Source organism: Variovorax sp. GW458-11-26-14-LB1 (assembly GCF_059423965.1).
The window spans coordinates 7,501-50,275 of the sequence record NZ_JBWKYW010000051.1; the positions used below are offsets into that span (position 1 = coordinate 7,501).

General features: G+C 70.1%; 35 protein-coding genes (1 of these 35 cut by a window edge). 14 read left to right on the forward strand and 21 right to left on the reverse strand.

The genetic code is table 11. The features are described from left to right. Positions 1-458 carry the 3' portion of an ATP-binding cassette domain-containing protein gene (locus AC07YS_RS25820; protein WP_495269040.1) on the forward strand. 1,444 nt of this gene lie to the left of the window's left edge, so 458 of the gene's 1,902 nt are visible here — the last part of the coding sequence; its start codon lies beyond the left edge, outside the window; it ends in the stop codon at positions 456-458. A gap of 107 nt (positions 459-565) precedes the next feature. Further along, positions 566-2,296 carry a phospholipase D family protein gene (locus AC07YS_RS25825; protein WP_495269039.1) on the forward strand — a complete coding sequence of 577 codons (1,731 nt, stop codon included), beginning with the start codon at positions 566-568 and terminating at the stop codon, positions 2,294-2,296. Between the two features lie 24 nt (positions 2,297-2,320). Here the strand turns inward: AC07YS_RS25825 and AC07YS_RS25830 are convergent, their stop codons facing one another. The 4 genes from AC07YS_RS25830 to AC07YS_RS25845 all read right to left on the reverse strand — a co-directional run bounded on the left by AC07YS_RS25830 (position 2,321) and on the right by AC07YS_RS25845 (position 7,345). Beyond that, complete coding sequence (locus tag AC07YS_RS25830; protein WP_495269038.1) at positions 2,321-3,247, reverse strand: copper chaperone PCu(A)C domain-containing protein; 927 nt, start codon at positions 3,245-3,247, stop codon at positions 2,321-2,323. Positions 3,248-3,279: 32 nt separating this feature from the next. Further along, entirely contained in the window at positions 3,280-5,619 is a 2,340-nt protein-coding gene (locus AC07YS_RS25835; RefSeq protein WP_492687239.1) for a TonB-dependent receptor, read from the reverse strand. An 86-nt stretch (positions 5,620-5,705) separates the two neighbouring features. Next, positions 5,706-6,077, reverse strand: a complete 372-nt coding sequence (locus AC07YS_RS25840; RefSeq protein ID WP_492687240.1) for a DUF2946 family protein — start codon at positions 6,075-6,077, stop codon at positions 5,706-5,708. Positions 6,078-6,088: 11 nt separating this feature from the next. Beyond that, entirely contained in the window at positions 6,089-7,345 is a 1,257-nt protein-coding gene (locus AC07YS_RS25845) for a TraB/GumN family protein (protein WP_492687241.1), read from the reverse strand. Between the two features lie 65 nt (positions 7,346-7,410). On the opposite strand from AC07YS_RS25845, the gene AC07YS_RS25850 reads away from it, so the two are divergent. Then, on the forward strand, positions 7,411-7,824 hold the full coding sequence (locus tag AC07YS_RS25850; protein WP_159274653.1) for a VOC family protein: 414 nt from the start codon (positions 7,411-7,413) through the stop codon (positions 7,822-7,824). Positions 7,825-7,826: 2 nt separating this feature from the next. After that, the gene (locus AC07YS_RS25855; protein ID WP_492687288.1) at positions 7,827-9,026 is read left to right on the forward strand and encodes a toxin-antitoxin system YwqK family antitoxin; all 1,200 of its coding nucleotides are present in this window, start codon (positions 7,827-7,829) and stop codon (positions 9,024-9,026) included. A 21-nt stretch (positions 9,027-9,047) separates the two neighbouring features. Here AC07YS_RS25855 and AC07YS_RS25860 read toward each other — a convergent pair whose 3' ends face one another. The 3 genes from AC07YS_RS25860 to AC07YS_RS25870 are packed head-to-tail and all read right to left on the reverse strand — an operon-like array spanning position 9,048 to position 12,020. Beyond that, positions 9,048-10,022 (reverse strand): Bug family tripartite tricarboxylate transporter substrate binding protein, encoded by a 975-nt coding sequence (locus AC07YS_RS25860; RefSeq protein ID WP_062482864.1) that lies wholly within the window; start codon positions 10,020-10,022, stop codon positions 9,048-9,050. Positions 10,023-10,026: 4 nt separating this feature from the next. Continuing rightward, positions 10,027-10,263: a hypothetical protein gene (locus AC07YS_RS25865; RefSeq protein WP_095746954.1), complete on the reverse strand. Its 237-nt coding sequence runs from the start codon at positions 10,261-10,263 to the stop codon at positions 10,027-10,029. Then, a complete protein-coding gene (locus AC07YS_RS25870; protein ID WP_492687242.1) occupies positions 10,260-12,020 on the reverse strand; it encodes an FAD-dependent monooxygenase in 1,761 nt (586 codons plus the stop codon). Before AC07YS_RS25870 ends, AC07YS_RS25865 begins: the two co-directional genes overlap by 4 nt. 83 nt (positions 12,021-12,103) lie before the next feature. Between AC07YS_RS25870 and AC07YS_RS25875 the strand changes: the two genes are divergently transcribed. Continuing rightward, a complete protein-coding gene (locus tag AC07YS_RS25875; RefSeq protein WP_492687243.1) occupies positions 12,104-12,901 on the forward strand; it encodes a helix-turn-helix transcriptional regulator in 798 nt (265 codons plus the stop codon). Here AC07YS_RS25875 and AC07YS_RS25880 read toward each other — a convergent pair. The 3 genes from AC07YS_RS25880 to AC07YS_RS25890 all read right to left on the reverse strand — a co-directional run bounded on the left by AC07YS_RS25880 (position 12,888) and on the right by AC07YS_RS25890 (position 16,498). Beyond that, positions 12,888-14,015: a zinc-dependent alcohol dehydrogenase family protein gene (locus tag AC07YS_RS25880; protein ID WP_070063846.1), complete on the reverse strand. Its 1,128-nt coding sequence runs from the start codon at positions 14,013-14,015 to the stop codon at positions 12,888-12,890. The genes AC07YS_RS25875 and AC07YS_RS25880 overlap by 14 nt on opposite strands. Positions 14,016-14,050: 35 nt before the next feature. Next, the gene (locus AC07YS_RS25885) at positions 14,051-15,277 is read right to left on the reverse strand and encodes an ABC transporter substrate-binding protein (RefSeq protein WP_495269042.1); all 1,227 of its coding nucleotides are present in this window, start codon (positions 15,275-15,277) and stop codon (positions 14,051-14,053) included. A 126-nt stretch (positions 15,278-15,403) separates the two neighbouring features. Then, the gene (locus AC07YS_RS25890) at positions 15,404-16,498 is read right to left on the reverse strand and encodes a fumarylacetoacetate hydrolase family protein (RefSeq protein ID WP_495269037.1); all 1,095 of its coding nucleotides are present in this window, start codon (positions 16,496-16,498) and stop codon (positions 15,404-15,406) included. A 118-nt stretch (positions 16,499-16,616) separates the two neighbouring features. On the opposite strand from AC07YS_RS25890, the gene AC07YS_RS25895 reads away from it, so the two are divergent. Together AC07YS_RS25895 and AC07YS_RS25900 are read left to right on the forward strand one after the other, a co-directional pair. Continuing rightward, positions 16,617-17,789, forward strand: a complete 1,173-nt coding sequence (locus tag AC07YS_RS25895) for a DUF3108 domain-containing protein (RefSeq protein ID WP_492687245.1) — start codon at positions 16,617-16,619, stop codon at positions 17,787-17,789. A gap of 109 nt (positions 17,790-17,898) precedes the next feature. After that, entirely contained in the window at positions 17,899-18,180 is a 282-nt protein-coding gene (locus AC07YS_RS25900) for a BTH_I0359 family protein (protein WP_062478455.1), read from the forward strand. Between the two features lie 53 nt (positions 18,181-18,233). Here AC07YS_RS25900 and AC07YS_RS25905 read toward each other — a convergent pair whose 3' ends face one another. Continuing rightward, the gene (locus AC07YS_RS25905; protein ID WP_492687246.1) at positions 18,234-19,298 is read right to left on the reverse strand and encodes an AbrB family transcriptional regulator; all 1,065 of its coding nucleotides are present in this window, start codon (positions 19,296-19,298) and stop codon (positions 18,234-18,236) included. A gap of 64 nt (positions 19,299-19,362) precedes the next feature. Here AC07YS_RS25905 and AC07YS_RS25910 point away from each other — a divergent pair, with 64 nt between their 5' ends. Continuing rightward, positions 19,363-20,181, forward strand: coding sequence for a ChaN family lipoprotein (locus AC07YS_RS25910; protein WP_492687247.1), 819 nt, complete (start codon positions 19,363-19,365; stop codon positions 20,179-20,181). Here the strand turns inward: AC07YS_RS25910 and aptA are convergent. Beyond that, complete coding sequence (gene aptA / locus AC07YS_RS25915) at positions 20,165-21,499, reverse strand: omega-aminotransferase AptA (RefSeq protein ID WP_070063840.1); 1,335 nt, start codon at positions 21,497-21,499, stop codon at positions 20,165-20,167. The two genes, AC07YS_RS25910 and aptA, sit on opposite strands and share 17 nt — an antisense overlap. 70 nt (positions 21,500-21,569) lie before the next feature. Between aptA and purU the strand changes: the two genes are divergently transcribed. Beyond that, on the forward strand, positions 21,570-22,427 hold the full coding sequence (purU, locus tag AC07YS_RS25920; protein ID WP_062478396.1) for a formyltetrahydrofolate deformylase: 858 nt from the start codon (positions 21,570-21,572) through the stop codon (positions 22,425-22,427). Positions 22,428-22,449: 22 nt separating this feature from the next. After that, on the forward strand, positions 22,450-23,697 hold the full coding sequence (locus AC07YS_RS25925; RefSeq protein ID WP_492687248.1) for a S1 family peptidase: 1,248 nt from the start codon (positions 22,450-22,452) through the stop codon (positions 23,695-23,697). A 31-nt stretch (positions 23,698-23,728) separates the two neighbouring features. Here AC07YS_RS25925 and AC07YS_RS25930 read toward each other — a convergent pair whose 3' ends face one another. From AC07YS_RS25930 to AC07YS_RS25945, 4 genes are all read right to left on the reverse strand, one after another. Beyond that, positions 23,729-24,103 carry a YXWGXW repeat-containing protein gene (locus tag AC07YS_RS25930; RefSeq protein WP_070063838.1) on the reverse strand — a complete coding sequence of 125 codons (375 nt, stop codon included), beginning with the start codon at positions 24,101-24,103 and terminating at the stop codon, positions 23,729-23,731. Positions 24,104-24,215: 112 nt separating this feature from the next. After that, the gene (locus AC07YS_RS25935; RefSeq protein ID WP_492687249.1) at positions 24,216-25,550 is read right to left on the reverse strand and encodes a GDSL-type esterase/lipase family protein; all 1,335 of its coding nucleotides are present in this window, start codon (positions 25,548-25,550) and stop codon (positions 24,216-24,218) included. Between the two features lie 66 nt (positions 25,551-25,616). Next, positions 25,617-28,913 carry a carboxyl transferase domain-containing protein gene (locus tag AC07YS_RS25940; protein WP_495269036.1) on the reverse strand — a complete coding sequence of 1,099 codons (3,297 nt, stop codon included), beginning with the start codon at positions 28,911-28,913 and terminating at the stop codon, positions 25,617-25,619. 13 nt (positions 28,914-28,926) lie between these two features. Next, positions 28,927-30,570, reverse strand: a complete 1,644-nt coding sequence (locus AC07YS_RS25945; protein WP_495269035.1) for an AMP-binding protein — start codon at positions 30,568-30,570, stop codon at positions 28,927-28,929. Positions 30,571-30,655: 85 nt separating this feature from the next. Between AC07YS_RS25945 and AC07YS_RS25950 the strand changes: the two genes are divergently transcribed. From AC07YS_RS25950 to AC07YS_RS25960, 3 genes are all read left to right on the forward strand, one after another. Then, positions 30,656-31,336: a TetR/AcrR family transcriptional regulator gene (locus AC07YS_RS25950; RefSeq protein ID WP_495269034.1), complete on the forward strand. Its 681-nt coding sequence runs from the start codon at positions 30,656-30,658 to the stop codon at positions 31,334-31,336. Between the two features lie 33 nt (positions 31,337-31,369). Then, the gene (locus AC07YS_RS25955; RefSeq protein ID WP_159274664.1) at positions 31,370-32,629 is read left to right on the forward strand and encodes a branched-chain amino acid ABC transporter substrate-binding protein; all 1,260 of its coding nucleotides are present in this window, start codon (positions 31,370-31,372) and stop codon (positions 32,627-32,629) included. Between the two features lie 301 nt (positions 32,630-32,930). Continuing rightward, positions 32,931-36,149: a bifunctional cytochrome P450/NADPH--P450 reductase gene (locus AC07YS_RS25960; protein WP_495269033.1), complete on the forward strand. Its 3,219-nt coding sequence runs from the start codon at positions 32,931-32,933 to the stop codon at positions 36,147-36,149. A 75-nt stretch (positions 36,150-36,224) separates the two neighbouring features. Here AC07YS_RS25960 and AC07YS_RS25965 read toward each other — a convergent pair whose 3' ends face one another. The 5 genes from AC07YS_RS25965 to AC07YS_RS25985 all read right to left on the reverse strand — a co-directional run bounded on the left by AC07YS_RS25965 (position 36,225) and on the right by AC07YS_RS25985 (position 40,699). Beyond that, on the reverse strand, positions 36,225-36,998 hold the full coding sequence (locus AC07YS_RS25965; protein ID WP_495269032.1) for an esterase/lipase family protein: 774 nt from the start codon (positions 36,996-36,998) through the stop codon (positions 36,225-36,227). A gap of 85 nt (positions 36,999-37,083) precedes the next feature. After that, positions 37,084-37,719, reverse strand: coding sequence for a TetR/AcrR family transcriptional regulator (locus tag AC07YS_RS25970; protein WP_070063831.1), 636 nt, complete (start codon positions 37,717-37,719; stop codon positions 37,084-37,086). A gap of 30 nt (positions 37,720-37,749) precedes the next feature. Then, positions 37,750-38,217, reverse strand: coding sequence for a phasin family protein (locus AC07YS_RS25975; RefSeq protein WP_495269031.1), 468 nt, complete (start codon positions 38,215-38,217; stop codon positions 37,750-37,752). An 86-nt stretch (positions 38,218-38,303) separates the two neighbouring features. Beyond that, the gene (locus tag AC07YS_RS25980) at positions 38,304-38,855 is read right to left on the reverse strand and encodes a hypothetical protein (RefSeq protein WP_487847370.1); all 552 of its coding nucleotides are present in this window, start codon (positions 38,853-38,855) and stop codon (positions 38,304-38,306) included. Positions 38,856-39,001: 146 nt separating this feature from the next. After that, a complete protein-coding gene (locus AC07YS_RS25985; RefSeq protein ID WP_495269030.1) occupies positions 39,002-40,699 on the reverse strand; it encodes a WS/DGAT/MGAT family O-acyltransferase in 1,698 nt (565 codons plus the stop codon). 235 nt (positions 40,700-40,934) lie between these two features. On the opposite strand from AC07YS_RS25985, the gene AC07YS_RS25990 reads away from it, so the two are divergent. Then, positions 40,935-42,775 (forward strand): prolyl oligopeptidase family serine peptidase (locus tag AC07YS_RS25990; protein ID WP_495275739.1); only part of this gene is annotated, 1,841 nt, incomplete at its 3' end.

A 42,775-nucleotide genomic window follows, 5' to 3' on the forward strand; every position in this document is an offset into this window, starting at 1 on the left:
TCGTGAGCCACGACCGCACCTTCCTCGACAACGTGGTGACCAGCACGATCGCCTTCGAGGGCGACGGCCGCTGGCGCGAGTACGAGGGCAGCGTGGAAGACTGGCTGATCCAGTCCAAGCGCGCACGCGAAATCGCCGAGCAGCGCCTCGCGTCGGCGCCACCGCCGCCTCCAGCCGCCGCACCGGCGCCCGCGGCTGCACCCGCCGCAGCTCCCACCGGCGGTCCCCGCAAGAAGCTCTCTTACAAGGAGCAGCGCGAACTCGAAGCCCTGCCCGCGCAAATCGAAGCCCTCGAAACCGAACAGAAGCGCATCAGCGAGATGCTCGAACTCGACGGCGGCGCCATCTACGCGAGCGACGCCTCGCGCGCGGTCGAGCTGAGCGAGCGCCACGCCAAGATCGACGACGAACTGCTCGCCGCACTGGAGCGCCAGGAAGAACTCGGCGCCGGGCGCTGAGCGCCGTCTTCCTGCGCCGGTTGGCCGCCCGTCCCACCCACGGCGGGCGCCAACTCGGCTATACATGCGGCACCGCCTTCCCAAGCCCCCCGGAAAGACCCCGCCGCATGCCTTCTTCTTCCTTCCACGCGTTGGTCCGCCGCAGCATCGCGCTGCTGGCCCTCCTGGTGCTCGGCGCCTGCGCGCAGCTGCCGAAGGAGGTGGACCGCCCGGTCTCGACCGCGCTCGCCTCGCCCGACGGCACGGCGCTGGCCACGCTGCTGCGGGAGCGCCGCAACGCCGACAAGGCGCGCTTCGATTCCGGCTTCCTGCTGCTGGGCGGCCCGCAGGCGGCCTACGGCAGCCGGCTGGCGCTGATCGAGAACGCACAGAAGACGCTGGACCTGCAGTACTACGCCATCCACGCCGACGCCAGCACGGGCCGGCTGGTGCGCGGGCTGCGCGCGGCGGCCGAGCGCGGCGTGCGGGTGCGCATCCTGCTGGACGACTTCCACACCATCGGCCGCGACGCGCTGGTGCTCGGCCTGGCCTTCATCCCGAACATCGAGATGCGCCTGTTCAACCCGCTCGCGGGTTCGCGCGGCACCGGCTTCAACCGCATGCTCAACGCCATCGGCGAGGTCTCGCGCATCCAGCAGCGCATGCACAACAAGCTGTTCCTGGCCGACAACGTGATGGGCGTGACGGGCGGGCGCAACCTGGGCGACGCCTACTTCGGCAATGCCATCACCGGCAACTTCGTCGACGTCGACGTGCTGGCGGCCGGCCCGATCGTGCAGGACCTCTCGCGCAGCTTCGACAGCTACTGGAACAACGAACGCGCCTACCCCGTGCAGTCGCTGGTCTCGCGCGAGGAATTCCAGCGCATCCGCGACCGCGCGCGCCGCATCGACCAGGAACTCAGCGACGAAGCGGCCGAAGCGCGCAACCAGCCCAAGCCCCCGGACGGCGAGCCGCGCCCCGGCGCCGGCCCCACGCCAGAGCAGCGGGCCCGCGCCTGGGACGAGAAGCCGCTCGATCTGCGCAGCGCCGCCTTCGTCTGGGCCCCGGCCCTGATGCTGGCCGACGCGCCCGGCAAGATCCCGGCCGACAGCGGCCCCGGCGCGGTGCGCAACCCCGACCTCGTGGTCAGTCGGCCCGAGCTGCCCTCGCGCAGCGCCACCGCGCTGGCCGACCTGGCCTCCAGCGGCGACACGGTGGTCGAAGGCCTGCTGCACCTGATCGGCCAGGCGCGCACCGACCTGCTGATCATCTCGCCCTACTTCGTGCCCGGCCCCGACATGCAGCAGGCCTTTGCCGCGGCGCGCGCGCGGGGCGTGCGCATCCGGGTGCTGACGAATTCACTGGCCTCGAACGACGCACCCATCGCCCACGTGGGCTATGCGCGCCACCGCAAGGCGCTGCTCGCCGCGGGCGTGGAGCTCTACGAGCTGCGCAGCGAGCAGGCCGACTTCGGCAATGTGTTCGGCTCCTCGGGCGGCAGCGGCGCGGGCAGCGTCAGCGGCGAATCGCGCGCGATGCTGCACTCCAAGGTGCTGGTGATGGACGGCCGGTTGCTGGTGGTCGGCTCGATGAATCTCGACCTGCGCTCGCAGCTGCAGAACACCGAGATCGCGCTGCTGATCCGCAGCGGCGAACTCTCGCGCATGGCGGCCGAGCAGATCGAGCGCGGCATGCGCGAGCGCGCCTGGCATGTCGAGCTCGCACAGGGCACGCTGGTGTGGCACGCGCCCGAAGGCAGCGGCCTGCAGGACACGGACACCGAGCCCGACGCGAGCGCCACGCTGCGCTTCCTGCTGCGGCTGTTCGGGCCGCTGGCGCCGGACCAGCTGCTCTGACGGTCCGGCCAGACCCCGTCGGGGTCAGTGCTTGTGCTGGTGCGCACCGCCCGCCGCGGGCGCGGCAGCAGCGGCGCCTTCGGGCGCACCGACCGGCAGCTTCAGCTCCAGCGTCGTCTTCGCGCCCTTGGCGTCCTCGAACTTCAGGGTCATGGGCACGGTCGCGCCCTTGGTCATGGCGCCCTTCAGGTCCATCAGCATCACGTGGTAGCCGCCGGGCTTGAGCTCGACGGTCTTGCCGGCCGGCAGCTCGAGGCCGCCCGCGAGTTCGCGCATGCGCATGGTGTCGCCTTCCATCTTCATCTCGTGCACCTCGGCCACGCCGGCGGCGGGCGTCGAGATGCCGACCAGCTTCGTGCCCGTGGGCGCGGTGAGCTTCATGAAGGCACCCGTGCCGCTCTGGCCCGGCACCGACTGGCGCACCCAGGCGTCGCGCACGTCGACCGTGGCCACGCCCTGCGCCACCACGTCGAGCTTGGCCGCGGGCTTCTTCAGGCCGGCCGTGGCGCTGCCCGACGCGGGCACTTCGGCCCAGTCGACGCTGCCGACGTCGCAGTCCTGGCGCACCTTGAACCACAGCGGGCCCGGCGTGGCGGGCACCTTGCCGCGCAGCACGAACTCGCCGCGCTCGCTGCCGGGCAACGCGTTCTGCGGCGTCTCTGCCGTCCAGCGCACTTCGCCTTCGGCGCTGCCGGCCTTGGGCGCATCGAGCTTCCAGCCCTTGCGCGCCTGGGCGTCGGTGAGCACGAAGCCCTTGGGCAGGCGCACCGCGAGGCCGGTGGTGGCCTTGGCGCCTTCGCAGGCGTGGCCGACGCGGAAGGCGGCGTTGTACTCGCTGCCGACGGTGGCGCCGCCCGGGGGCAAGCTCACGTGGGCGCCGGCGACGCCGGCACCGGCCAGCAGGGCGCAGGCGGCGAGGATGTGGAAAGTGGGGGTCGAAGGCTTCGTCATGGCGGGTGTCCTTGGAGAGGAAAAAGTGAGGGTCAGAGGTCGAACTTGAGTTCGGCCACGAAGGTGCGTTGCGGGTACGGGTGGAAGGCCCAGTAGGTGCGGTTGTTCAGGTTGTCGATGCCGACGGCGGCGCTCCATTGGCGGTCGATGCGGTAGCGGATGCGCGCATCGACCACGAAGAACTTCGAAAAGCCCATGAAGGCCATGCCGTTCGGGTCGCTGTTGTCGAGCGTGCCGTACTGCCGCCCGCTGTAGCGCGCGCCGACGGTGTAGCTCCATTTCGCATCGGGCCGGTAGGTGGCGAGCAGCGAGGCGCGCACCTTGGGCACGCGCGGCTGGTCGCGCCCGACGCTGGCCGGGAAGCCGCGGTTGGCGGTGATCTTCGAATCGGTCAGCGTGAGGCTGCCGCCCAGGTCCAGCCCCTGGATGCCCGCGTCGACCGTGTTGATGGCCACCTCCAGCCCGCGCGTGCGGATGGCGTCGACGTTCTGCACGGTGCTCACGAGGTTGGTGAGCGCCTGGGTGTACAGCGCGTCCTTCGTGTGCTCGAAGAACAGCGTGGTGCGCAGCACGCCGTCGACGCCCCAGCGCTTGAGGTCGCGCTCGGCGCTCAGCTCGGCGGTCCACGAGCGCTCGGGACGCAGCTCGGGGTTGGTGTTGACGATGCGGTTGCCCTCGATCGAGCCCTGGTAGAGCTCGCTCACGGTGGGCATGCGCACGGCGCGGCCGACCGAGGCCTTGAAGTGCCAGTCGGGCGTGGCCTGCCAGGCGAGCGCGGCCTTGGGCGAGACGAAGCTGTTCTTGCGCGGCGCGAAGTCGAGCAGCCGCGCCGCGTTGCCCAGCTGGCCGCCGTACGCCTCCCAGCGCTCATGGCGCAGGCCCAGCGTGGTTTTCCAGTCTTTGGCGAAGCGCCAGGTGTCCTGCACGTAGAGCGAACGCAGTCGCGTGTTGCCGTTGAAGGCGGAGAACGGCGACACGGCCGGCCCGCCGGTCCAGTCGCGCGTGTTGCCGATGGCGCTGCGCAGCCGTGCGGTGTCCTGCTGGACGCCGAAGTCGACCACATGCGCGCCCACGCCTTCGGCCGAGCCGGTGGGCCGCCAGGTGCCCGCGGCCTTGAAGGTGTGCCAGCCGGTGCCGCCCATGTCGGTGGTGCGGCCGGGGCCGCCGTAGAAGGCGCCCGGCAGTGCCGTGGTCGGCGTGCGCGAGGTGTCTTTCGCGTAGTCGAACAGGCTCGCCGCCACCTCCCAGTCGAACACGCCGCCCGTGTGGCTCTTCACCGAGAGGCCGTGCATGTAGTGCGTGAGCGCCGTCTCGGTCGGCGCGAAGGCCGCCGCCGGTGCGTCCAGGTTGTAGGTGCGTCCGCCGAGGTTCACGCGCCCGCCGTACACCGGCTGGCCGAGCGCATCGCGCAGGTAGGTGTCGGTGCTGCCGTGCGTGGTGTTGTGCCAGGCGCCCAGCGTGTAGGTGGCGCGCACGGTGGGCGAGAAGTCGTAGGCCAGCTTGAGCTTGGCCTGCTCCTGGGTCGTGTCGTAGGCGGTGATGCCGCCCAGCAGCCACCATGGCTGGTTCGACGGGTTCAGCCCGAGCACCGCGCCGGTGACGGGCGTGCCCGCGCTGCCCACCGTGCCGGCGCTCACGAGCCGGTTGGCAAACGACAGCGACTGCCCCTTGCTGTGGGTGCGCGAGGCGCCGAGCCACCACGACCAGTCGCCGCTGCGGCTGCCCAGCGACAGGTCGAGCTGCTGGCCGCCCGGCGACGAATGGCTGTTGTACAGGTCGAAGTTCGAGGTGAAGCCGCTGAGCTTGACGTGCGCCTCGAGCTGCGTGGGCATGCGCGTCACGTAGTCGACCACGGCGCCCACCGAGTTGCCCGGGTAGGCGGCCGAGAACGGGCCGTAGAGCACGTCGACGCGCTCGATCTCGTCGGGCGACACCATGCCCCAGCGCGGCGCGAAGGTGGCGCCGTTGCCCAGCGGGTTCGACAGCATGATGCCGTCGGCGTAGACCATCGCACGCGCGCTGTTGCCCGTGCCCGAGGCGCGCGTGGCGAGCACCGCGTGGTTGAAGTCGCCGATGTAGCGCTTGCGCACCAGCAGGCTCGGCAGGTACTTGAGCGCGTCTTCGGCGTCGGTCGCGTTGACCGTCTCGGCGATCTGCTCGGCGGTCACGCCTTCGATGGTGGTGGGGATCTGCGTCGGCAGCGAGGTCGGCCGGCCGCCGCTGATGGTGACGGTACCCAGCGTGCGGCCCGGGGCGGCCGCAGCGCCGGCCTCCGGCGGATCAACGTCCGGCGGCGTTTGCTGCTGCGCCCACACCGGCGCGCTGAAGGGAAATGCCATGGCGATCGCCAGGGCGCGGGAGTGCTGCTTCATGGGGAACCGGCTCCACGAACTTCAAGCCAAAGGGACTGCCTGCGCGCACCCGGGGTGCACCGACAGACAGCGCTGTTGCTGATCGCTCAGGCGGAACGCGGAGGCCCACGGGCCGGAAGCGGCGCGGCCGTGGCCGCGGCATGGCGCGCGGCGGGAATGGGTTGAAGCACGCGCCCCAGCGGCAGGGGCGCATCGAACGCGGCCGCCACGGGCGGCGGGGGCGGTGCGCCGGTCAGCACGCACAGCGGGCAGTCCATGTGCGTGGCGCCCATGTCCTGCACGCCATCTTCGGTGTGCACCACCACCTTGATGGTGCCGGCGCCGGAACACACCAGTTCCATCGCCTGCGGATGCACCACCGGCGACGCCACCGCCACGCCCAGCGACAGCATGAACCACAGCAGCACCCAGCGGCCGAGGCGGCCGATCAGGCGGGGGTGGGGGCGCAACGTGTGCATGGCGGTCGCGATTATCGGCGCACTTTGCTGTTGGTGGCCTTGGGGGCGGCACGGGGTGCGGCCTTGCCTTTCGGCGCGGCAGCGGCTTTGGCGGTCGGCTTGGCCCCGCTCTTCGCGGTCGCCTTCTGGCCCGTGCCCTTGACCGCCTTCTGCCCCTTGACGTTCTTGCCACCGCGCACCGCCTTGCGGGCTGGCGGCTCGGGCGCGGCGAGCGCCGGCATCGGCAGCGCCTGCTGCGCCTGCGCCTCGGTGAGCACTGGCGTCACGCGAAAGCCGCGCGCCACCATCAGCGTGGGCAGGCCCTGCGCGCCGACCATGTGCAGCGCGCCGACCGCGGCGAACGCGCTGCGCCCGCCCGCGTGCAAGCGCTCGATGCCGTCGGCCAGCCCGGGGTTGCGGTCGTCGAGCAGGCGCTTCATGAGGCGCTGCTCGGCCGGCGTGTTCAGGCACTCGCACCACTCGGCGTAGCGCGCCAGCCGGGCCGCGTCGCTGCGCGCCCAGACATCGGCCAGCGTCTTGAGCTGGCCGCGCAGCCGGCCCGATTCGAGCTCGTCGAGCATGGCGTCGATCTGCTCGGCCTCCTCGGCTTCGGAACCGCCGGTGAGCCAGCGCAGCTGGTCGGCCGCGTTCTCGAGCGCGACGATCGGCTTGTTGCTGTTGCGCGCCGAGACGGCCAGCGTCTCGTCGACGCCGAACTCCGCATACAGCCCGTCGGCGCGCGCCGCCAGCGCGGTCAGCGCCGTCACCTGCAGGATGGGCGGCAGCCGGGCGGTCGAGCCCGGCGGCACGCAGGCCTCGGCGTTCTGGCGCTCGAGCCGGCGGGCGCGTTCGCCGCTGAGCACGCGCGCCACCGCGGCCGGGTCGGCCGGCTGGCTCAGGGCGCGCACCGTGGCGTCGTCGCGCGAGTCGAGCTCCAGCGCGAGCGTGTCGCTCTGCGCCAGCGCCTTCTGCACGGTCGGGCCGGGACGCACCCATTCGCCGCGCCCCAGGTGCAGGGTGCCGTAGAGCCACGAGGTGCGGCCGTCGCGCTCGATGCGCCACAGCAGGCCGCGGTCGATGCCGTTGCGCAGGCCGATGCCGGGCTTCTCGAGACTCGCGATGGCCGAGGGCGGGCAGGCGGCGGCGTGGGCCGCGACCGCGATGAAACAACCACCGACGGCCGCGAAGGCCTGGCGGGTCAGACGTGCAAGAAGGCGCTGGGGCGCCGGCCGGTCGGTGCCGCGCGACAGCAGGCGCAGCGGTGCGACGAGGGCTCGGAGTATCCGCAAGGCGAGCTCCATGATTGAAAGAAAGTCCGGCATTCTCACAGCACCGCTGCCCATAATCCAAAACCATGCAAAGCATCTTTCACCTTGCCTTCCACGTGCGCGACCTGGACGGCGCCCGCCGCTTCTACGGCGACGTGCTGGGCTGCGCCGAAGGCCGCAGCACCGACACCTGGGTCGACTTCGACTTCTTCGGCCACCAGATCTCGCTGCATCGGGGCGAGCCCTTCGCCACCACCCGCACCGGCCGCGTCGGCGACGCAATGGTGCCCATGCCGCACTTCGGCATCGTGCTCGCGCTGCCCGACTGGCAGGCGCTGGCCGGGCGCCTCGAAGCCGCCGGCACCGAGTTCGTGCTGAAGCCGCAGGTGCGCTTCGAAGGCCAGCCGGGCGAGCAGTGGACGATGTTCTTCTGCGACCCCTTCGGCAACCCGATCGAGGTCAAGGGTTTCCGTTCGCTCGACACGCTCTACGACAAGTGACCCTGCGCCCGCCCGCTTCCGATCTTCGGGCGCCCCGGGCGGCCGCGTCCCTCCTCGGCCCGGCCGCGATCGCATTGGCCGCGCTGCTGGGTACCCCGACGGTCCATGCGCAGCAGGAGTGCGAGCTCAACGGCCAGCGCGTGAGCCCGGCCGACGGCAACAGCACCGCCGGCAAGACCGGCCTGATGCGCTGCAAGGACCGCGGCACCGGCGAGCTCCAGCGCGAGCAGCAGGTGCAGAACGGCGTCTTCATGGGCCTGGTGCGCTTCTATGAAAAGGGCAAGCTCGCGCGCGAGCACACCATCAACGCCAAGGGCAACATGCACGGCCGCGCGCGCGAGTTCGCGCCCGGTGGCCAGGTGCTGCGCGACGCCATGTACGACGACGGCCAGGAGCGCGGCCTGGTGCGCAGCTTCTACCCCGGCGGCCAGCTGCGGCGCGCCACCTTCTACCCCGACCGCGGCACCGAGCGCGCCATGGTCGAGTTCACCGAGCGCGGCCAGATGTCGATGCTGCGCTGTGCCGAGGCGCCGGTGCTGGCGCCGGTGGCCGACGATGCCAGGCTGTGCGGCTTCACCGGCGGGCCGTCGAACGTCGACCTGTTCGACGCGCGCGGCACGCTGCGCTCGCGGCTGTCGTACCAGGCGGGCAAGCGCGTGCGCACGCAGGAGTTCTACGACAACGGCAAGCCGTCGGTGGTCGACGAGACCAGCGGCAACCGGCGCGTGGAGCGCAGTTTTTCGTCCGAGGGCGTGAAGCGGCGCGAAACCGTGTGGCTGCTGGTCGGGCGCTCGTCGATCCGCCAGCGCGAGCAGGAGTTTTCCGACCGCGGCTCGCTGGTGCGCGACCAGCGCTGGAACGCCGCGGGCGAGCCCCTGAGCGACGACAGCTATCACCTCAACGGCCAGCCGCGCAGCAAGGCCGTCTACAGCGGCGCCGGCAGCGAGCGCACGGTCGACGTGACCGAGTTCTACGACAGCGGCCAGCGCGCCGCGCAGGGCCGCTACCTCGCGCCGGGGCGCGGCCGGCAGGTGCCCGTGGGCACGCACCAGCGCTTCAATGAAAAGGGCGAGCTGCTGGCCGAGTCGAGCTTCGACGACAAGGGCCGCGTGACGCGCGAACGCAGCTGGGACGAGAACGGCGAGCTGCAGCGCGACGACGAAGTCTTCGAAGACGGCTCGCGAAAAGCATTCGCCCGCTAGGACGAACGCCCCTGGGCGGCATCAGTCCAGCTTGATGCCGGCCTGCTTGATGATCGGACCCCAGCGCTTCGATTCCGCGCGCGACAACGCCGCGAACTGCGCCGGCGTGCCGGGCATCGCTTCCATGCCGAAGTCGTCGAAGCGCTTTTGCACGGCCGGCGTGCTGAAGGCCTTGTTCAGGTCGCTGTTGAGCTTGTTCACCACGGCAGCCGGCAGGCCGGCCGGGCCCAGGATGCCCTGGAACGCGAACACCTCGGTGTTGGGCACGCCCACTTCGGCCAGCGTCGGCACGTCGGGCAGGCGCTTGCTGCGCGCGCCCGAGCCGATGGCCAGCACGCGCACCTTGTTGCCCTGCATGATCGGCAGGCCCGAGGCCAGGTCCAGGAACATGCACGGCACCTGGCCGCCCATCACGTCGGCCATGGCCGGCGCCGCGCCGCGGTACGGGATGTGGGTGATGAAGGTGCCGGTGCGCGCCTTGAACATTTCCATCGCCAGGTGGTGCGGCGAGCCGTTGCCGGGCGACGCGTAGTTGACCTTGCCGGGGTTGGCCTTCACGTAGGCCAGGAACTCCTTGAAGGTCTTGGCCGGGAAGTCCGGGTGCACCACCAGCGCGAGCGGGAACTTGCCGATGGCGCCGATGTAGGTGAAGTCTTTCTCGGGGTTGAACGGCAGCTTGCTGAACAGGTGCTCGTTGAAGGCCAGCACGGCGTTGTCGGCCGACAGCACCGTGTAGCCGTCGGGCTTGCTCTTGGCGACCAGGTCGGCGCCGATGTTGGTCGACGCGCCGGGGCGGTTGTCGACCACGATCTGCTGGCCCAGCGTCTGGCGCATGGCCTCGGCCAGCACGCGTGCGATCACGTCGGTGCCGCCGCCCGCGGGGTACGGCACGACCCACTTGATGAGCTGCGCGGGGTAGTCCTGTGCGTGGGCGAAGGGGGCTGCGGCCACGGCGGCGCCGGAGGCGAGCGTGGCGAGAAGGGTGCGGCGATCCATGAGATCAATCTCCTGTTTTTTGTTCGGAAGCGGACAGCGATGGTACGGGCAGCGCGCGCAACGCGTCGGCCAGCGCGGCGCGGCAGCGCGCCTCGTCGCCGACCTGCTCGAACAGCAGTAGCGCGAGCCGCGCGAGGAACAGCGATTCGCGCTCGGCGCCGGCCTCGGTGATGGCGCGCGCGCACTCGGCGTACAGGCGGTCGCGGGCGTCGGGGTGGAGCGAGGGGGCGGAGGTCGTCATGCGGGAGTGTCCTGTGAAGTGGCGGCAGCCGCGCGCGCCAGCGCGGCGGGAAGCGCGCCGGCCGGCAGGCGATGCCAGCGCGCGGCCACGTGGCCATCGGGGCGCAGCAGGTAGACGGCGCCATCGCCGGCGCCGAGCGCGGCGAAAACGGCGGGGGACACCCGCGCATCGGTGCGGTCGTTGCTCCCCAGGCTGCCGATGGTGCGCACCTCGAAAGGCAAGGCGCCTTGCTGCGCGTGCGCGATGTCGGCGTCGGGCAGCGACGCCAGGTCCGGCTGCAGCACCAGCAGCGTGAACACCGGGCCGACCCAGTCGGTCAGATGGCCTTGCGCGAGCGGCTGCTCGGGCATCGCCTCGCCCGGCAGCGGGCCGGCCGGCAGCGCATCGCCCGTGCTCGACAGCGCCGAACCGTCGTAGCGCACGGCCTGCGTCTGGCGCGGGTTGATGAGCTGCGCGATGCCGCGGTGCGCCTCCGACAGCGACAGCGCCGCCTCGCGCAGCAGGTCGAAACCGCGCGAAGGCGGCGACATGAACTCGGTGCTGCGCATCGCGCTCTCGGCGTTGATGTGGAAGGCCGCGATGCGCTCCTGCGAGTACGAATCCAGCAGCGCCGGGCCCGACAGGCCCTGGGCCACGAAGGCCAGTTTCCAGGCCAGGTTGTCGGCGTCGTCGAAGCCCGAGTTGAGACCGCGCACGCCGAAGATCGGCATCGCGTGTGCCGCGTTGCCCGCGAACACGACGCGGCCGTGGCGGTAACTGTCGAGCGTCATCGCGCCGGCGCGGTAGACCGAGGTCCACACCGTCTTCCACGGCAGGTGGCCTTCGCCGATGGCGTCGAGGTGACGCTGCACGAACTCGGCCACCGCCGCGGGCTGCAGCGCGTCTTCGGTGCTCTGGCCGGCGCGCAGCTGGTAGTCGATGCGCCAGATGTCGTCGGGCTGGCGGTGCATCAGCACGGTCGAGCCGGGGTTCCACGGCGGGTCGAACCAGGCGCGGCGCTCGGTCGGGTGGTTGCTGTGCAGCTCGATGTCGATGATCACGTAGCGGCCTTCGTAGCCCGTGCCCTCCAGCGCCAGCCCGAGCGACTTGCGCACGAAGCTCTGGCCGCCGTCGCAGGCCGCGAGCCACTGGCCGCGCAGGCGGTAGGCGCCCTCGGCGTTGCGCACGTCGAGCGTCACGCCGCCGCCGTCCTCGTCCTGCGCGAGCGCGGTGAGCTCGGTGCCCCAGCGGATGTCGACGAGCCCCGGCGTCGCGGCATTGCGGCGCTCGATCTCGTCCAGCAGGTACTGCTCGATGTAGTACTGCTCCAGGTTGATCATCGGCGGCAGCTTCTGCTGCGCGGCCTGCGGCATCTCGAAGCGGAACACCTCGGCCGTCTTGTAGAAGCTGCGCCCCACGCTCCACGGCAGGCCCTTGCCCATGAAGGCCGGCAGCGCGCCCAGGCGCTCGACGATCTCCAGGCTGCGGCGCGAGATGCAGGCCGCGCGGCTGCCCACACAGACCGTGTCGTCGGCCTCGAGCACCACGCAGCGCACGCCGTGGTTGGCGAGCCCCAGCGCCAGCGCCATGCCCACGGGGCCGCCGCCCGCGATCACGACGGGGTGGCGGCCGGGCTCCATGCCGTCGGCGCCGAGCGTCGGCAGCCGGGGCGCGAAGCGCGTGTAGTGGAAGGCGCCGACCGAAGGCGGCAGCGCGGTCGCGCTGGCTGGCGGCGGCACGGGGCCGGTGGCGGCGTCGGCGGTACGGGTGGTGGTCATGGAACGGGATTGTCCCGATGCACCGCCCGCGCCAATGTCATAACTTCGTAGGAGGTATTTACCCTAGCCCCCCTTCGAAACCCATGAAACGCTGGCGCCTCCACCCTGCCGCCGACGCCCGGCTGTCGGCGGCCGTCGTCGGCGACGTGCTGGCAGGCATCGGCACGCCGCACCTGGCGGCCAGCTGCCTGGCGGCGATGCACCGCGTGATGCCCGTCACCTTCTGCACCGTGTTCGGCGTCGACGCCACCGGCCGCATCGAGACCGTCTCGGCCGCCAGCAGCTACGGCCACACGGCCGAGCGCACCGCCGAGCGCTACGTGGCGCAGCGCTACGACCGGCTCGACCCCCACATGGCGTGGCTGGCCGCGCGCAAGCTGCCGAAGCGCGCGCAGCTGTGGATGGGCCACCAGCACGGCGACGAGGTGGCCGACCCCGCCTACCGCGCCGCCTGCTACGGCGACGTGGGCATCCGCGAGCGCAGCTCGGTGCTGCTGCTGCGCCCGAGCGGCCAGCGCGTGGCCGTGAGCTTCTACCGCAGCCTGGCGCAACCCGAGTTCGGCGACACCGACTTCGGCGTCGTCGCCGCCCACGCCACCCTGCTGGCCGACGCCGCCAGCGCCCACAGCCGCAGCGCGGCGGCCGTGCACGAGGCGGCCGCGCCCACCCTCGCCTCGCGGCTGTTGACGCTGAGCCTGCGCGAGCGCGAGGTGATCGGCCACCTGATGGCGGGCCGCACGGCGAAGGAAACGGCGCGCGTGCTGGGCGTGGAACTCAGCACGGTGCGCACGCATCAGTACCGGGCGTTCCGGCGGTTGGGGATTCGGACGCAGAAGGAGTTGCTGCGGGGCGCGATGCCTGCGGCCGTCACGGCATCGTGACGATCTGCCGGATGGCCTCGCCGCGCTGCAGGCGGTCGAAGCCCTCGTTGATCTCCTCAAGCTTCAGCCGCCCGGTGAGCAGCCGGTCCACGGGCAGCTTGCCCTGGCGGTACAGCGCGATGAAGCGCCCCAGGTCGCGCCGCGGCACGCAGCTGCCGAGGTAGCTGCCCTTGAGCGTGCGCTCCTCGGCCACGAGGTGCCAGACCGGCGTGTTCAGCGTCTGGATGGCGGCGGGCAGGCCCACGGTCACGGTGGTGCCGCCGCGGCGCGTGACCTTGTAGGCGAACTCCAGCGCCTTGGCCGAGCCCACCATCTCGAGCGCATGGTCGACGCCGCCCTCGGTCATGTCGCGCAGCCGCTTGGCCGCGTCGGGGTCGCTGGCGTTGACGCTGTCGGTGGCGCCCAGCGCGAGGGCGAAGTCGAGCTTGTCCTGCGCCAGGTCGACCGCGATCACGCGCGCGGCGCCCGCCGCCAGCGCGCCCATGAGCGCGGCCAGCCCCACGCCGCCAAGCCCGACCACGGCCACGGTCTGGCCCGGCCGCACCTGCGAGGTGTTGACCACGGCCCCGACGCCCGTCACCACCGCGCAGCCGAACATGGCCGCAATTTCCAGCGGCAGCTCGCGGTCGATCTTGTGCAGCGAGCGGCGCGACACCGTCGCGTACTCGGCAAAGGCTGACACGCCCACGAAGTGGTCCATCGGCTCGCCGCGGTACGACAACCGCCGCGCGCCGCCCAGCAGCGTGCCCGCCACGTTGGCCGCACCGCCCGGCTCGCACAGCGCGGGCCGGCCCTCGGCGCAGGGCGCGCAATGGCCGCAGCTCGGCACGAAGACCAGGATCACGTGATCGCCCGGCGCCAGGTCGGTCACGCCCTCGCCCAGCGCCTCGACCACGCCGGCCGCCTCGTGGCCCAGCACGATCGGCGTGCGGCGCGGCCGGTCGCCGTTGAGGATGGACAGGTCCGAGTGGCACAGCCCCGCGGCCGCGATGCGCACCAGCACCTCGCCGGGGCCGGGCGGCGCCAGCTCGACCTCCTCGATCTCGAGCGGTCGGCTCTGGGCATAGGGCGCGGGGGCGCCGAGGCGCTGCAGGACGGCGGCACGGACTTTCATGGGGACTCCTTCGGTTCGGTCGGGCGGTCAGTTCATCAGGACTTCGCTGCGGCAACCAGCGGGCACTTGCTCTTGGACAAAGGCTGGAAGGCCTTGTCGCCGGGGATCGTGGACAGCACCGTGTAGTAGTCCCACGGGTACTTCGACTCGGCGGGCTTCTTCACGCTCACCAGGTACATGTCGTGCACCATGCGGCCGTCGGCGCGGATCGTGCCGCCCTGCGCGAAGAAGTCGTTCACCGGCATCGCCTTCATCTTCGCGGCCACGGTGGCGCCGTCGTCGGTGCCCGCGGCCTGCACCGCCTTCAGGTAGTGCGTGACCGCCGAGTAGGCGCCGGCCTGGATCATCGAGGGCATCTTCTTCATGCGCTCGAAGTAGCGCCGCGCCCAGACCCGCGACTCGGGCGTGCGGTCCCAGTAGAAGCCGGTGGCGAAGGTCATGCCCTGCGCCTGCGCCAGGCCCAGCGCATGGACGTCGTTGATGAACATCAGCATCGGCACCACGCGCTGCTTGGGCGACACGCCGAACTGCCGCGCCGCCTTGACGGCATTGACCGTGTCGCTGGTGGCGTTGGCCAGCGCGATGGTGTCGGCCCCCGAGGCCTGCGCCTGCAGCACGTACGACGAGAAGTCGCTCGCGTTGAGCGGGTGGAACACGCTGCCGATCACCTTGCCCTGCAGCTCGCCGACGAACTCGGTCATGTTGGCGGCCATGGCCTTGCCGAAGGCGTAGTCCACGCCGATCAGGTACCAGGTCTTGCCGCCCTGGCGGCTCACGCCCTGCGCGGCGCCGTTGGCCAGCGCATAGGTGTCGTAGGTGTAGTGGACCGAGGTCGGCGCGCAGGCTTCGTTGGTGAGCGCCACCGAGGCGCCGCCGGTGTTGATCGCCAGCTTCTGGCGCTCACGGGCCAGGTTGACCACCGACAGCGCCACGGCCGAGTTGTTCATGTCGAAGATGGCGTCGACGCCGTCGCGGTCGTACCAGGTGCGTGCCAGCGAGGCGCCGATGTCGGCCTTGTTCTGGTGGTCGCCCGAGACCAGTTCGATGGGCCGCCCGAGCACTTTGCCGCCGAAGTCCTCGATGGCCATGCGCGCGGCCTCGACCGAGCCGCGCCCCGCGGTGTCGGCGTACAGGCCCGACATGTCCGACAGCACGCCCACGCGCACCTTGTCGTCGCTGAGCTTCTGGGCGGCGGCCTGCCCGGCCAGCGCCATGCCCATCACCCCCCATGCGCACAACGCGCGCCCCGCCAGCTTCGGCATGCCCATGGACCTGTCTCCTTGCAGTGAACGGATCGCTGCATCCTAGGCAGCGCCCGCCGCGCAGGGTTGGGCTTTGCGGAACGGGGGCTTCCGGCCAGCCGAACGGGGAGAAACCCCGACAGGGTCTCAGTCGCCGGCGGCGGGTGCCGGCGCGGTGCCGGTGTCGGTTCCGGCCTGCGGCTTGGTGAGCGACACCGGCGCCTCTACCGGCCGCCCCGCCGTCGACACGATCTCCTGGTCGATCGCGCCGAACAGCGAGCGCCCGTCCAGGCCCTTCATCTCGATGCGAATGGTGTCGCCGAACTTCATGAAGTCGGTGGCGGGCGCGCCGTCCTGGATGGTCTCGATGCAGCGCTTCTCGGCGATGCACGAGTAGCCCTTGGGCCATTCCATGCGGCCGTTCTTCTCGACGCCCTTGTTGCTCACGGTGCCGCTGCCCACGATGCTGCCGGCGCGCACGTTGCGGGTCTTGGCGATGTGGGCGATGAGCTGGCCGAAGTGGAAGGTCATCTCGGGGCCGGCGTCGCACAGGCCGACCTTGCGGCCGTTCCAGCTGCTTTGCAGCGCCAGGTGCACGCGCCCGTCCTGCCAGGCCTCGCCGAGCTCGTCCAGCGTGACGGCCACGGGGCTGAAGGCGGTGGCGGGCTTGCTCTGGAAGAAGCCGAAGCCCTTGGCCAGCTCGGCCGGGATGAGGTTGCGCAGGCTCACGTCGTTGGCCAGCATCACGAGGCGGATGCCGTCGAGCGCCTGGTCGGGCGTGGCGCCCATCTTCACGTCGCCGGTGACGACGGCGATCTCGGCCTCGAAGTCGATGCCCATGGCTTCGCTGGGCACGATCACGTCGTCGACCGGGCCCAGGAAGTCGTCGCTGCCGCCCTGGTACATGAGGGGGTCGGTGTAGAAGCTCTCGGGCACCTCGGCGTTGCGCGCCTGGCGCACCAGCTCGACGTGGTTCAGGTAGGCCGAGCCGTCGGCCCACTGGTAGGCGCGCGGCAGCGGCGCCATGCACTGGGCGGGGTCGAAGGGAAAGGCGTGGCGCGCGCGGCCGTGGTTGAGGGCGTCGTACAGGTCCTGCAGCTGCGGGCTCATGAAGCCCCAGTCGTCCAGCACCTGCTGCAAGCGGCTCGCGATGCCGGTGGCGTAGTGGGCGAGCGTGAGGTCGCGCGAGACGACGACCAACTGGCCGTCGCGCGAGCCGTCCTTCAGGGTGGCGAGTTTCATGGTGCGGGCGTGAGCAAGAAAAAGGGCGCGGCGCCGCGCCCACTAAACTGGTTGAACGGGCGGCAGTGTACCGAGTGGACTTCGTGAACCTCGGCGCCGCAACCCACTCCACACACCCATGTCGACGCACGTCGCGCCCCCACCGCTGTCCCTGGGCCTGCCCGGGCGCCCGTCCTGGCGCGCGCTCGCGGGGCTGACGCTGGCGGTGGCGCTGGCGCACCTGCTGCTGCTCGGGCTGGCGCCGATGGCCATCGGGCCGGAGCCCTCGCCGCTGGCCAGCAAGTTCATCACGCGCACGATCGTGATCGCGCCGCCCGCGGCGGAAGCTCCGGCTGCACCGGCCGCCGCGCCGGTCGCGGCCAAGCCGCCACCACCGGCCAAGCCCCGGCGTCCGCGCGAGGCGTCGGTGCCCCGCCCCAAGCCGGCCCCGGCGCCCGTGCCGGACGCGCCGGCCCAGACGCCTCCGCCCGAAACGCCCGACCAGACCGCGCAGGCCGCTACAGATTCAGGAGCAACCGCCCCCGAGACACCGGCCAGCGCCCCGGCCGCCGCCACGGGCACCACGGCCGGTGGCACGCAGGGCGGCACGACCACGGCCGGCAGCGGCGCCTCGGGCACCATCGCCGGCACCCAGGCGCTGCGGATTCCGGGCTCGGTCACGCTCGATTTCGAGGCCACGGGCCAGAAGGGCGCCTCGCCGCAGCGCGGCGTGTTCGGCGAGCTGGTCTGGCTGCAGGACGGCAGCCGCTACGACGGGCGGCTCACGCTCAAGGCGGTGTTCTTCACCCTGCTGAACTGGCACAGCACCGGCAAGATCGGCCCCTCGGGCCTGGAACCCGAGCGCTACTCGGAAAGCCGCAAGGCCGAGGTGGCCTCGCATTTCGCGCGCGACCAGGGGCAGATCATTTTCAGCAACAACGCCCCCTCCGTGCCCCTGCAGCCCGGCGCGCAGGACCGCATGAGCGTGATGATGCAGCTGGGCGGCCTGCTGGCGGCCAGCCCGGGGCGCTACCCGCCCGGCACCCGGATCTCGGTGCAGACGGTGGGCGTGCGCGACGGCGATGTCTGGGTCTTCGAGGTCGGCGACGAGGAACAGCTGAGCCTGCCGGCCGGCGACTTCACCACGCGCAAGCTCACCCGCACGCCGCGCAAGGATTTCGACCGGAAACTGGAGCTCTGGCTGGCGCCGCGCTACGGCTACCTGCCCGTGCGCATCCGCCAGACCGAGGCAAACGGCGATTTTGCTGACGCCCAATTGCGCAAACCCCTACCCGAAGCGCCCGCCAATTGAGGCAAAAAGACTCACATATCAACGGCGCGACGACAACTGTTCTTGAAACTGGCGCGTTGATTGCTATCTAACCCCCATGAACGCCATCGACATCCTCACAGGGCCCGCCATGAACATGCTTTACGACTCCGAGTCCTTCGTCGTCGTGCACGTGCAGCCGAACGACGGCGACGAGCCCAGCACGACGCCCAACGGCCCCGTGCTGGAACGCCACGGCTTCGAGATCGTGGACAAGCGCTCTGGCAAGGAGGTGTACCTCGACGGCTCCTGGGCCGAACTGTTCCAGCAGCAGATCGCCGCCTGGCAGCTCAACACGCCCACGCAGGAAGAGGTCGAGGACACGCTCGAAGGCTACGCCGAGCTGGCGCACACGCCGGTGCTGGTGCACTGAGCGCCCTGCCCGCCCGAACGAAAAAAGCGCCCCGCGGGGCGCTTTTTCTTTGCCTAGGCGCCCCAGCGCTCGGTCCAGCGGTACATCGGCCCCACGATCAGCAGCACCGCCACCAGCCGGCACACCTGGAAGGCCGTGACCACCGGCACGCCCAGCTGCAGCACCTTGGCCGTGATCGACATCTCGGCGATGCCGCCGGGCGAGGTGCCCAGGATCATCGTGGCCGGATGCAGCCCCGTCGCCTCGGCCAGCAGCCAGGCCGCGCCGGCGCACAGCACCAGCATGCCGACCGTGCCCAGCGCCACCGAGCCGAGCCAGCGCGGCGCCGTGTGCAGGAACTCGCGGCTGAAGCGCACGCCCAGGCTCACGGCAATCACCAGCTGCGCGGTGTTCGACAGCCAGGTCGGCACCGCCGACAGCGACTGCCCCGCGACCGTGAAGCCCATCGCCACCAGCAGCGGCCCCATGAACCACGGGTTGGTGCGGCCCAGCGCCCGCATCACGAGCCCGCCCACGCCGGTGGCCAGCACCAGCAGGGCCAGCCCGGCCGGGTTCACCTCGCGCACGCCGGGCGGGTTGATCTCCAGCCCGTGCAGCCCGCTCCACTGCATCGCGAACGGGATCGTCACGGTCACCACCATCAACCGCAGGCTGTGCGCGGCGGCCACCAGGTCGGTGCGCGCGCCGGCCGATTCGGCCAGCAGCGTCATCTCCGAAGCGCCGCCGATGGCGCCTGCGAAGTAAGTCGTGGCTCTCATGGATTTCGCCGGCACATGCGGCATGCGCGCCGCATGCACGCGGTGCAGCCAGCGCCCGAACGCCCAGCCCAGCAGCAGCGCCCAGCCGATGGCCAGCAGGATCGCCCACCACACGCCGGCCACCAGCGTCACCACCTGCGGCGTGAAATACAGGCCCAGCGCGGTGCCGATGACCCACTGTCCCAGGTTGCGCAGCGGCGTGTGGCTCGCGGTCGGCTGGCCCGCGATCGAGGCCAGCGACACCGCGAACAGCGGGCCGATCATCCAGGGCAGCGGGGTGTGCAGGGCGACACAGGCGAGTGCGGCGGCCAGCGCCAGCAGCAGCGTGGCCAGCACGCGAAGGGGAAAACGAAAGGACACGGGCAGAGAAAGCAGCGGAAAAGGACGACAGCCCGGTGCAGGGCGCCGGGCATAGTATGGCGGGATGCCTCCTCGCCCTTCCCGTGCTTCCCGGTTCCTGGCGCCCCTGGTCGCCGCCGCCCTGCTCGCCGGCTGCGCCGCGCTGTCCGCCGAAGCGCCCGTCGCGCGCCGCGTGGCGGCCCTGCTGCCGGCCGATGCGCTGCTGCTCGGCGAGCAGCACGACGCCCCCGAACACCACGTCCTCGAACGCGAGACCGTGCAGGCCCTGGCCGAACGCGGCCAGCTCGCCGCGCTGGCGCTCGAGATGGCCGAGGAAGGTCGCAGCAGCGCCCGCCTGCCCGCCACCGCGACCGACGCCCAAGTGCAGACCGCCCTCGGCTGGAACGACAAGGCCTGGCCCTGGACGCGCTACGGCCCCACGGTGATGACGGCGGTGCGCGCCGGCGCGCCGGTGGTCGGCGCCAACCTGCCGCGTGCGCGCATGAAGGACGCGATGGCCGACGTCTCGCTCGACGTGCAGCTCAACGGCGAGGCCTACGCCGCGCAGCAGGAGGCCGTGCGCGAGGGCCACTGCAAGCTGCTGCCCGAATCGCAGATCGGCCCCATGACGCGCATCCAGGTCGGACGCGACCGCGCCATGGCGCAGGCGCTGGTGAAGGCCCGGCAGCCGGGCAAGACGGTGGTGCTGATCGCCGGCGCGGGCCACGTCACCAAGGTGCTGGGCGTGCCGCAGCACCTGCCGACCGACGTGTCGGTGAAGACGGTCCACCTGCAGGCCGGCGGCCCGGCCGAGGACGACACCGACGCCTACGACGCCACCTGGCGCACGCCGGCGCTGCCGCCGGTGGACTACTGCGCGGGCGTGCTCAGGCGAACTTCCTGATCGAATCCGCCAGCGTGTTGACCAGCGTGTCGATGTGCTGCTTCTCGACGATGTAGGGCGGCGCGATCACCAGCACGTCGCCCGCGGGCCGCACCAGCGCGCCCTTGTGGAAGCAGTCGAGGAAGACCTCATACGCCCGCTTGCCCGGCGAGCCGGCGATGGGCGCGAGCTCCACGGCCGCCGCCAGGCCCAGGCTGCGGATGCCCACCACGTTCGGCAGGCCCTTGAAGGTGCTGTGGAAGGCATCGCCGAGCACCTTGCCCATCTCGCCGGCGCGGGCGAACAGGTTTTCTTCCTTGAACAGGTCGAGCGTGGCAATGGCGGCGGCGCAGGCCACCGGGTGGCCCGAGTAGGTGTAGCCGTGGAAGAACTCGACCACGTGCTCGGGCGCGTCGGTCTTCATCATCGCGTCGTAGAGCTTGTCGCGGCAGATCACGCCGCCCAGCGGAATCACGCCGTTGGTCACGCACTTGGCGAAGTTCAGCATGTCGGGCACCACGCCGAAATAGTCCGACGCGAAGTTGGTGCCCATGCGCCCGAAGCCGGTGATGACCTCGTCGAAGATCAGCAGGATGCCGTGCTTGTCGCAGATCTCGCGCAGGCGCTTCAGGTAGCCCTGCGGCGGCAGGTACCAGCCGGCCGAACCGGCCACCGGCTCCACGATGATCGCGGCCACGTTGCTCGGGTCGTGCAGCGGCAGGATGCGGGTTTCGAGTTCGACCAGTGGGTCTTCGGTCCACACCGGCTCCGCGTTGTGGATGTAGGCATGGTTCACCGGGTCGTGGATGAAGCGCATATGGTCCACGCGCGGCAGGAAGGCCGAGCCGAACACCTTGCGGTTGCCCGGAATGCCGCCCACCGACATGCCGCCGAAGCCCACGCCGTGGTAGCCCTTCTCGCGGCCGATGAACACGTTGCGGTGGCCTTCGCCGCGCGCGCGGTGGTAGGCCAGTGCCACCTTCATGGAGGTGTCGGCGGCCTCGGAGCCCGAGTTGCAGAACAGCACCTTGTTCAGGTCGCCCGGGGCCAGCGCGGCGATCATTTCGGCCGCCTTGAAGGCCTTGTCGTTGCTGACCTGGAAGGCGGTGGCGTAGTCCAGCGTGTCCAGCTGCTTCTTGATCGCCTCGTTGATCGGCTTGCGGTTGTGGCCCGCGCCCACGCACCACAGCGAGGAAATGCCGTCGACCACCTTCTTGCCGTCGTGCGTGGTGAACGTCATGCCGTCGGCCGCCACGAACACCCGCGGGTCCTTCTTGAAATGGCGGTTGGGCGTGAAGGGCAACCACTGGTTGTCCATGTTGAAGTCCTGGAAGGCCATGTCTCGCTCCTGCGGTTATGTGGGGAGGGAAAATCGCGATTCTGGCACCCCTGCCACAATCCTGCCCCTGATGACGACCACTACGCCTGCCTACATCCTGAACCTCTCCTGTCCCGACCGGACGGGCATCGTGCACGCCGTGTCGGGCTTCCTGCTCGAGCGCGGCGCCAACATCGAAGAGGCCGCCCAATACAACGACCACGGCACCGGCCTGTTCTTCATGCGTGTGCGCTTCGCCTGCGGCGACCACAGCGAAGCCGTGCTGCGCGAGGAGCTGAAGGCCTTCGCCACCGGTTTCGGCATGAGCCTGCAGCTGCACGCCGCCGCCGACCCGATGAAGACCGTGATCCTGGTCAGCAAGGAAGGCCACTGCCTGAACGACCTGCTGTTCCGCTGGAAGAGCGGCCTGCTGTCGATCGACGTGCGCGCCATCATCTCGAACCACCGCGACTTCTACCAGCTGGCCGCCAGCTACAACGTGCCCTTCCACCACATCCCGGTGACGGCCGCGACCAAGGCACAGGCCGAGGCGAAGCAGCTGGAGATCATCGAGGCCGAGGGCGCCGAACTCGTGGTGCTCGCGCGCTACATGCAGATCCTGAGCAACGACCTGTGCAAGAGCCTGGCCGGCCGCGCGATCAACATCCACCACTCGTTCCTGCCCAGCTTCAAGGGTGCCAAGCCCTACTACCAGGCGCACGACCGCGGCGTGAAGCTGATCGGCGCCACCGCCCACTACGTGACGGCCGACCTCGACGAGGGCCCGATCATCGAGCAGGACGTGGCCCGCGCCGACCACACCGACACGGTCGAAGACCTCACGGCCCGTGGCCGCGACACCGAAAGCCAGGTGCTGGCCCGCGCCGTGAAGTGGCACAGCGAGCACCGCGTGCTGCTGAACGGCCACCGCACGGTCGTGTTCCGCTAACCCACTCCATCGCCGCTCCCAGATGCGCCTGCAGCTTCCGCTTTTCGCCCTTGCTGCCGCTCTGGCAGCGCCCGCCACCTTCGCCCAGGACGCCCGCGCCGGCGGCGCCCCGCTGGCGCCCGACGCGCTGTTCGCGCGCGTCTCGCCCAGCGTCTGGGTGGTGCAGGCCAGCGACGCCCAGGGCAAGGTCCTGGCCACCGGCAGCGCGGTCGCCACCGGCCCGGGCACGGCCGTCACCAGCTGCAAGCTGCTGGCCAAGGCCAGCGCCGTGGCGCTGCGCCGCGACAACGTGAGCTACGGCGCCGTGCTGGAGCTCCCGGACGTCGAGCGCGACCTGTGCCAGCTGCGCATCGCGAACCTCGTGTCGCCGACCCTGGGCGTCGTGCCCGCGGGGGCGCTGCAGGTCGGGATGCCGCTGTACGTCATCGGATCGCCGCGCGGGCGCGAACTCACGCTCGGCATTTCCATGCTCGGCGGCGTGCGCCGCAACGCCGCGGGCGCGCTCGAGTCGCTGCAGCTGGCCACGCCGACCGAGGCGGGCCTGGCCGGTGCCGGCCTGTTCGATGCGCAGGGCCGCTTGGTGGGACTGGTCGCCGGATCGGCCCCAGCCACCCTCGCCCTGCCGGCCGCGTGGATCGCGGAACTGCCGACGCGCGGCCAGCGGGCCATCGAGCGCCTCGCCTCGCAGCCCGCGCCGGCCAGCGTGTCGCTGCAGCGCCCGAGCATGGTGGAGTACCAGCTGCACGACCGCCTCACCAACACGTACCGCAAGGTGATCTACCGCGCGGACACGGCCACCACCAGTGACGACCGCCTCAGCTTCAACAACGGGGGCTGGATCGAGAAGCCGGGCGGCGAGGTGATCGGCGTCACGACGGCCGTGGGCGGCGAGTTCGACAACGTCATGCCGCCGGGCGGCTGGGCCCGGCCGACCCTGGAACAGAACGCCGCCTGGACCACGGAATACGACGCCACCATGGGCGGCACGCGCATCAAGATGGATCTGCGCGCCAACGTGGTGGACGACGCCGCCATGCTGCCGGTCAACGGCCGCGAGATGAAGGTGGTGAAGATCGACTACCGCGGCCACACCCAGCGCTTCGCGAACGCGGGCGCCTGGAGTGGCAACCAGTACGGGACCTACCGCGCCAGCGTGTGGTTCTCGCCGGAGCTGGGCCGCGTCGTCCGCTTCGAAGTGCAGACGCGTGGCGGTGCGAGCGGCGGCGCGTTCCAGGTCAGCGAAGTGCTCGAACTGGTGAGCATCCGTTAGCCCCGGGCGTGCGCCGCGCGCTCTCTATCGATCAATTGCGGTACGGGTTGTCCGGACGCCGGTCCTGGCGGTTCGGCACGCCGTCGCCGTCGCGGTCCCAACGGCCGCGGTTGTATTCCCAGCGGCCATTGTTCTCGCGCCATTCCGGCGCGCGGTAGGCATAGCCCGGGCGTGCGCGCACGTACATGCCGCGCACCCACACATGGCGACCGCCACGCCACTCATAGTGGCCCGGCGACCACACATAGCCGCGACGCGGCGGCGGCATGCGCTCGTAGCGCGGCGGGGGCGGCGGCCCCTGGATGGTGATCACCGCCTGCGCCTGCGCGGCCGTGGGAACGGTCAGGGCGCCCACCGACAGCAGCGAAGCGGCACCGATGGAAAGAGCGACTGCGAGTGTTTTCATGAGAAAGCCCCATGGTTGTTGGAGGAGCCTTCATGCTGCCGGGACCGTGTGAAGCGCCTGTAAGCGCTGCGCGAAATCTTGTGTAGAGCTGTTTCGCTGCCGCGGACGCGCTTTATTCCTGCAATTCGCGCAGGTCGATGGCCGCGGCCATGGCCGCGTGGCCGGCGCGGTTGGGATGCAGGTGGTCGCCGCTGTCGAATGTCGGATTCAGCTGACGCGGCGCGGCCGGGTCGCGCAGCACGGCATCGAAGTCGACCACGCCGTCCACGTCCTGGCGGCTGCGCACCCAGCGGTTCACGGCCTCGCGCATGGCCTCGTTGGCGTCGGTGCCGTAGATCGTGTTGCCGAAGGGCGGCACGGTGCCCAGCAGCACCTTCACGCCCTTGGCGCGCGCCTGCTTGACGAGCTGCCCCAGGCCCTCGGTGACACGCTCGGCCGTGGGCACGTCGTGCGACGGCACCTTCAGGCCGGGGATGCCCGCGAAGATGGCGCGGCCGATGTCGTTGGTGCCCAGCAGCACGATGACGTGCGTCACGCCGCTCTGGCCCAGCGCATCGCGCGCAAAGCGCGACAGGCCGTCGGGGCCGATGCCGTTCACCAGCAGCCGGTTGCCGCCGATGCCGGCGTTGATCACCGACACCGCGTGCGCGGCCTGCGGGCTGTCGCGCAGCCGCGTGGCGAGCATGTCGGGGTACGAACCGTCGCCCGACTCGCCACCGCCCGCGGTGATCGAATCGCCGAACGCAACGACGGTGCGCACGGGTCGGGTGGTGAGCACGTCGAGCCCGGTCACGATGTGGCTCATCGGCAGCGCCGTCGCCTTCGACAGCCGGGGCGACGCCACGACGTTGCCCTGGGCCAGCCAGCCCGTGTCAGTGGACAGCAGGTACATCGTGGCGAACGGTGTCGCGCGGTCGAGAAAAAGGCTCACGGCCACGGCCTGGCCCGCCGCAACGTTCAGCGCCACGCCGTCGCTCCATGCTTCCGCGCCCGGCGCCACGGTGACGGTGGCGCGGCCGCCGAAACGCAGCGTGCGCAACGAGGCCGGCGAGATGGCGTCGCCGCCCGTGCCCAGTGCCACGGTGGCCGCGGCGATGCGCAGCGGCGTCTTGCCGAAGCGGTTCGACACCCGCACGCGGATGCGCTCGCCGTCGATCGTCGGGCGCATCATCTGGCGCAAGGTCTGGCCGCGGAACACATGGTCGCCCGGTCCGCCGATGGCGGCCGTGGCGGGGTTGGCGTCCAGCTCGGCGAAGTCGAGCACCGCCACGGCCCAGCTCGCCACCCAGCGCGCTTCGGCCGGCTGTCGTGCCGCCTGCTCGACCTTCTCCGCCCACACCGCCTGCACGCCCACGAGCAACACCGCAAGGCCGAGAACGGCCATCCAGTATGCAGGGGAGAAGGCGGCGTCGCGCAGACGGACGCGCCAGCGGGCAGGAAGCTTCATGCGTGCAAAAGCGGCCCAGTGTACGGAGCCGCCTTGCCCGCGCCAGTGACGAGGTCTAACCTAAAGTTACCAAGTGTCGACGTACGCCGAGACCGCCTCGGCCGGCCGCGTCGCCGACGCCAGGCCGCGCACCAGCCAGGTGCGCGTGTCGGCCGGGTCGATCACCGCATCGATCTCCAGCGTCTGCGCCATGTGGATCGCCTCGCCGTTCGCGTACTGCTGCGCCACCAGCTGCTTGAACAGCGCGTCGCGCTCGGCGCCCTCGGGCACGGCCGCGAGTTCCTTGCGAAAGCCCAGTCGCACCGCACCTTCGAGGCCCATCGCACCGAACTCGCCGGTGGGCCAGGCCACGGTGAACACGGGCGCATCGAAGCCGCCGGCGGTCATGGCCTGCGCGCCCAGGCCGTAGCCCTTGCGCAGCACCACCGCGAAGAAAGGCACGCGCAAGTGCGAGGCCACCATGAACATGCGGCACACGTGGCGCACCTGCGCCTGCGCCTCGACCTCGGGTCCGACCATGAAGCCGGGCGTGTCGCACAACGACACGATCGGTAACCCGTGGGCATTGCACAGTTGCATGAAGCGTGCGGATTTGTCGGCCGCCTCCACGTCGATCGCGCCGCCCAGGTGGTGCGGGTTGTTCGCCATCAGGCCGACCGGCTTGCCCTCGATGCGTGCGAGCGCGGTGACGATGCCCGCGCCGAAACCCGCGCGCAATTCGAGCAGCGAGCCGGTGTCGGCCACGCCGCGCATCGCGGCGCGCACGTCGTACACGCGCAGGCGGTTCTCGGGCACCACATGGCGCAGCGTGCGCGGATCGGCGCATTGCCAGTCGGTGGTTGCCCCCTGGAAGTAAGAGAGGTACTGCTTGGCTGCAGCGACTGCTGCAGCTTCGTCTTCCACCAGGATGTCGATCACGCCGTTGCGCGACTGCACGCTGCTCGGCCCGATCTGCTCGGGCGCGAAGGTGCCCAGGCCGCCGCCTTCGATCATCGCGGGGCCGCTCATGCCGATGTTGCTGCCCTTGGTGGCAATGATCACGTCGGCGCAGCCCAGCAGCGCCGCGTTGCCCGCGAAGCAGCGCCCGTGCACGATGCCGACCACCGGCACCTTGCCCGACAGCGCCGCGAACTGGCTGAAGGTGTGGTTGTTCAGGCCCGCGACGATCGGCATGTCGGTGTCGCCCGGCCGCCCGCCTCCGCCCTCGGCGAACAGCACCACCGGCAGCTTGAGCTGGTGCGCCACCGCGAGCAGCCGGTCGGTCTTGTGGTGGTTGCGCATGCCCTGCGTGCCAGCCAGCACGGTGTAGTCGTAGGCCAGCACGGCGCAGCGCGACTTCTCGGGCCCGAACTGTTTTGCGTTGACGCTGCCCAGCCCGGTCACCATGCCGTCGGCCGGCGTGTTGGCGATGAGGTCTTCGAGCGTGCGGCGGCGCGTCTGCGCGGCGATGGCGAGCGCGCCGTACTCGATGAAGTTGCCCGGGTCGCCGGCCATGTCGCACAGGTCGGCGATGTTCTCGCGCGCGGTGCGACCGCCCTGCGCATGCCGCTTGTCGACGGCCGCCTTGCGGTTCGCATCGAGCGTGGGCGCATGGCGGTCGATGACCTTCTGCAGGTCGGGGCGGATCGCGTCGAGGTCGTGCGCGACGCGCGCCTGCGCTTCGACGCCCTGCGCATCGACGGCCTCCAGCCGCACCAGCGACTGGCCTTCGACGAGGTAGTCGCCGGGCGCGGCCAGCAGTGCCAGCACGCGGCCGGCCACGGGCGCGTGCAGCAGGTGCTCCATCTTCATGGCCTCGAGCACGCCCAGCTGCGCGCCGGCGGGCAGCACGTCGCCCACCGCGACCTCGAACTGCACCAGCTTCGCGGGCATCGGCGCCTTGACGGTAAGGCCGTCGTCTTCGCCCTCTTCCTGCACCGGTGCGCTCGCGGCGGCGGGCGCGGTGACCTTCTTCGTGTGCTTTTCAAATGCCTTCGCGTCGGCGAGCAGATCGCCCAGGTGCGCTTCCACGAAGCGCGTGTGCACCGCCTGCGTCGCGAACTCGGGCCGCGCGGCGATGGCGCACAGCAGCGGCAGGTTGGTGGCGATGCCTTCGATGTGGCATTCGTCGAGCGCGCGCAGCGAGCGGCGCAGCGCGTCCGCGAAACGCGGCGACGGCGAATGCACGATGAGCTTGGCCAGCAGCGTGTCGTAGTGCGGCGAAGGTGCGAGGCCCGCGTAGCCGTGCGTGTCGACGCGCACGCCGGGGCCGGCCGGCAGGTCGAAGCGCGCGAGCGTGCCGCCCGCGGGGCGTGCGTTGCCTTGCGCATCGAGCGTCTCGGCGTTGATGCGCCACTGCACCGCGAAGCCGCGCTGCGGCGCCGTGCGGCCGGCCTCCACGCCGAGCGCGTCCAGCGTGTCGCCCGACGCGACGGCGATCTGCAGCTGCACGAGGTCCAGCCCCGTCACGGCTTCGGTCACCGTGTGCTCGACCTGCAGGCGCGGGTTCGCCTCGATGAAGACGAAAGGCAGGGTGGTCGACGCGGCATCCACCAGGAATTCAAAGGTGCCGAGGCCGCGATAGCCCACGGCCTTGGCCATGCGCAGCGCGGCCTGCGTGACCTGCGCGCGCAGCGGCTCGGGCAGCGAGGGGCTGGGCGCAATCTCCACCAGCTTCTGGAAGCGGCGCTGCAGCGTGCACTCGCGCTCGCCGAGGCTGGCCACGGCGCTGCCGTCGCCGAGCACCTGCACCTCGATGTGCCGCGCGTTGCGCATCAGGCGCTCGACGTACACGCCCTCGATGCCGAACGCCGCCTTGGCTTCGGACATGCAGCGCGCATGCGCCTCGGGCAGCTCGTCGGCCGTGAGCACCGCGCGCATGCCACGCCCGCCGCCGCCGCCGATGGCCTTGACCATCACGCCCGCGCCCTGCGCATGCTGCTCGGCGAAGAAAGCCTGGGCCTGCACGAGCGTCACCGCGCCGGCGCTGCCGGGCATCACGGGCACGTCGCATTGCGCGGCCAGTTCGCGGGCGCGGGCCTTGTCGCCGAACAGGCCCAGCTGCTCGGGCGTGGGGCCGATGAAGACCAGGCCCGCGTCGGCGCAGGCCTGTGCGAAGTCGGCACGTTCGCTGAGGAAGCCGTAGCCGGGATGCACCGCATCGCAGCCTTGCGCCTTCGCCACCGCGATCAACGCAGCCACGTCGAGGTAGGCCGAAGGGCCGATCGCGTCGAGCGCCACCGCCACGTCGGCCAGCTGCACATGCAGCGCAGCGGCATCGTCGCGCGCATGCACCGCCACGCTGGCGATGCCCAGGTCGCGCAACGCGCGCACCAGGCGCACGGCGATCTCGCCGCGGTTGGCAATCAGAACTTTGGAAAACACGCGAGGAAGCCTTTCAGGTCTTGTCTTTGAGCAGGCGGCGCAGCACCTTGCCTGCGCCCGTGGTGGGCAATGCATCGATGAAGCTCACGGCGCGCGGCGCCTTGTAGCTCGCCATGTTCTCGCGCGCCCAGGCCACGAGTGCGTCGGCCTCGAGCGCGGCGCCGGGCTTGCGCACGATGAAGGCCTTCACGACCTCGCCCTTCTCGGGGTCGGGCTGCGCAATCACCGCCGCCTGCGCCACCGCCGGGTGCTTGATGAGGATGGTCTCGACCTCTTCGGGGAACACGCTGTAGCCCGAGACCTTGATCATTTCCTTGAAGCGGCCGATGAAGGTGAGGTAGCCGTCGGCGTCGAGCTTGCCCATGTCGCCCGTGTGCACCCAGCCGTTGCGCAGGGTGGCGGCCGTGGCCTCGGGCTTGTTCCAGTAGCCCTTGAACGAGCCGGCGCTGGTGAGCACGATCTCGCCGACCTCGCCCGTGGGCATGTCGGCCTGCGTTTCGGTGTCGATGATGCGGATGGTCACGCCCGGCACCGGCACGCCCTGCGTGCCCCAGCGCGGCGCCACGTGCGGCGTGTAGGTGTCGCAGGTGTGGGTTTCGCTCAGGCCGTAGGCGGCCTCGAACGAGCTGCAGTGGTTGGCGTGCGAGCGCCATTGCGCGGCCAGCGGTTCGGTGAAAGCGATGCCGAAGCTGGTCACCGGGTTCATCTTCAGGCTCGACAGGTCGAAGCGGGCGATGTCGGGCACCTGCATGCACGCCACGTTCATCGGCGCGATGCTGTACCACCAGCTCACTTTGTAAGCGGCAATGGCCTGCAGCACGGCGCGCGGATCGAAGCGGTGCATCAGCACCGAGGCAGCGCCGCTGAGCACGGGCACGTTGACGCCCATGAGCATGCCGGCGATGTGATACAGCGGCGCGATCGACAGCAGCACGTCGCTCGGCCCCACGCCGTTGCAGTCGGCCGCGGCGCGCGTCTTGAAGAGCGCATTGCCGTAGCTGAGCATCGCGCCCTTGGGCAGCCCGGTGGTGCCCGAGGTGTAGGTCATGAGCGCGATGTCGTCCATGTCGATGGCGACGGGCTGCGGCGTGGCGCCGCTGCGCATCACGGCGAGGAAGTCTTCGCAGCCTTCGGGCACGGTGCGTTCGGCCGTGCGCTCGGCGGCCAGTTCGGTCGGCAGGTCGAGCGTGGGCTCGGCGGGCAGCAGGTCGGCGTAGTGCACCACGAACACATGCGCGAGCGCACTCTCGGCCTGCACCTTGCGCACCACCGGCACGAGCGGTGCGGCCGCGACGATCACGCGCGCCTTCAGGTCGTTGACCTGGTAGGCCAGCTCGTGCTCCTTGTTGAGCGGCCCGCTCGGGCAGACGATGGCGCCGATCTTCTGGATGCCGAAGTGCGCCACCAGGTACTGCGGGCAGTTGTTGAGGAACAGCACCACGGGTTCGCCCTTGGCCACGCCCAGGGCCTGCAGGCGCGCGGCGAAGGCGTCGCTCGCGCGGTCGAGCTCGGCCCAGCTCAGGGCCTGGCCGTACCAGAGGCAGGCGGTGGCGTCGCCGCGCGTGCGTGCGTGGTCGCGCAGGTAGGCGTGCAGGGGCTGCTGCACGCGCGGCGGCAGTTCCTTCAAGCGTTGCGGGGTGGCGGGCGTTGTCTCCATGGCGTCACTTTCTCAGGGTTATCGATAGCCGCCTGCGCATGGCCGGCGCTTGCCAATGCGGCATGGTGCACGAACAATCCTACCCATGGGTATAACTTCCGCGACACCGAACAAACCCTCTGCCACGCACACGGCGCAGCCGCACCTGCCGCAGGGCACGGGCCGCCAGCGCGCGGCCACGCAGGGCACCGACCTGCAGCGCGAGCGCATCCTGCAGGCGGCGGCGCAGCTGTTTGCCGCGCAGGGCTACGCCAACACGACCATGGCGCAGATCGTGCGCGAGCTGGGCGTGACCAAGCCCTTCGTGTACTACTACTTCCGCGACAAGCAGGAGATCTTCGAGACGCTGTCGTGGCGCCCCGCGGTCGACTGCTTCACCGCGCTCGACTTCGCCGCCGCCGACCCGCGCCGCGCGAGCGAGAAGGTGATGGAAGGCATCGAGGGGCTGATCCGCGCCACCATCGCGCACCACCCGGTGGCCTTCTTCGCGTACCGCGAGCCGCAGGTGTACCGCCCCGAATACCTCGAAGCGCAGAAGAAGCTCGCGCACCACTTCTACGACCTGCTGTGCCCGCTGCTCGAAGAAGCCCGACGCGACGGCGACCTCGACTTCGACGAGACCAAGATCACCGCGCTCGCGGCCTGCAGCCTGCCGGGCTTTCTCTACAGCTGGTACCGCCCCGGCGGGCGCCTCTCGCCCGACGAGGTGGTGGCGCAGCTCACGAAGCTGGCCAGCCGCGTGATCGGGCTGCGCGCGACGCACTGATCCCGTCTTTCACACACCCTCCGGAGACACTTCATGAAGCTCACGCATGCGCCTTTGGCGCGGATCGCCCTTGCCTCTCTGTTTGCCATCGCCGGCACGGCAGCGCAGGCCCAGCAGCCGACCTACAAGATCGCCTACATCGATCCGCTGTCGGGGCCGTTCGCCAACGTGGGCGAGCTGATGCTCATGCACACGCAGTACGCCATCGAGGACATCAACGCCAAGGGCGGCGTGCTCGGCGGCATGAAGCTGCAGCTGCTGCAGTTCGACAGCAAGCTCTCGGCGCAGGAAAGCCAGAGCGCGCTGCAGGCGGCCATCGACCAGGGCGCCAAGGCGATCGTCACGGGCGGCTCGGGCTCGTCGGTGGTGACGGCGCTGGTGCTGGCCGTGGCGCGCTGGAACCAGCGCAACCCGGGCAAGGAGCTGATCGTGCTGAACCACTCCTCGATCGACCCCGAGATGACCGGCAAGGGCTGCAGCTTCTGGCACTTCCAGACCGAGGCCAACACGGCGATGAAGATGAAGGCGCTGGCCAACTACATCAAGAAGACGCCGGACGTGAAGAAGGTCTACCTGCTGAACCAGGACTATGCCCACGGCAAGCAGTGGGCCAGCTACGGCCGCCAGCTGGTGGGCCTGGCGCGCCCCGACATCCAGTTCGTCGGCGAGACGTTGCACCCGATCGGCCGCGTGAAGGACTTCGCGCCCTACATCGCCAACATCAAGCAAAGCGGCGCCGACTCGGTCATCACCGGCAACTGGGGCCAGGACATGACGCTGCTGCAGAAGGCCGCGGGCGACGCGGGCTACAACCTGCGCTACTTCAACCACAGCGCAGGCTCGGTGCCGGGCACCGTCACCGCCGTGTCGCAGGCCAAGACGGGGCAGCTCACCTGGGTGGCCGAATGGCACCCGGGCCAGGCCGACACGCCGAAGGTCGATGCACTGGCCAAGGCCTACAAGGCCAAGACCGGCAAGGACTTCCTCGCACCGCGCATCGACCTGACGCCGCGCCTGCTGGCCGCCGCCATCGCCAAGGCCGGCAGCGCCGACACGGTGAAGGTCGCGCGCGCCCTCGAAGACCTGAGCTTCGACTCGGTGGTGGGCCCGGTGCGCATGCGCGGCGAAGACCACCAGCTGCTGCTGCCGCAGGTGGTGAACACCATCGCGCCGGTGGACGGCAAGGCGGTGAAGACGGGCTGGGAAGGCACCAACTACGGCTTCCGCACCGATGCGGTCTATACCGGGAACGAGCTGGCGCAAGGCACCGACTGCAAGATGGTCCGGCCCTGAGTGCTTTCGGGGTACGTACCCAGGACACCGGGTGCTCACCGATCAACGCGCACTGTGAATGACGATCACGCTGATGGGGTGCCTTGCGCAGCGAAATCAAGGGGGAGCCCGAAGGGCGGAGGACATTCGCGGAGCAAGGTGCCCCATCGGCGTGATTGCGCCCTGAACTGACTCTGTGAAAGGCCCCGGCGCCTCCTAAGGGAAACCCCGTCCTGCCCACCCCCTGTGCCATCGGGATACTCCGGATTCGCATCCCGGACATCCGAAGCGGGTCCATACCGAAGGCACAACAAGGTACACCATGGCAGGAAAGAACTCGCTCCATCCGATCCCCCATCCGGCGAAGAAACCCTTCGTCGGCAATCTGCTGTCCATCGGCTCCGACTCGCCGGTGCTCGACATGTGGAAGATCGCGCAGGACCTCGGCGGCATCTACTGGCTCGACATGCCGGGCATGCCGGTGATCGTGGTGTCGTCGCCCGCGCTGGTCGACGAGCTGTGCGAAGAGCCGCGCTTCGACAAGAGCACGCGCGGCGCACTGCGCCGGCTGCGCGCCGCATCGCACGGTCTCTTCACCTCCGACACGCACGAGGAGACGTGGTCGAAACCGCACAACATCCTGCTGGCCAACTTCAGCCAGCGCGCGATGCAGGCCTACCACCCGATGATGCTGGACATCGCAGGGCAGCTGGTCACCAAGTGGGAGCGCCTCAATTTCGATGAAGAGGTGGACGTGGTGCGCGACATGACCGCGCTCACGCTCGACACCATCGGCCTGTGCGGCTTCGGCTACCGCTTCAACTCGTTCTACCGCGAGGGCTTCCATCCTTTCGTCGATGCGATGGTGCGCACGCTGGAGACGGTGCAAAACCGGCGCGGCATTCCGCTCGAGGAGCTGATGCTCAAGAAGGAGCTGGCGCAGCAGCGCAAGGACATCCGCTACATGCACAAGATGGTGGAAGACATCATCGAGGAGCGGCGCGCCAGCGGCGCCGACATCGCCACCAAGCCCGACCTCCTGAGCTACATGATCGCGGGCGTGGACAAGAAGAGCGGCGAGAAGCTCACCGACAAGATGATCCGCGACGAGTGCATCGAATTCCTCATCGCGGGCCACGAGACCACCAGCGGCCTGCTCTCGTTCGCCATCTATTTCCTGCTGAACAACCCCGAGGCGATGGCCAAGGCGCAGGCCGAGGTCGACAGCGTGTTCGGCGGCGACACCACGCAAAAGCCCACCTACGCGCAGGTCAACCGGCTGCAGTACGTGATGCAGGTGCTGAAGGAATCGCTGCGCCTGTACCCGACCGCACCCGCGATCTCGATGCGCGCGAAGGAAGACACCAAGATCGGCGGCCAGTACACGATCAAGAAGAACAACATGGTCATCATGCATGCGCTGGCGCTGCACCGTGACAAGGGCATCTGGGGCGAGGACGCCGACCAGTTCAACCCCGACCACTTCAGCCGCGAAGCCGAGCGCGAGCGGCCCGTGAATGCCTTCAAGCCCTTCGGCAACGGCCAGCGCGCCTGCATCGGGCGGCAGTTCGCACTGCAGGAAGCGGTGCTCACGCTGGGCATGATCCTGCAGCGCTTCAACCTCGTCGATCACACGGGCTACAAGCTCAAGATCAAGGAAGCGCTGACGATCAAGCCCGAGAACTTCAAGATCAAGGCGCTGCTGCGCGACCCGGCCTCGCGCCCGCGCGGCACCGTGGAGGCGGCGGCCGCGCCCGACACGCCGGCCAAGCCCGCCGCGCGCAAGCCGCAAGCCGCGCGCCACGGCACCTCGCTGCTGGTGCTGCAGGGTTCCAACCTCGGCACCGCCGAAGACCTGGCGCGCCAGCTGGCCGAGGCCGGCGAGCTGCGCGGCTTCTCGACCCAGCTGGCCTCGCTCGACGACTACGCCGAGCGGCTGCCGGCCAGCGGCGCGGTGGCGATCGTCTGCGCCTCGTACAACGGCGTGGCGCCCGACAACGCGGCGGAGTTCCACCGCTGGCTCGACAAGGCCGACGACTCGCTCAACGGCGTGCGCTTCAGCGTCTTCGGCTGCGGCAACACCGACTGGGCCGCCACCTACCAGGCGGTGCCGCGCCGCATCGACGAGCGGCTCGAAGCACTGGGCGCCGACCGCGTGCACGAGCGCGGCGAAGGCGATGCGCGCGAGGACATGGACGGCGCCTTCCAGGACTGGAGCGACGCGCTGTGGCCCGCGCTGGTGAAGACCTTCGACATCAAGAACGGCGCCGACACGCCGGCCGAGGCCGAGCCGCTGTACACGCTCGAAGAGCTGCCGCCGCCGCAGAAGAACGCGCTGGTCGATGCGCTGGGCGCCGTGCCGCTGCGCGTGATCGAGAACCGCGAACTGCAAAGCGCCGGCGCCAACGGCGAGGCCGGACGCTCCACGCGCCACGTCGAGTTGATGCTGCCCGAGGGCGTGAACTACGTGCCCGGCGACCACCTGAGCGTGGTGCCGCGCAACAGCCCCGCGCAGGTCGAGCGCGCGATGGCACGCTTCGGCTTCGACCGCTCGGCGCACGTGCGTCTGTCGGCCGTGCCGGGCCGCAAGGCGGCACTGCCGGTGGACCAGGTGATCGCGGTCGATCGGCTGCTGGGCGACTACGTCGAGCTGCAGGACGTGGCCACGCGCAAGCAGATCGCCACGCTGGCCGCGCACACCGAGTGCCCCTTCACCAAGCCCAAGCTGCAGGCGCTGTCGGGCAGCGACGAGGCCTCGCAGGCCGCGTACAAGGCCGAAGTGCTGCACAAGCGCAAGTCGCTGCTGGAGCTGCTCGAAGAGCACCGCGCCTGCCAGGTGCCGTTCGCGGTGTTCCTGGAAATGCTGTCGCCGCTGTCGCCGCGCTACTACTCGATCTCGTCGTCACCGACGATGACGCCGGGGCGCTGCAGCGTGACGGTGGGCGTGGTGAGCGCGCCCGCGCTGTCGGGCAACGGCACCTTCGAGGGCGTGTGCTCCAACTTCCTGGCGCGCGCTGAGGCCGGCGACACGGTGCACGGCGTGATCCGCGAGACCACGGCCGAGGGCTTCCGCCTGCCGGAGGATGCCAACCGGCCGCTCATCATGGTCGGCCCGGGCACCGGCCTGGCGCCGTTCCGCGGCTTCCTGCAGGCGCGCGCGTCGCAGGTCGAACGCGGCGACGCGCTGGGCGAGGCGATGCTGTTCTTCGGCTGCCGCCACCCCGAGCAGGATTTCATCTACGCCGAGGAGCTGCAGGCCTGGTCGCACCGCGGCCTGATGAAGCTGCACACGGCCTTCTCGCGCGCCGGCGACCGCAAGGTCTATGTGCAGGACCTGATCCGCGAACAGGGCGCGGCCGTGTGGAAGCTGCTCGAAGCCGGCGCCGTGGTGTATGTGTGCGGCGACGGCTCGCGCATGGAGCCCGACGTGCGGCGCACGCTCAGCGACCTCGCGCGCGAGCACGGACAGGACAGCGCGGCGTGGATGGACAAGATGATTGCCGAGCAGCGCTACGTGCTCGACGTGTGGGCCGGGGCCTGAAGAACCCAGTCTGGAGCCCCAAAGAAGAAGACCGGCATTCGCCGGTCTTTTTTCTTGGGGAGTGCGCGCCTCAGCTCAGTCGTTGCGATCCGGGTCCGGGTACACCAGCGGCCCGAGCATGCCGCGGTTGAACGGCTTCCACTCGCCCTCGGGCTGCGCCAGCCGGTCGGCCACCGCATAGAGCACGGCGGGGTGCGCGCCGAGCCCCAGGTGGCTCGCGACCACCTCGATGTTCTCGGACTGCGGGCCGGTCTTCTCGAGGCTGCAGCGCCATGCCACGACACCGTCGGTGCGGCTGAAAATCGAGGTCGTGGGCACGGGCGGCGTGGGTTCGACGAACTTCATGCGGCGCGGGTCGTGCGAGCTCTGGCCGCTCACGCCTTCGTACACGCGCCAGGCGTTGGTGGCGCGCGGGCTGCCCGAGAACGGGCTGCCCAGCGTGATCACGTTGCGGATGAGGTCCTTCTGCGCCGAGGCCAAGAGCCGCGCGTAGACGCCGCCCAGGCTCCAGCCGATCACGCTGACCTTCTGGCCGCTCTGGTCGGCCAGGGTCTTGAGCAGGTCGACCATGCCGTCCTCGACGCCGGCGCGCGGGCCCAGGTTGCGGCCCTGGCCCCAGCCGTGCGCGTCGTAGCCGCGGCTGCACAGGTAGCGGCGCAGCAGCAGCGTGGACATGTCGCTGGCCACCAGGCCCGGCAGCACGAGCACGGGGTGCCCGTCGCCGCGCGGCGCGAGCTGCAGCAGCGGCCACATGGCGAGGCCGGCGCCGGTTTCCCAGAGGGCGCGCGCTTCGGCCAGCAAGAGCAGGCGCGACGGCGGTGCGATGGGTTCGTGGGTGGCGGTGGTCATGATGGCGGCTTCCTTTCTGTTTCTTTCTTCTGTAGGACGACGATGGGGGTGCGAAGTTGCATGCCCCGTCGGACGACGACTTCATTTATCCGAGGTATTTGCCCCTCAGGTAATCAAGATAAGCCCTCGATTCGCTGGAAACATACGGAGAAACCAGCGTGAGTGTGTAGAAAGCCGCCAAACCGGGGTCGGCCTGCGCCAGCGCGTCGCGCCCGGGCACGAGCCGCTCGAACGAGAGCCAGCAGGTGGTGGTGAAGACCATCTGCAGCGCGAGGATGCGCGCCTGCTCGGCGCTGGTCTCGATCACGCCCGAGGCCACCAGCCCTTCGCACAGCGTCTGGGCCGCCAGCAGGTTCTGCGCGGTCATGGCCTGGGCGCGCTGCCCCAGGGCCGGGTACTCGCTGGCCAGGAAGGCCATGTCGCGATAGATGAAGCGGTACTCGTCGATGGCCTCGAAGCGCAGGTGCAGCGCGAGCCACAGGTCGTCGATGGCGGCAATGGATGCCGACGAGCCGTTGAGCACCTCGAGCCGCTGCTCGAAGCGCCGGAACAGCCATTCGACGATCAGCTGCTTGGCCTTGAAGTGGTAGTGCAGGTTGCCCGGGCTCATGCCGAGCTCGGCCGCGATCTTGTGCGTGGACACGGCCGGAAGACCTTCCGCGTTGAACAGCGCAAGGCTGGTCTGCAGGATGCGATCGCGCGTGGTGTTGGAGCTGGCCACAAGCGGCGTGGTGCGTGCGTTGCGTGCCGCTCAGCGCTTGCCGCCGGAGCCACTTGAACTGGACGGTTTCTCGAGTTTCGCGAGGCGTTCGCGCAACTGCGCCACCTCGTCGCGCAGGGCCTGCACCTCGTCGGCGCTGGGCATGCCCAGGCGTTGCAGGGCGGTGGCGACACGCTGGTCGAACACGTCCTCGAACTTGCGGATGCCGAAGGTGTCCAGGCTGGGGAAGCCGCGCGTCAACGCCGCCTTGGCACCGGCCGCATCGGCCTTGCCGTGCCCGATGCCGAGCAGGCCTTCGATCACGTTGGCCTGGCGCTTGGCGACATCGTTGCGCACGTTGTCCAGCGCCTTGAGGCCGGCGCGCAGCAGCGCTTCGGCCTTGTTGGTGCCCGCCGCTGTGTCTGCGGGCGGTGCTTTCGCAGCCGGCGCCGCCTTGCGGGGCGCGGCCTTCTTCTTCGCCGCCGGAGCCTTCTTCGCAGGCGCCGCCCTCTTCTTCAACTTTGCAGTGTCATCGGGACGGGTCGCCATGCGGTGGGTGCTCCAGGGGCGTGGGGAATGAAAAGGGCGCGGTCAGCGCCCCGGAATCAGGCCGCCTTGCGGGCAGCGCGGCGAACCGGCTTCTTGGCCGCAGCGACCTTGGCCTTCACGGTGCGCACGGGGGCGGCTTCTTCGGTGCCGCTCACACGGGCTTCGATCTGCTTGGTGCCGGCGACGATGCGGTCAGCGATCTGCACCGACACGGTGGCGAAGGGCTGGTTCACGGCCGACAGGGCGTTCAGCACGGTGGTGGCGGCGGGCGATTCGATCTGGGCGACGCGGTTGGCGACGGTTTCGATGCCGCTGGTGGTGCCGGCAGCGACGCGGTCCATCACGTTCACGATGCGGCTGGTGTCGATGTCCAGGCGGTTCGACAGGAAACCATGCACCTTCTCTTGCGCGCCGATCAGGTTGGCCTTGATCTGCTCGCTCACCAGCGGGATCTGGCGGTTGCCCAGGAACTCGCTGTAGCGCGAAGCGGCACCGCCCAGCAGGCGCTGCACGCCGGTGCGGTAGGCACCGACCAGGGTCTTGCCGGCGTCGTTGTACTGGCCGACGACGTGGATGGCGGCGGAAGCGATGTTGGTTTGCGTGGACATGTGAGATTTCCTTGAAGTTGAATGGCTCGCGGGGAATCGCGATGGGCCAATCATCTTCCGCAGGGCCTAGGCCTGAAAAACTAGAACGGTCGGAAAACTAGTCCAACTGCCCCAATTTTTTGTCCAGGCCGGGCCGGCCCTGTCGATCATGCCGCAGCGGCGCGCGGCGATGCGGCGGCCTTGCGGGCCGCAGGCCGGGGTGCGGCCTTCTTTGCCGCAGCCTTCTTCGCAGGGGCTTTCTTCGCCGCCGCCTTGACCGGTGCAGCCTTGACAGGTGCTTTTTTCTTCGCGGCGACGGCCTTCACCGGCGCCTTCTTGCGCGCCGCCGGCTTGCGGGCCGGCGCAGCGGCCTGGGCCTCTTCGTCCGCTTCCGGCGCGGGGGCGGCCACGGGCTTGGGCGGTGTGGCCGGCGCACCGGAGACGGCCGGGTGCTTCTGTGTCAGCTCCATCAGCAGCTTGTGCTCGGCCAGCAGGTAGTCGCCGATCTCGGTGATGTCGGGCACGGCGCGGCGGCAGGCGATGAGGCCGTAGTCCATGCGGCCGTTGTAGCTTTGCACGGTGACGTTGAGCGCGGTGCCGTGGCTGGCGATCGACACCGGGTAGTAGCAGGTGACCAGCGCCCCCGCGAAGTACATCGGGAACGGCGCGCCCGCCACGTTCGAGACGGCCACGTTGGCCGCCGGCGGCAGCAGGTTGACGATGCCCGAGCGCCCCACCATCGACGCGATGCCCGACACCAGCCACGGCGCGGCGAAGGTCGGGAAGTCGTCCAGGATCACGGCCTTGAAGCGGTTCATCGTCGACTTCGAGGAATTCGACGAGGCGTTGATCGCCTTCAGCCGCTGCAGCGGATCGGTGATGTCGGTGGCCAGGCTCACGAGGATCATGCTGGCCTGGTTGTTGGCCGTCTGGTCGCCCGCCTCGCGCAGGCTCACGGGCACGCCGGCCACCAGCGGCTTGGCCGGCAGCTCGTTGTTGTCGGCCAGGTAGTGGCGCAGCGCGCCGGCCACGGTGGCCAGCACCACGTCGTTGAGCGACACGCCGAAGTGCTTGGCGATGTACTTGGTCTCGGCCAGCGAGATGGTGCGCCCGGCGAAGGTGCGCTGGTTGGTGATCGACACGTTCAGCGAGGTGCGCGGCGCGAAGAGGTTGAACTTCTTCGGCGCGGTGGCGGCCGCCTTGTCGGCCGCCTTCTCGTCGGGCTGGGCCAGGCCGCCGATGGCGCGCGCGATGGCCGGCGCCATCTTGAACAGCTTGACGTACTGCTGCGCCGTGTTGCGCAGCGCCGCCGTGGCGAGCTCGGCCATGCCCAGCTGGTAGCCGTTGCTGCGCGGGCGCGCACGCGGCGGCTTGATCACGCGGCCGGTGGCCTCGAGGTCGAAGATGGCCTTGCCCAGCTCGACGCCGGCCTGCCCGTCGATGCCCGCGTGGTGCACCTTGGTGTACAGCGCCACCTGGCCGCTCTTGAGGCCGTCGATGATGAAGAACTCCCACATCGGCCGGCTGCGGTCCATCAGCGTGGAGTGCAGCCGTGCCACGTACTGCTGCAGCTGGCGGTTGGTGCCCGGCTTGGGCAGCGTGATGTGGCGCACGTGGTAGTCGAGGTCGATGTCGTCGTCCTCGACCCACACCGGATTGGTCATGTCGAAGGGCATCAGCGCGAGCTTGCGCGTGAACACGTCGGCCAGGTGGATGCGGCTGGCCATGAAGGCCTTGGCATCTTCGTAGAAGTCGCCCTTGTAGCCCTTGGGCAGGTCCAGCACGTTGAGCGAACCCACGTGCATCGGCATCTCGGGGGTTTCCAGGTGCAGGAAGGTGGCATCAAGACCGCTCAGGTGTTTCATGTGTGGTTCTCCTCGTTGGGGCATGCGCCGTCCGGCAGGATACCGTGGGCATCGCGTTCGTGGGCCTTCGCTTCTTCAGTGTTTCCACCGGGGGAAGGCACGCCCGGGACAGGGGTTTGCCCCAAGGATGGCCGGGGCGCGCATCCACATGTAATGAAAAAATCGACGCGCCTCGAATGCAGCTACAACTGCTCACAGGCCGCCGCATTCACGGGGGCTTCGTACACTGTGCTGCATGACCTCTGCGCACAACGAAGACCCCCATCTCTGGCTCGAAGACATCGACGGCGAAGCCGCTCTGGACTGGGCTCGCCAGCAGAATGCACGCGCCGTTCACACCTATGCGCAGTCGCTGGCCTTCCAGTCGATCGAGCAGGGCCTGCTCGAGGTGCTCGACTCGGACGCGCGCATTCCGATGGTCAGCAAGATCGGTGCGCTGTACTACAACTTCTGGCGCGACAAGGCGCACCCCAAGGGCCTGTGGCGCCGCACCACGCTCGACCAGTACCGCACGCCCGAGCCCGCGTGGGAGACCGTGCTCGACCTCGACGCGCTGGCCGCGCAGGACGGCGAGAACTGGGTCTGGCACGGCGCCGACTGCCTGGAGCCGGCCTACGAACGCTGCCTCATCTCGCTGTCGCGCGGCGGCGCCGATGCCGACGTGGTGCGCGAGTTCGACCTGGTGAGCATGTCGTTCGTCGAAGGCGGCTTCGCGCTGCCCGAGGCGAAGAACCACGTCACCTGGAAAGACATCGACCACCTGTACGTGGGCACCGATTTCGGCCCCGGCTCCATGACCAGCTCGAGCTACCCGCGCCTGGTGAAGGAGTGGCAACGCGGCACGCCGCTGGCCGAAGCCGTCACCGTGTACGAAGGCGCGCACGAAGACATGTCGGTGAGCGCCTGGAGCGACCACACGCCCGGCTTCGAGCGCGACTTCGTCTCGCGCCAGATCGACTTCTACGACAGCGAGACCTGGCTGCGCGCCCCCGACGGCACGCTCGCCAAGATCGACGTGCCCGACGACGCCAACACCGGCGTCACGCGCGAGTGGCTGCTGATCGAGCCGCGCGAAGACTGGACCGTGGCCGGCCGCACCTACACCGCCGGCTCGCTGCTGGCCGCGCGCTTCGACGACTACATGGCCGGCGCGCGCGAACTCACGCTGCTGTTCGAGCCCGACGACACCACCGCGCTCGACGACTACTCGTGGACGCGCCACCACCTCATCCTCAACGTGATGCACGACGTGGTGAACCGGCTGGAGGTGCTCACGCCGCCCGCGGACGGCCTGGGCGAGTGGGCCCGCGACAGCCTGGGCGGCGCGCCCGCGCTCTCGTGCGTGGCGGCCGGCGGCATCGACGAGACCGAGAGCGACGACTACTTCCTGACCGTGAGCGGCTTCCTGCAGCCGACCACGCTGTACATCGGCACCCTCGGCCAGGGCGAACCGCAGCCGCTGAAGCACAGCCCCGGCTTCTTCGACGCCTCGCGCTTTCGCGTGAGCCAGCATTTCGCGACCTCGGCGGACGGCACGCGCGTGCCCTACTTCGAGATCGCCGCCAAAGACCTCGTGGCCGACGGCACCCACCCCACGCTGCAGTACGCCTACGGCGGCTTCGAGATCTCGCTGGAGCCGAGCTACAGCGGCGGCATCGGCCGTGCCTGGCTCGAACGCGGCGGCGTGTACGTGGTGGCCAACATCCGCGGCGGCGGCGAGTACGGCCCGCGCTGGCACCAGGCCGCGCTGCAGGAAAACCGCCTGCGCACCTGCGAAGACTTCGCGGCCGTGTCGCAGGACCTGTTCGCGCGCGGCATCACCTCGCCCGCGCACCTGGGCGCCATGGGCGGCAGCAACGGTGGCCTGCTCATGGGCAACATGCTCACGCTGTACCCGCAGCTGTACGGCGCCATCGTGAGCGAGGTGGCGCTGCTCGACATGAAGCGCTACACGCAGCTGTCGGCCGGCGCCTCGTGGATCGCGGAGTACGGCGACCCGGAACTGCCCGACGAATGGGAGTTCATCCGGACCTTCTCGCCCTACGAGAACGCCAAGGCCGACACGCCCTACCCGCC

Bases quoted from the DNA above. Each gene is read 5' to 3' on its own strand.
- AC07YS_RS25880 (WP_070063846.1), bottom strand. From the start codon at position 14,015: ATGAAAGTCCGTGCCGCCGTCCTGCAGCGCCTCGGCGCCCCCGCGCCC.
- AC07YS_RS25960 (WP_495269033.1), top strand. From the start codon at position 32,931: ATGGCAGGAAAGAACTCGCTCCATCCGATCCCCCATCCGGCGAAGAAA.
- AC07YS_RS25875 (WP_492687243.1), top strand. From the start codon at position 12,104: ATGAAACGCTGGCGCCTCCACCCTGCCGCCGACGCCCGGCTGTCGGCG.
- AC07YS_RS25865 (WP_095746954.1), bottom strand. From the start codon at position 10,263: ATGACGACCTCCGCCCCCTCGCTCCACCCCGACGCCCGCGACCGCCTG.
- AC07YS_RS25980 (WP_487847370.1), bottom strand. From the start codon at position 38,855: ATGTCCACGCAAACCAACATCGCTTCCGCCGCCATCCACGTCGTCGGC.
- AC07YS_RS25930 (WP_070063838.1), bottom strand. From the start codon at position 24,103: ATGAAAACACTCGCAGTCGCTCTTTCCATCGGTGCCGCTTCGCTGCTG.
- AC07YS_RS25955 (WP_159274664.1), top strand. From the start codon at position 31,370: ATGAAGCTCACGCATGCGCCTTTGGCGCGGATCGCCCTTGCCTCTCTG.
- aptA (WP_070063840.1), bottom strand. From the start codon at position 21,499: ATGGCCTTCCAGGACTTCAACATGGACAACCAGTGGTTGCCCTTCACG.
- AC07YS_RS25870 (WP_492687242.1), bottom strand. From the start codon at position 12,020: ATGACCACCACCCGTACCGCCGACGCCGCCACCGGCCCCGTGCCGCCG.
- AC07YS_RS25965 (WP_495269032.1), bottom strand. From the start codon at position 36,998: ATGACCACCGCCACCCACGAACCCATCGCACCGCCGTCGCGCCTGCTC.
- AC07YS_RS25885 (WP_495269042.1), bottom strand. From the start codon at position 15,277: ATGCCGAAGCTGGCGGGGCGCGCGTTGTGCGCATGGGGGGTGATGGGC.
- AC07YS_RS25850 (WP_159274653.1), top strand. From the start codon at position 7,411: ATGCAAAGCATCTTTCACCTTGCCTTCCACGTGCGCGACCTGGACGGC.
- AC07YS_RS25825 (WP_495269039.1), top strand. From the start codon at position 566: ATGCCTTCTTCTTCCTTCCACGCGTTGGTCCGCCGCAGCATCGCGCTG.
- AC07YS_RS25840 (WP_492687240.1), bottom strand. From the start codon at position 6,077: ATGCACACGTTGCGCCCCCACCCCCGCCTGATCGGCCGCCTCGGCCGC.
- AC07YS_RS25950 (WP_495269034.1), top strand. From the start codon at position 30,656: ATGGGTATAACTTCCGCGACACCGAACAAACCCTCTGCCACGCACACG.
- AC07YS_RS25900 (WP_062478455.1), top strand. From the start codon at position 17,899: ATGAACATGCTTTACGACTCCGAGTCCTTCGTCGTCGTGCACGTGCAG.
- AC07YS_RS25835 (WP_492687239.1), bottom strand. From the start codon at position 5,619: ATGAAGCAGCACTCCCGCGCCCTGGCGATCGCCATGGCATTTCCCTTC.
- AC07YS_RS25860 (WP_062482864.1), bottom strand. From the start codon at position 10,022: ATGGATCGCCGCACCCTTCTCGCCACGCTCGCCTCCGGCGCCGCCGTG.
- AC07YS_RS25935 (WP_492687249.1), bottom strand. From the start codon at position 25,550: ATGAAGCTTCCTGCCCGCTGGCGCGTCCGTCTGCGCGACGCCGCCTTC.
- AC07YS_RS25890 (WP_495269037.1), bottom strand. From the start codon at position 16,498: ATGAAACTCGCCACCCTGAAGGACGGCTCGCGCGACGGCCAGTTGGTC.
- AC07YS_RS25910 (WP_492687247.1), top strand. From the start codon at position 19,363: ATGCCTCCTCGCCCTTCCCGTGCTTCCCGGTTCCTGGCGCCCCTGGTC.
- AC07YS_RS25985 (WP_495269030.1), bottom strand. From the start codon at position 40,699: ATGAAACACCTGAGCGGTCTTGATGCCACCTTCCTGCACCTGGAAACC.
- AC07YS_RS25945 (WP_495269035.1), bottom strand. From the start codon at position 30,570: ATGGAGACAACGCCCGCCACCCCGCAACGCTTGAAGGAACTGCCGCCG.
- purU (WP_062478396.1), top strand. From the start codon at position 21,570: ATGACGACCACTACGCCTGCCTACATCCTGAACCTCTCCTGTCCCGAC.
- AC07YS_RS25895 (WP_492687245.1), top strand. From the start codon at position 16,617: ATGTCGACGCACGTCGCGCCCCCACCGCTGTCCCTGGGCCTGCCCGGG.
- AC07YS_RS25925 (WP_492687248.1), top strand. From the start codon at position 22,450: ATGCGCCTGCAGCTTCCGCTTTTCGCCCTTGCTGCCGCTCTGGCAGCG.
- AC07YS_RS25830 (WP_495269038.1), bottom strand. From the start codon at position 3,247: ATGACGAAGCCTTCGACCCCCACTTTCCACATCCTCGCCGCCTGCGCC.